The organism is Paenibacillus sp. LBL (genome assembly GCF_029893715.1).
Classification (GTDB): Bacteria; Bacillota; Bacilli; order Paenibacillales; family Paenibacillaceae; genus Paenibacillus_AQ; species Paenibacillus_AQ glucanolyticus.
Genome location: NZ_JARXYU010000005.1, coordinates 173,015 through 230,685, shown reverse-complemented (window position 1 = coordinate 230,685; position 57,671 = coordinate 173,015). Strand labels below are relative to the sequence as shown.

The 57,671-nt window shown below is 42.7% G+C and carries 55 protein-coding genes, 1 pseudogene and 1 other annotated feature (2 of these 57 running past the window's edge); of the genes and pseudogenes, 51 read left to right on the top strand and 5 right to left on the bottom strand.

Annotated features, from left to right (window positions below):
- A protein-coding gene (locus tag M2277_RS14370) for an Ig-like domain-containing protein (RefSeq protein WP_280755023.1) crosses the window boundary here: on the top strand, positions 1–2,939 show its 3' portion. Its footprint begins 1,306 nt before the window's first position; 2,939 of the gene's 4,245 nt are visible here — the last part of the coding sequence; the start codon falls outside the window, past its left edge; it ends in the stop codon at positions 2,937–2,939.
- A 150-nt stretch (positions 2,940–3,089) separates the two neighbouring features.
- Here M2277_RS14370 and mraY read toward each other — a convergent pair whose 3' ends face one another.
- Positions 3,090–4,040 (bottom strand): phospho-N-acetylmuramoyl-pentapeptide-transferase, encoded by a 951-nt coding sequence (mraY, locus tag M2277_RS14365; RefSeq protein ID WP_280755022.1) that lies wholly within the window; start codon positions 4,038–4,040, stop codon positions 3,090–3,092.
- Between the two features lie 454 nt (positions 4,041–4,494).
- Here mraY and xerA point away from each other — a divergent pair, with 454 nt between their 5' ends.
- The 34 genes and pseudogenes from xerA to M2277_RS14200 all read left to right on the top strand — a co-directional run bounded on the left by xerA (position 4,495) and on the right by M2277_RS14200 (position 33,235).
- Positions 4,495–5,520 carry a site-specific tyrosine recombinase/integron integrase gene (gene xerA, locus M2277_RS14360; RefSeq protein ID WP_280755021.1) on the top strand — a complete coding sequence of 342 codons (1,026 nt, stop codon included), beginning with the start codon at positions 4,495–4,497 and terminating at the stop codon, positions 5,518–5,520.
- Between the two features lie 95 nt (positions 5,521–5,615).
- Positions 5,616–6,335 carry a metallophosphoesterase family protein gene (locus tag M2277_RS14355; RefSeq protein WP_063479316.1) on the top strand — a complete coding sequence of 240 codons (720 nt, stop codon included), beginning with the start codon at positions 5,616–5,618 and terminating at the stop codon, positions 6,333–6,335.
- 233 nt (positions 6,336–6,568) lie between these two features.
- Entirely contained in the window at positions 6,569–7,108 is a 540-nt protein-coding gene (locus M2277_RS14350) for an SMI1/KNR4 family protein (RefSeq protein ID WP_280755020.1), read from the top strand.
- Positions 7,109–7,337: 229 nt separating this feature from the next.
- On the top strand, positions 7,338–7,871 hold the full coding sequence (locus M2277_RS14345; RefSeq protein WP_063479318.1) for a P-loop NTPase family protein: 534 nt from the start codon (positions 7,338–7,340) through the stop codon (positions 7,869–7,871).
- Between the two features lie 148 nt (positions 7,872–8,019).
- The gene (locus tag M2277_RS14340) at positions 8,020–8,649 is read left to right on the top strand and encodes a hypothetical protein (protein WP_063479319.1); all 630 of its coding nucleotides are present in this window, start codon (positions 8,020–8,022) and stop codon (positions 8,647–8,649) included.
- Positions 8,650–8,879: 230 nt separating this feature from the next.
- Positions 8,880–9,410, top strand: coding sequence for a hypothetical protein (locus tag M2277_RS14335; protein ID WP_063479320.1), 531 nt, complete (start codon positions 8,880–8,882; stop codon positions 9,408–9,410).
- A complete protein-coding gene (locus tag M2277_RS14330; protein WP_063479321.1) occupies positions 9,382–9,666 on the top strand; it encodes a hypothetical protein in 285 nt (94 codons plus the stop codon). Before M2277_RS14335 ends, M2277_RS14330 begins: the two co-directional genes overlap by 29 nt.
- Before the next feature lie 399 nt (positions 9,667–10,065).
- Positions 10,066–10,191, top strand: a complete 126-nt coding sequence (locus tag M2277_RS31745; protein ID WP_081742828.1) for a GrpB family protein — start codon at positions 10,066–10,068, stop codon at positions 10,189–10,191.
- The gene (locus tag M2277_RS14325; RefSeq protein WP_387803058.1) at positions 10,188–10,442 is read left to right on the top strand and encodes a dihydrofolate reductase family protein; all 255 of its coding nucleotides are present in this window, start codon (positions 10,188–10,190) and stop codon (positions 10,440–10,442) included. Before M2277_RS31745 ends, M2277_RS14325 begins: the two co-directional genes overlap by 4 nt.
- A gap of 274 nt (positions 10,443–10,716) precedes the next feature.
- Positions 10,717–10,998, top strand: coding sequence for an RNA polymerase alpha subunit C-terminal domain-containing protein (locus M2277_RS14320; RefSeq protein ID WP_036642829.1), 282 nt, complete (start codon positions 10,717–10,719; stop codon positions 10,996–10,998).
- A 594-nt stretch (positions 10,999–11,592) separates the two neighbouring features.
- A complete protein-coding gene (locus tag M2277_RS14315; RefSeq protein ID WP_006209851.1) occupies positions 11,593–12,117 on the top strand; it encodes a phosphotransferase-like protein in 525 nt (174 codons plus the stop codon).
- Between the two features lie 197 nt (positions 12,118–12,314).
- The gene (locus tag M2277_RS14310) at positions 12,315–12,560 is read left to right on the top strand and encodes a hypothetical protein (RefSeq protein WP_006209852.1); all 246 of its coding nucleotides are present in this window, start codon (positions 12,315–12,317) and stop codon (positions 12,558–12,560) included.
- 33 nt (positions 12,561–12,593) lie between these two features.
- The gene (locus M2277_RS14305) at positions 12,594–13,094 is read left to right on the top strand and encodes a hypothetical protein (RefSeq protein WP_036642808.1); all 501 of its coding nucleotides are present in this window, start codon (positions 12,594–12,596) and stop codon (positions 13,092–13,094) included.
- 164 nt (positions 13,095–13,258) lie between these two features.
- Positions 13,259–13,759 carry a hypothetical protein gene (locus tag M2277_RS14300; RefSeq protein WP_280755019.1) on the top strand — a complete coding sequence of 167 codons (501 nt, stop codon included), beginning with the start codon at positions 13,259–13,261 and terminating at the stop codon, positions 13,757–13,759.
- 196 nt (positions 13,760–13,955) lie between these two features.
- Entirely contained in the window at positions 13,956–14,411 is a 456-nt protein-coding gene (locus M2277_RS14295; protein WP_006209856.1) for an NUDIX hydrolase, read from the top strand.
- Between the two features lie 229 nt (positions 14,412–14,640).
- Entirely contained in the window at positions 14,641–15,111 is a 471-nt protein-coding gene (locus M2277_RS14290) for a hypothetical protein (RefSeq protein WP_006209858.1), read from the top strand.
- A gap of 212 nt (positions 15,112–15,323) precedes the next feature.
- Entirely contained in the window at positions 15,324–15,908 is a 585-nt protein-coding gene (locus M2277_RS14285) for an HD domain-containing protein (RefSeq protein ID WP_006209859.1), read from the top strand.
- A 193-nt stretch (positions 15,909–16,101) separates the two neighbouring features.
- A complete protein-coding gene (locus M2277_RS14280; protein WP_280755018.1) occupies positions 16,102–16,701 on the top strand; it encodes an HNH endonuclease in 600 nt (199 codons plus the stop codon).
- Positions 16,702–16,856: 155 nt separating this feature from the next.
- Positions 16,857–17,108: an SMI1/KNR4 family protein gene (locus M2277_RS14275; RefSeq protein WP_280755017.1), complete on the top strand. Its 252-nt coding sequence runs from the start codon at positions 16,857–16,859 to the stop codon at positions 17,106–17,108.
- Between the two features lie 703 nt (positions 17,109–17,811).
- A complete protein-coding gene (locus M2277_RS14270; protein ID WP_280755016.1) occupies positions 17,812–18,027 on the top strand; it encodes a hypothetical protein in 216 nt (71 codons plus the stop codon).
- Between the two features lie 1,029 nt (positions 18,028–19,056).
- Complete coding sequence (locus tag M2277_RS14265; protein WP_280755015.1) at positions 19,057–19,755, top strand: response regulator transcription factor; 699 nt, start codon at positions 19,057–19,059, stop codon at positions 19,753–19,755.
- 2 nt (positions 19,756–19,757) lie between these two features.
- Positions 19,758–20,681: a sensor histidine kinase gene (locus M2277_RS14260; protein WP_280755014.1), complete on the top strand. Its 924-nt coding sequence runs from the start codon at positions 19,758–19,760 to the stop codon at positions 20,679–20,681.
- Between the two features lie 97 nt (positions 20,682–20,778).
- Positions 20,779–21,702 (top strand): ABC transporter ATP-binding protein, encoded by a 924-nt coding sequence (locus M2277_RS14255; RefSeq protein ID WP_280755013.1) that lies wholly within the window; start codon positions 20,779–20,781, stop codon positions 21,700–21,702.
- Entirely contained in the window at positions 21,695–22,432 is a 738-nt protein-coding gene (locus M2277_RS14250) for an ABC transporter permease (protein WP_036642822.1), read from the top strand. Before M2277_RS14255 ends, M2277_RS14250 begins: the two co-directional genes overlap by 8 nt.
- 10 nt (positions 22,433–22,442) lie before the next feature.
- Positions 22,443–23,171, top strand: coding sequence for an ABC transporter permease (locus M2277_RS14245; RefSeq protein ID WP_280755012.1), 729 nt, complete (start codon positions 22,443–22,445; stop codon positions 23,169–23,171).
- Between the two features lie 1,305 nt (positions 23,172–24,476).
- Positions 24,477–24,920 carry a DUF4279 domain-containing protein gene (locus tag M2277_RS14240; protein WP_280755011.1) on the top strand — a complete coding sequence of 148 codons (444 nt, stop codon included), beginning with the start codon at positions 24,477–24,479 and terminating at the stop codon, positions 24,918–24,920.
- A gap of 230 nt (positions 24,921–25,150) precedes the next feature.
- Positions 25,151–25,677: pseudogene (locus tag M2277_RS14235) on the top strand (GNAT family N-acetyltransferase).
- 920 nt (positions 25,678–26,597) lie between these two features.
- Positions 26,598–27,146 (top strand): GNAT family N-acetyltransferase, encoded by a 549-nt coding sequence (locus M2277_RS14230; protein ID WP_006209873.1) that lies wholly within the window; start codon positions 26,598–26,600, stop codon positions 27,144–27,146.
- A gap of 601 nt (positions 27,147–27,747) precedes the next feature.
- Positions 27,748–28,179, top strand: coding sequence for a GNAT family N-acetyltransferase (locus M2277_RS14225; RefSeq protein WP_006209875.1), 432 nt, complete (start codon positions 27,748–27,750; stop codon positions 28,177–28,179).
- Positions 28,180–28,415: 236 nt separating this feature from the next.
- Entirely contained in the window at positions 28,416–28,985 is a 570-nt protein-coding gene (locus M2277_RS14220; protein ID WP_280755010.1) for a hypothetical protein, read from the top strand.
- A 72-nt stretch (positions 28,986–29,057) separates the two neighbouring features.
- On the top strand, positions 29,058–29,726 hold the full coding sequence (locus M2277_RS14215) for an HAD family hydrolase (protein ID WP_280755009.1): 669 nt from the start codon (positions 29,058–29,060) through the stop codon (positions 29,724–29,726).
- A 388-nt stretch (positions 29,727–30,114) separates the two neighbouring features.
- Entirely contained in the window at positions 30,115–30,603 is a 489-nt protein-coding gene (locus M2277_RS14210; protein WP_280755008.1) for a hypothetical protein, read from the top strand.
- Between the two features lie 658 nt (positions 30,604–31,261).
- Positions 31,262–31,870 (top strand): sugar O-acetyltransferase, encoded by a 609-nt coding sequence (locus M2277_RS14205; RefSeq protein ID WP_006209879.1) that lies wholly within the window; start codon positions 31,262–31,264, stop codon positions 31,868–31,870.
- Between the two features lie 240 nt (positions 31,871–32,110).
- On the top strand, positions 32,111–33,235 hold the full coding sequence (locus M2277_RS14200) for a nucleotidyltransferase domain-containing protein (protein WP_280755007.1): 1,125 nt from the start codon (positions 32,111–32,113) through the stop codon (positions 33,233–33,235).
- A 61-nt stretch (positions 33,236–33,296) separates the two neighbouring features.
- Here the strand turns inward: M2277_RS14200 and M2277_RS14195 are convergent, their stop codons facing one another.
- Both M2277_RS14195 and M2277_RS14190 read right to left on the bottom strand, forming a co-directional pair.
- Positions 33,297–34,166 carry a cation diffusion facilitator family transporter gene (locus M2277_RS14195; RefSeq protein WP_063479331.1) on the bottom strand — a complete coding sequence of 290 codons (870 nt, stop codon included), beginning with the start codon at positions 34,164–34,166 and terminating at the stop codon, positions 33,297–33,299.
- Positions 34,167–35,197: 1,031 nt separating this feature from the next.
- Positions 35,198–37,144 (bottom strand): GTP-binding protein, encoded by a 1,947-nt coding sequence (locus tag M2277_RS14190; RefSeq protein ID WP_280755006.1) that lies wholly within the window; start codon positions 37,142–37,144, stop codon positions 35,198–35,200.
- Between the two features lie 266 nt (positions 37,145–37,410).
- Between M2277_RS14190 and M2277_RS14185 the strand changes: the two genes are divergently transcribed.
- The 4 genes from M2277_RS14185 to M2277_RS14170 all read left to right on the top strand — a co-directional run bounded on the left by M2277_RS14185 (position 37,411) and on the right by M2277_RS14170 (position 43,541).
- On the top strand, positions 37,411–37,851 hold the full coding sequence (locus M2277_RS14185; protein WP_063479333.1) for a GNAT family N-acetyltransferase: 441 nt from the start codon (positions 37,411–37,413) through the stop codon (positions 37,849–37,851).
- Positions 37,852–38,065: 214 nt separating this feature from the next.
- The gene (locus M2277_RS14180) at positions 38,066–41,728 is read left to right on the top strand and encodes a response regulator (RefSeq protein ID WP_280755005.1); all 3,663 of its coding nucleotides are present in this window, start codon (positions 38,066–38,068) and stop codon (positions 41,726–41,728) included.
- A 36-nt stretch (positions 41,729–41,764) separates the two neighbouring features.
- Positions 41,765–42,607 (top strand): CheR family methyltransferase, encoded by an 843-nt coding sequence (locus M2277_RS14175; protein WP_481857773.1) that lies wholly within the window; start codon positions 41,765–41,767, stop codon positions 42,605–42,607.
- Positions 42,608–42,791: 184 nt separating this feature from the next.
- Complete coding sequence (locus M2277_RS14170; protein WP_348537777.1) at positions 42,792–43,541, top strand: metallophosphoesterase family protein; 750 nt, start codon at positions 42,792–42,794, stop codon at positions 43,539–43,541.
- Positions 43,542–43,884: 343 nt separating this feature from the next.
- On the opposite strand, the gene M2277_RS14165 is transcribed toward M2277_RS14170, so the two are convergent.
- On the bottom strand, positions 43,885–44,700 hold the full coding sequence (locus tag M2277_RS14165; protein ID WP_280755003.1) for an alpha/beta fold hydrolase: 816 nt from the start codon (positions 44,698–44,700) through the stop codon (positions 43,885–43,887).
- A 179-nt stretch (positions 44,701–44,879) separates the two neighbouring features.
- On the opposite strand from M2277_RS14165, the gene infC reads away from it, so the two are divergent.
- Both infC and M2277_RS14155 read left to right on the top strand, forming a co-directional pair.
- Positions 44,880–45,368: a translation initiation factor IF-3 gene (gene infC, locus M2277_RS14160; RefSeq protein ID WP_063479336.1), complete on the top strand. Its 489-nt coding sequence runs from the start codon at positions 44,880–44,882 to the stop codon at positions 45,366–45,368.
- A 103-nt stretch (positions 45,369–45,471) separates the two neighbouring features.
- Positions 45,472–45,732: a binding site (T-box leader), on the top strand.
- 75 nt (positions 45,733–45,807) lie between these two features.
- Positions 45,808–47,502, top strand: a complete 1,695-nt coding sequence (locus M2277_RS14155; RefSeq protein WP_280755002.1) for a glutamine--tRNA ligase/YqeY domain fusion protein — start codon at positions 45,808–45,810, stop codon at positions 47,500–47,502.
- A gap of 110 nt (positions 47,503–47,612) precedes the next feature.
- Here M2277_RS14155 and M2277_RS14150 read toward each other — a convergent pair whose 3' ends face one another.
- Positions 47,613–48,476 (bottom strand): pentapeptide repeat-containing protein, encoded by an 864-nt coding sequence (locus M2277_RS14150; RefSeq protein ID WP_148247499.1) that lies wholly within the window; start codon positions 48,474–48,476, stop codon positions 47,613–47,615.
- Positions 48,477–48,845: 369 nt separating this feature from the next.
- Here M2277_RS14150 and M2277_RS14145 point away from each other — a divergent pair, with 369 nt between their 5' ends.
- The 10 genes from M2277_RS14145 to M2277_RS14100 all read left to right on the top strand — a co-directional run.
- Positions 48,846–49,271, top strand: a complete 426-nt coding sequence (locus M2277_RS14145) for a DMT family transporter (RefSeq protein ID WP_006209895.1) — start codon at positions 48,846–48,848, stop codon at positions 49,269–49,271.
- A gap of 51 nt (positions 49,272–49,322) precedes the next feature.
- Positions 49,323–50,024, top strand: a complete 702-nt coding sequence (locus tag M2277_RS14140) for a Crp/Fnr family transcriptional regulator (protein WP_006209897.1) — start codon at positions 49,323–49,325, stop codon at positions 50,022–50,024.
- Between the two features lie 39 nt (positions 50,025–50,063).
- Positions 50,064–50,522: a DMT family transporter gene (locus M2277_RS14135; RefSeq protein ID WP_006209898.1), complete on the top strand. Its 459-nt coding sequence runs from the start codon at positions 50,064–50,066 to the stop codon at positions 50,520–50,522.
- 32 nt (positions 50,523–50,554) lie between these two features.
- On the top strand, positions 50,555–50,959 hold the full coding sequence (locus tag M2277_RS14130) for an NUDIX hydrolase (RefSeq protein ID WP_006209899.1): 405 nt from the start codon (positions 50,555–50,557) through the stop codon (positions 50,957–50,959).
- Positions 50,960–51,244: 285 nt separating this feature from the next.
- The gene (locus M2277_RS14125; protein ID WP_148247497.1) at positions 51,245–52,486 is read left to right on the top strand and encodes an MDR family MFS transporter; all 1,242 of its coding nucleotides are present in this window, start codon (positions 51,245–51,247) and stop codon (positions 52,484–52,486) included.
- A 148-nt stretch (positions 52,487–52,634) separates the two neighbouring features.
- Positions 52,635–53,087: a DoxX family protein gene (locus tag M2277_RS14120; protein WP_280755001.1), complete on the top strand. Its 453-nt coding sequence runs from the start codon at positions 52,635–52,637 to the stop codon at positions 53,085–53,087.
- A gap of 26 nt (positions 53,088–53,113) precedes the next feature.
- Positions 53,114–53,740: a TetR/AcrR family transcriptional regulator gene (locus M2277_RS14115; RefSeq protein WP_006209902.1), complete on the top strand. Its 627-nt coding sequence runs from the start codon at positions 53,114–53,116 to the stop codon at positions 53,738–53,740.
- The gene (locus tag M2277_RS14110) at positions 53,737–54,198 is read left to right on the top strand and encodes a DUF2269 family protein (protein ID WP_006209903.1); all 462 of its coding nucleotides are present in this window, start codon (positions 53,737–53,739) and stop codon (positions 54,196–54,198) included. Before M2277_RS14115 ends, M2277_RS14110 begins: the two co-directional genes overlap by 4 nt.
- Positions 54,199–54,412: 214 nt before the next feature.
- Complete coding sequence (locus M2277_RS14105; RefSeq protein ID WP_280755000.1) at positions 54,413–56,923, top strand: WG repeat-containing protein; 2,511 nt, start codon at positions 54,413–54,415, stop codon at positions 56,921–56,923.
- 196 nt (positions 56,924–57,119) lie between these two features.
- Positions 57,120–57,671: the start of a Bcr/CflA family efflux MFS transporter gene (locus M2277_RS14100; RefSeq protein ID WP_280754999.1), read on the top strand. Its footprint extends 684 nt past the window's final position; the window shows 552 of its 1,236 coding nt (coding positions 1–552); it begins with the start codon at positions 57,120–57,122; the stop codon falls past the right edge of the window.

Below are 57,671 nucleotides of genomic sequence, written 5' to 3'. Positions count from 1 at the left end.
AACAGCTGACTGCAACAGTGGATGTCAGCGGCGGCGCAGCCCAAACGGTAACATGGAGCAGCAGTGACTCGAGTGGCAATGTGACCGTGGATACGAACGGAAAGGTGAGTGTGGCTTCTAACACAACCCCGGGCCAGTACACGGTTACGGCAACTTCGACCGTGGACAGCACGAAGTCCGGCAGCGCTACGATTACAGTCACCGCGGCGGCAGTGGTAAACAGCGTGACGGTCAGCCCAACCAGTGCAACTGTGGTGCAGGGAGGAACGGAACAGCTGACTGCAACGGTGGATGTCAGCGGCGGCGCGGCGCAAACAGTAACGTGGAGCAGCAGTGACCCGAGTGGCAATGTGACCGTGGATGGGAATGGATTGGTGAGTGTGGCTTCTAACACAACCCCGGTCACGTATACGGTTACGGCAACCTCAACCGTGGACAGCAGTAAGTCCGGCAGCGCCACGATTACAGTCTCCGGGGCGCCAGTGATAAATAGCGTGACAGTTTCTCCGGCCAATGCAACTGTGGTGCAGGGAGGAACGGAACAGCTGACTGCAACGGTGGATGTCAGCGGCGGCGCGGCGCAAACGGTAACATGGAGCAGCAGTGACTCGAGTGGCAATGTGACCGTGGATGCGAACGGATTGGTGAGTGTGGCTTCTAACACCGTCCCGGGCCAGTACACGGTTACGGCAACTTCGACCGTGGACAGCACGAAGTCCGGCAGTGCCACGATTACAGTCACCGCGGCGTCAGTGGTAAACAGCGTGACGGTTTCTCCGGCCAATGCAACCGTGGTGCAAGGAGGAACGGAACAGCTGACTGCAACAGTGGATGTCAGCGGCGGTGCAGCCCAAACGGTAACGTGGACCAGCAGTGACTCGAGTGGCAATGTGACCGTGGATACGAACGGAAAGGTGAGTGTGGCTTCTAACACAACCCCGGGCCAGTATACGGTTACGGCAACTTCGACCGTGGACAGCACGAAGTCCGGCAGTGCCACGATTACAGTAGTCAGTGATATTGATGTGTATACGGTAACGATAAGCCATTTGAATGGCGGCCATATAACAGCTACCCCTTCTGTTGCTTCAGCAGGCAGTGTTATCAGCTTGAACATTGTACCGGATTTTGGTAAGAGACTGAAAGTTGGATCACTGAAATACACTTTCAATTCCACGGACTTCCCCATCACAGATGGAAGCTTCGTCATGCCAAGTGGGGATGTAACCATTAGTGCTGAGTTTGAGGATATATCAGAAAGTTTGCCTGTATTGAGTATTGTTGCACCTTCCTTTACGCCTGTAACAGTTGGTTACGAACAGCCTCCAGCAAAGAAATTGATCATCAGGAATACAGGGATGGTCGATACTACGATCAACAGTCTTACATCCAGTGAACCCGGCAAATTTATCGTTGAGGGGAATGGAGGAATTGTAGCTGCAGGTGAAAGTATCGACAGTTGGACGGTACGTCCTGTGACAGGCTTACCAGCAGGAACCCATTCTTCAGTAATAACGGCTGTTTATGGGAATGGAGAGATAGCAACTGCTAACCTGGTGTTGACCGTAAATCCTCCAAGCAGCTCAGGCGGTGGGGAGAATCCAGGAAATTCAGGCAATAACGGTAGCGCTGGTGGTTCTCAAGGCAGCGGAACACCGTCTCCGAATCCGTCACAACCGGATCCAGGTGGTGTGCCTGTAATGATCAATGGCAAGTCAGAGAATATCGGCAAGCTGGAAACGAAGGTCGTTGACCATCGAAAAATAACAACCGTTACTCCTGACTCTGATAAACTGATAGAGTGGTTAGAGAGAGAAGGTAAAAATGCCGTTGTTACTATTCCAGTTGATGTTTCATCTGACTCCATTGTGGGACTGCTGACAGCTAATGTTGTTAAAAGGATGGCAGATCAATCAGCCGTATTGGAGCTGGTTACCCCAATGGCTTCTTACAGAATACATGCGGATCAATTCCCAATTGTAGCTATAGCGGACCAACTTGGGGCAGATGCTTCGTTATCTGAAGTGACAATTGAAATCATGATGTCTAAAGCCCTATCATCAGAAACAAGCCTTGCCCAAAGTGTGTTGAATCGAAAAGGAGTTTCACTTTTAGTGGAGCCTGTTCATTTTACCTTAATGGCTGAGTTTAACGGTGCAAAAATAGAATTAAATCGCTTCACTCGTTATGTTGAACGGGTTATTCCTATTCCAGAGACAGTGGATCCGAATCAAATCACGACAGGGATTGTTGTAGGATTGGATGGTTCCACTCATCATGTACCGACATATGTACAGAAAAAAGACAATCGTTATTATGCAGTGGTTAACAGCTTGACCAATAGTATGTACACCTTGGTCTGGCATCCAGTCGAGTTTGCTGATGTGACAGATCATTGGGCACAGCATGCAATCAATGACATGGGATCACGAATGATTGTTACTGGGATGGGCCAGAATTTATTCGAACCGAATAGGGATATTACGCGTGCAGAGTTCGTGGCTATGGTTGTACGGGCACTTGGTTTGATGCCGGCAAATGGCGAAATTTCGTTTGTGGATGTAAATAAGTCCGATTGGTTTGCTGATTATATCCAAACTGCTCATGATTATCAGTTAATTGAGGGTTATAGTGGTTCTCGGTTCGCACCCATGGACACGATTACTCGAGAACAAGCTATGACTATCATTGCCAAAGCAATGAATATCACGGGCATCAATCCTGACTTATCTCCTGAGCGAGTAAACAGACTGCTAGATGGCTATAAAGATGCAGCATCGATTTCAAGCTATGCTCGAGATCATATAGCCGCAGGTTTAGACCTGAATATTATAAATGGTAGAACAACCAATACCATTCAACCAAAGAGCAAAATCACTCGTGCTGAAGTTGCTACACTACTTCAGAAATTACTCAGGAAGTCGGATTTGATTCAATAATTTAAGAAAACTAAAGGATCAGGCCCTAGCGGTCTGATCCTTTAGTTTTGTGAATTACTTCAAAACCTAGAGGTTTTGTCCAAGTCTCTGATGAATCGCAATACACGGATGGCGATATGCTATACCGACGTTCACCCTATTTCAGAGTCCCTACATTGCATACTTTACAAGCACCCAACAGAACAGAGCCATAAACCAAGAAACAAACCCGAATACCATCACGATTTTGTTCTCGCTCCAGCCATACTTGAGACTGAAGTGGTAGTGGATAGGCGTCATCCGGAACAACCGCAGCTTGGTGCGCTTGTAATACCATACCTGCAGAATGACGGAAAGCTGTTCAGCCAAATAGATGAAGAACAGAAGCGGAATCAGAATTTCGACCTTCTCAATGACGGCCAGAAACGACAGGGACCCGCCAATGGCCAGTGATCCAGTATCACCCATGAACGCTCGGGCAGGATAAATATTATAGAGCAGCAGGCCGAGCAGACAGCCAATCATGACCAGCGAGAACATCTGCACCTCGGGTTTATCGGAGATCAGAAAGAAGAAAAAGTAGGTAGGTATCGCCACATTGATTAACAGCCCGTCCAAACCATCGGTAAAGTTGATGGCATTAGCCGACCCTACAATGAATAATAGCATGACGATGATGTATACGCTGACAGGCAGATGAAGCTGAAATCCATGGAATAGCGTGATCGCACTTGTCAGCGAGAAGGACTGGAACAGCACATACAGCAGTATACCCGTAAACAGGAACTGGAGCACGAGTTTCATACGTCCGGAAATACCGGAGGGGTCCTGCCAGGCTGCTTTTTTGAAATCATCCATAAACCCGATGGAGCTGAACAAGAGAAAAGATGAGCACAAAAAAACGGTAAGTGGCGCAGGATGAAACTGCAGTGACATGGCCACGCCAACCAGCAGAATAAGCCCAGCCATTAACGGCGTCCCGCGTTTGGCCTGATGATCGGGAGGCAGCTCGGTCCGTATCGGCTGTGTAAGCTTTAAGGTGCGTAATGCCCAAATGAGCAGTGGCGTAAAGAGTGTCACCAGCAGGAATGATAGTCCGGATACGCCCAGAATTCCGTTCATAAGATACACATCACTTTCTATCGATTTCGTATTAGTACATTGTATTTCAATGAAATGGACAAATATTCCTTCTGATTTCTAGAATTGGTAGGGTACGTTAGTGGACAATCGTAATACCATGGCCGTCATTTACCGTGGAGTAAAGGGATAACACCCCTTCAACATCCACCACAAGATGGTCTCGTGAAACGAGGAGCTGCAGTAACAATCACGTATACTCTATTCTTTAGGTAAGAATGCCACTGAACGCAGATGGATATATATCTTAAGATGTGAGTTATTCGAAGACGGCGTATAACATCAAAACCGATTTGCTACGCTACTCGTTATCATGTTGAGTTGAATGGGGTTGGATTATAAAGGATGAACAGCATCGAAAGTATCAGGAGCTTACAACGTCGATTACGGCGATTGTGAGCTCTTTTTGCTTTCCAATAATTAGGTTGCTGCTATAATGAGAGAGTGGGAACGTACCGACTCCATTCAACAGTTATATACACTTTTTGAAGGAACGAAGATTTATGTTGATAGCGTGTTGATGAAAGAGTGCAGCTTGTTTAACAATGAACTTAATATGCAGGATAAAACTCCAATCTATTCTTGGAATGAGTCGATAAAAAGGTCCTTGGTTCATGCACTGCAGCTTCGAGGTTATAGTAAAAAAACGATAAAAGCTTATTGTAGTCAAGTCCATCGATTTCATACTTTTGAACAGCAGCAAAATAATGGGATGGGTCATGAGAACATGATTCAGAGTTATTCATTACACTTACTTCACAGGAAATGTTCGCATTCCTATGTTAATCAAGCGCTCAGCGCGATCAAATTCTACGCTCATAAAGTATTATTGCATGAGGAAACCGTCTCTTATGTTCGCCCTAAGAAAGAAAAGAAGTTGCCGAATGTGTTATCGATGAACGAAGTGATGTTAATCTTAAAAGCACTCCATAATTTAAAACATCGTGCGATCCTATACCTTACCTATTCCTCAGGGTTACGGGTAGGGGAAGTGGTCCGTTTGAAAACTCAAGACATTGATTTCGAGCGAAAAACACTTCGAGTTTCTCAAGGCAAAGGTCGAAAGGACCGTCTTACGCTGTTATCCGATACAGCTATTGATATTGTTCAACCGTATTTACAACAAGAAAAGCCTGAGATGTGGATGTTCCCAGGTCAACACCCAGAGCGCCATATTACTGAACGAACTGTTCAAAAAGTGTTCGAACAAGCACGTGCTGTCTCTGGAATCCAGAAAAAGGTTAGTATTCACGCCTTACGCCATTCATTCGCCACACATCTATTGGAGAGTGGAATTGACATTCGCTTCATTCAAGAGTTGCTCGGTCATCAAAGTGTACGCACCACCGAAAGGTACACACATGTGAGTGTGAAGGACATAAGAATGATTAAAAGTCCGTTAGATCAAATGGAAGAGGAGTCGTACACTTGGTTGTTGAAGATGTGTTCACGAAGTTCGTAAACATCTCAAGAGATGATAATTTTGCGAAGTTCGTGAAAAAGACGTTCAGGTGAAATCCCCCAAGAGTTTAAAAACATTTATAGTTAGGAGATTCTATGAAGCGAATAATAATGATTAGCGATATTCATGGATGTATCGATCAATTAAATCAGATGTTGCAACTTATCAAATATAATTCGATAGATGATCAGTTGTTTTTGCTTGGTGATTATGTAGATAGAGGACCTAATAGTAAAGCAGTAGTTAATAAAGTAATCGAATTAGTAAGTATGCATAATGCCATTGCTTTACGAGGCAATCATGACCAACGATTGGTTGATTTTATAAATAATGATAGCGCATTGATTAGATCTAAATTTATTGAACATGGGGGAATACAAACTCTCCAAAGTTATTGTGATATTAATAACATTAATAACGAAATCTCTAATGAGGTATTGAACCAGGCGAAGGATAAAATTAAGACTTTTTTTGGTCACCACATAGACTTTTTAAGTGAATTACCTTTATATCACGAAGATCATGATCACATTTATGTTCATGCGGGATTGAATCCCAATTTTATAGATTGGAAGAACCAGCCAGAACATGATTTTATGTATATTAAGGATGAATTCATTCAACACACTTTTGAGGATCTAAACAAAAGAGTTATTTTTGGACATACAAGAACTATTGATATCCATGGCGCATCAGATATTTGGTTTAGTAAAGACAAGATAGGAATTGATGGCGGATGTGCATATGGAATGCAGTTGAATTGTTTAATTTTTCAAGAAGGATTGTATATAACGGAACAGATAAAGAACTGTTGAAAGTAAATCCAGGAAGTGGGTAACATCACCTAACATCATATCCACGCATCGGAGTCGAACGGCTCCTCGGTCCGCGAGAAGCATTGGCAGGGAAACAGATTCAGCGGACACATCCGCACCGACTAACCGCATCGCGGCCGCTCCCGTAGGTCGCTTAAGTCGATGGGACGTCGTGGATACAGGAACGTTATGTGAAAGTGCGAAGTCAAAATGAGAAAAAGGAGAGTTCTAGAATGAATGGACAAAGCCTCATAAAATCCCTTGTTAAAGAAAAAGAGATCCATGAAACATATGAAGTAGCATCGAAAGAAGATATAGAAAAAACAGAAAATGATTTGAATTGCAAACTACCAAAATCATATTGCGATTTTGTATCACAGTTTAGCAATGGTGCATTTATATACATGATTCAAGAAGTAAGTGCAGTAGGAGATGGTGACAAACAAATCTTGCCGATGCAGAGACTTTCTTTACAAAGAATGACTAGCGTTGAGACTCATGAAATGATTAATATTAGAGAGGGTGGATCTGTGAACGTAGACCATTTAATCCCGTTTTTTCTAGATCATAATGGAAATGCATGGTGTTTCATTGTGAATCAGATGATAGATGAAGAATACATAGTTGCTTATTTCGATAGCCACAACCCCAAATTGTATGGAATCATGGATAATTTCAATGAGTGGTTAAAGGTTTTGATAAACAATAGAGAGGAAGTTATTAGAACCATATATGACGATAATGTGATTTCTATGGAACTAGGTTTGGGATAAATACTAGTTTTAGATGGAATATTTCAGAGTACCATCACATAACACTAGATTTACGCATTGTCGCTAACGCTTCTCGGTCCGGGTAAGGTGAATCGAAGAAGTGTGCCGGATACATCTGCACTCCCTAACCGCGTCGCGGCCAGGTCTACGGCCTTTAAGGGAGTGAGACGTCGTAAATCTCTGAACGTTATGTGAAATTGCTTGAAATCAAATAAATAAAGGAGAAACTATGACCCAATTGCCAAGAAGAATCCACATCATTGGCTCTACTGGAAGTGGTAAAACTTACCTAGCTAAAAATTTATCTAAGCAATTGGACATTCCTTACTATGAACTAGACAAGGTAATGTGGAGTAGTTCAATAGAAATGGCAGGGAAAAATTCTCCTGAAGTTCGTGAGAAACTATTAAATGAAATAATAGTAAAGGACTCTTGGATTGTAGAAGGAGTTTATTACAAGTGGCTGACTGAGAGTTTCAATTTAGCAGACCAAATCATATTTTTAACACCAAATACATTTGTAAGAGACTTAAGAATAATTAATAGATTTATTAAACAAAGAATAGGCATTGAAAAATCTAATTATAGACAAACACTAAAAGGATTATTGGAAATGATTAAATGGAATCATGGATTTGAAGCGCAGAAAAAAAAGGACATCTTAGAAATATTAAAACGGTATGACTACAAATTAGCAATATTAAAGAATAATAATGACATAATCAATGAGAGTAATTCAAAGAAGCTAAGTGACCTCACATAACATAATATTCAAGCAGCGGCTCCGTTGGAGCCTTGGTCTGCGAGGTGGCTTTCGAAGAAGCATTTCAACAGACAACCCCGTTGGGGTTCATGAATACAGGAACGTTATCAGAAATAGTTGCAAAGTCAAATAAATCTAAAAAGGGAGGATGGATACCCTGCGTACATATGCAAAATATAAATCTATTTCAACTCCGATAGGTCATCATATCTTCAGATATGATACAGAGTTTCAATCAGTTAATGGTCCAGGAGAAGTATTAGGACTAATTGTAATGATGAATCCAGGTGAGGCAAGGCCCGATTCAGAGTTGCAATTTCAAAAGCTTTGTAGTACAGAGCACACAATCGATGAGTTGGAGTTAACTAAACCTGATAAAACAATGAGTAAGGCTATAAGATTGATTAAGACTGCATTCGAAATTAATAACATACCTCTACCCGAACAATATACTTTTCATGTGGAAAACTTATTTAATTTAAGGGAAAAGAAAAGTAAAAAAGCAATAAAACTTGTCAATGAATTAATGGACTATAAGGATGTTTTATTTAAGACAAGAGAATTAAATGATGAATATCAATTTGTCTTAACAGCTTGGGGAAACGTTAAAATAAATTTAGAGAAACAAAAAATTATGAATAAATATCGTAATCATTTTAAAGTTAGTAAATTTAACTTTAGAAAATCAGTATACTATTCAGATTATCCAGTTCATGTTTTATATATGAATACAGATTACTTTATTGAGGCTGCAAAGGATAAGATAAATCGCAAGTAATTCAAGTTGGCAACTACTTCTGATAACATCATATCCACGCATCGGAATCTGACGACTCCTTGGTCCGCCCGATGAGTATTGGCAGGTAAGCGTGCAGGCGGACACATCCGCACCGACTAAGCGCATCGCGCCGACTGCATTCGCAGCCTTAAGTTGGTAGGACGTCGTGGATACACGAACGTTATCTGCAATGAGCGCGGATTCAAATAAACAATAGGGATGGTCATCTAATGAGAGACTCATTTTCGCTAAGGATAACTAAAATTATAGCGGATAGAGCAGGTCATAGATGTTCTAATCCAGTCTGTAGACGAGCGACTTCAAAAGCTCATCCTAATGATCCGGAGCTTTCAGTTAATCTTGGAATTGCTGCACATATCACAGCAGCAAGCCCAAACGGCCCAAGATATGATCAAAGATTAACAACAGATGAACGTAAGAGTGCATCAAATGGAATATGGGTATGCACGAGATGTTCAAAAGAAATAGATTCTGCTGAATCGGCTTACTCTGTGGATTTATTAAGAAGATGGAAAAAGGATATCGAAGTCGCTACAGCGAGAGATACTGTAGAAATAGAAGCGGGGAAGTTACAGGCATATGAATATCAGAATGTGCTTCAAGATGCTTTTGAAGTTATATTTTCTGACCAACTATTTCGTAAACGCTCCGAAGTCAAAGTAAATGAAGGTAGAAAACGAATAGATGTGGTCTTTAGCAATGAGTCAAAACATGGATTTTTTTTATGGATTAAAAAATGACTATAATATTTTTTGTCCGAATATCGTTATTGAATGTAAAAATTACAATGATGATCTTGCTAATAGTGAAGTGGATCAACTAATTGGAAGATTAAATAAACATATCGGGAATTTTGGCATTTTAGCTGCCAGAAAGATAACAGACGATAAACTCTTAATACAGAGACTCAAGGATGCATTAAGAGATGATAAATACATTATTTATATAGTAGATCAAGATATAATAAAATTGCTTGAATTGAAAAAAAGTGGATAGAGAAATTAATGACTACATGAATAGCAAGTTCGAAGAAATTATATTGTAAACTCAATTGTTTATTAATTTTTTGTTGTAGTTCAGTATAAAAAGAAAAGTTCTATCAAACGTCGCATAACATAATATTCACGCTGCGGGCATACGCCCTTGGTCCGGCATTCGCCGGACACCCAGCATACGCTGGGTCGTGAATACAGAAACGTTATAAGAAATCGGCGAAGAGCATTTAAAATCATTTGAGTTGGTGATTTCAATGAAGGATCAAATCGTTATTGAGCGATACAGCTATAATTGGCCGAATCTATTCAATGAATTACAAACCAAGATCACGACAATGATTGGCTCTGACATACTAAGAATTGATCACCAACTGCAGTAACTGGATTAGCTGCAAAGCCCATCATTGATATTCAAATATCTGTTAAGAATTTAGTGTTCATGGAGAGTGTCGCATCCGGCCTTGCATCATTAGGCTTCCGATATCGTCTGGATAATGATGACTTGTCGGTCCGAACGCTTCTCTGATCCAGGGCGACCTCGTAGCGGCCATACGTCGGCTGAAGGTTCTGCATGAAGGGGAGATTGAAGTTGCCGGGCCGGAGTTGGCGCACAGTCTAACGGAGCTCGGTCTCGTTGATGAGTATCGCCTCTATCTCCATCCAGTCGTGCTGGGTCGCGGCAAGCCGTTCTTCGTCGGTCCGCGGCCGCCGCTGCGCCTTGTGGCAAGTGATCGAATTGGCGAGCAGGTGATCAGGTTGACCTACGTTCCAGCTTAGTTTTATGGTTGACCCAGCGGCCTAAAAAGGAACGATATAAATATAGGGAATTAACTAGGCTACCATGAATCTGTAAAGGCAGTCTCGTTAAGCTTTAGAGCAGAATTGCTCAATAACCTGATGATATTGATGAAGCGTCCCTAGTGTCTTTTACTTCGTAAGCGCTAACCAACCAAACGGACAATTAAGCAATTTATGAGAAACTTAATAAACTCCAAAATGTTATACTTGGGAATAAAGGGTTTGCATGAAAAGGAGGACAATTACGATGGCTATTACAACCTTGAGGACTTGTAAAAATGGTCACGACTACTATAAAAGCTCTGATTGCCCAACTTGCCCTATATGTGAGGCAGAAAGAGAGATCGAAAGTGATTTTCTCTCCAAGATAGGTGCACCTGCCCGAAGGGCTCTTGAACGGAACGATATTACCTCACTCCAACGCCTGTCAGAGTATGCTGAGTCGGATATCTTGAAGCTACATGGTGTCGGTCCCAGTACGATCCCAAAGCTAAGAATGGCATTAGAGAAGTTTGGTTTATCATTTAAGAAATAGAAATAACATGTCATTCAGATTAGCCATTACTCCAGTTCGATCAATCAGAAATAACCTGTGCCTAAAGAAAAAATCTCTGAATCGTATCACAACTCATTAAGTTAACGGAATACGATAGTTCTATAATAAGACCTGAGAGCCACTCAAGAAAATGGGTGGCTCTCTTTGCCGGAGAGCTGGCTCATAATGCCGGAGACGTGGCTCTCACTCACCGGAACGCTGGCTCAATATGCTCCGGAGTATTCAGCCAAAACTGATTTCATATGGGAAATTATGAAGAAGGCGAATAAATGGAGCCAAAAAAGCGGATGGAACCCCATTAAAACAAATTTGTAAGTGAATCGGAGAAGCGCCGACATCTTATAACGATGTATTCACGCATCGGGGCCGGCCCCTCGGTCCGCCAGATGGTTTTCGAGGAAGTGGATCAGGTGGACACACCTGCGAGGCTAAGTCCAGTCGGACCCGGTCACTTCGTGACCTTAAGCCACTCGGCGTCGTGAATACGGGAACGTTATCCGAAACCCCCTAAATCTTATAAAACATAAGAAAGAGTATATCTACATAAAACCCATGCAAAGGAAGATGAGAAACATGGATAAAGGGAGAATTATATTTTTGAATGGTATAACAAGTTCAGGTAAAACTTCTATAGTAGAAGCTATGCAATCTTACTCTGAACCATTTTTTTATGTAGTTGCCAATGATCTTTTTGAAAATACGATTGGTGATAAACATCTGCAGACAGACTACTGGAAATATCTAAGTGAAGTAATAATTATGATGTATCACACTGCAAAATTATTTTCGGATAATGGAAAGAATGTTTTAATCGATGGGATACTTGTTGAAAGGCCTGAGTTAAAGCCACATTATGATAAAGTCAAAGATATTTTTAATGGGTATCCTTTGGAAATAGTTGAGGTGTACTGTCCTTTAGATCTTTGTCGTAAACGAAATATAGAACGTGGTGATAGAAGAGAAGAACAATCAGATGAGCAAAATAAAATAATGTCACAAAACATTCGCTATAGCTGCTCAGTCGATACAAGTTTGAATTCACCAGAAGAATGTGCAGAAATTATTATTACATCATTATTCAAAAAGAACGATAAATAATCGAAAATTGTTCCAGCTCCGCGGCTGCCGCCGCTCGGTTTACCTGAGGTATTTTGAGGAAGCGGATTCAGGCAGGCACATCGATTCCCCCTAAGATAAGAGCTATCTAAGGGGAATCGACGTCAGGAACACACGAACGTTATCGGAAATTCTCATAAAATATACTGAATAAAAAAACTGTACAGGAGGTGTAAAGAATGTTCAACATTTATGAAATATCTCAGGAAGAACATGAGATGATTATAAGAGCAAACGATCAATTTGGATTAATCTTTGAAGTATGTTTAGAGGCAATAGAGTTATCTTGGACATTTACTAAAAATTATCAGATCAGTGCCTGGATATTTGCTGGTTTTTTATCTCAAACCAATAATTCATTGTATTTAGCGATTTTATCATTAATTAGAAAGCATACTGTTCAAACAAGCTTTAATTTACGTTAATCAATTGAGTCTTCAGTATTGGCGTGTTATGCATTGTATAATCCTAAAATTGATAGTTTTGCTATCAAAAATGATCAAGGTTCAATGGTAGAGAAATCAGGAGTAAAATCAAAAGCAAATAAATGGATTGAAAATAATTATAAAGACATGTCTGATACAATTCATGTGTATAAAAAGCAGATTAATAGTAAATTCGCGCATTCTAGTATCTTAAGTGCATTTGGAAATTTTGAATTGAGTGAAGAACACTATCAAGGAGTTTCTTGGATATTTGATAGAACTGAAGATAGAGACATTCATTTTCAACTACTAAGTTTGGTTAACCTTGTTCTTATACAGGTTGAAATGTTTTATAGAGTAATTAAAGATTATCCCATAGTTGGAATTGTTGATGACTTTACTTTCCGTTATGAAAAGATACATGGTACAGTGACTTTATTAAATGACTTTTATAAATTGATTGCTGAAGAACTTGCTAAAGGGGAAGTAGTTGAAATACCTATCTTACGTACATTGAATGAAGAAGAAACATGAGAACATCCGATAACATAATATTCAAGTAGCGGCTCCGTTGAAGCCTAAGTCTTCTGGAAGAATTTCGAGGAGGAATTTCAGCAGACACATCCGACTAAGTCGGTCGTCATGAATATAGGAACGTTATGTGAAATCAACATAAAAAAATTGAAAGAGTGGTATGAATGACTGGATGCAGATTTTTATTCATTTCTTCTAATGGAGATATGATTATAAAGATCTCCCAACCCAAAAATCACAAATATAAGTCTGTACCTCAATTAGCAAATCAGAATGTACTTGAGGTCATTTTATTTTACAAAAATAAAGACAGGAAGCCACATCAATTGCTTACCATCGAATTTGAACGATTCCGATTAGATTCCAATGGCAATTATGAAGAAACAGAAGTAGATAGGAAAAGAGCTTTTCATAATTTCTTTGCTTTTGGAATGCCGAGTTTACTCGAAGGAGTAGAAGTCGATGATAAACCATTACCTATACCTGTTGCTCCTATAGTTCCAACCGATAGTGAGAAAAGATCATTATACAGTTACATAAATGAGAAGTTACCTAATTTAGCTGCTGCTGCCCCGTATGTTGTTGAGAGTAAAATTAAAGCATCGAGAGAGAAATACGAAGAGTTTAAAACCATGGCAAAGAAATCAAAGAACCGACTTAAGTAGTTAGAAGATGATGCTGACATCACATAACATTATATTCACGCATCGGGCATACGCCCTCGGTCCAGCAGGGGGATTTCGGGAAAGCAGAAGCAGAGCCGGACACACCCAGCATTCGCTGGGCGTCGTGAATACGGGAACGTTATAGGAAATCCCCGCATGATCTAAAGACAATATAAAAGGACAGAAGGGATAAAAAGTGAATTATTCATGGCATGAACTCTATGAAATAGATCGTTTTACAATAAAGTATGTTGTGTTGATTGCCAAGAGCAAGAGCCAGTTTATTCTGATTAGAAATAAGAACCGAACTGTTTGGGAACTTCCGGGAGGAAAAATTGAACAAAATGAGCAATTAATCGAAGCCGCAAGTAGAGAATTATTTGAAGAGACAGGTGCATTAATTTTTGATTTAGTTGAGATTGGAATCTATCAAATGAATGGCGAATATGGAGTCGTATTTGAAGCAGACGTTGAGGAACTTGGAGAACTTCCAGATTTTGAAATTGCTGAAATTCAATTGAGTGAGTATTTACCTGAAGGATTAAATTACGGAGAAATTTATTATCACATCTATGAAAAGTATCAAGAAATCAAAATTAGTAAGGAATTAATAAAAACAAAGATAAATTTAAAAGAGAAAGTAATAATGTGAGAGTTGCTCGAAGAAGGCGGGGACATCTTATAACATCATATCCACGCATCGGAGCCTGACGACTCCTCGGTCCGCGAGAAGCATCGGCAGCGAAGTGGAGTCAGCGGACACATCCGCACCGACTAATCACATCGTGGCCAGCTCCTGGCGGATCCTTAAGCCGATTGAACGTCGTGAATGCGGGAACGTTATATGAAACCTCGGTATTGTATGAAAGAAGGAAAAACAAATGAATAAGGAACAGTATTTTGAAGATCTTCAAGATATAATAAACGATTTAATTTATATCGGTTCCTCTGAAGCTGATCTTCAAGAAGAAATTGAAACAAATATGTGGAGAATCTCGATTTCTCCTGAATTGATTAATCAAATTACAACTGACGATTTCAACGAATTTATAAATAAAGTTATACAGAATCGGAAAGATCAAATAGAAAGCTCTAGTTCAAATCTAGGTATGTATTTTTATTTATGGTTTGATATTATGGCAAGTCAATTAAGATTCAATCTGATATCTGACATAAACAAGAAATTACCATTTAGCTGTGAAATACGAATATTAAATAATCCAAGAGAAATACTTGATGATTTTTTAGGGTCCCCATTTCATAATGGGTTACCAATAGAAGGACATAATGATGACTCAGAAGATAAAGAATATATATTAAAGATTTATAAATTGCATTTAAAAAAGGACTAATATGAAAGTAAATCGAAGATGACCGAGGCATCGCATAACATAATATTCACACTACGGGGCTTACACCCCTTGGTCGTCCGATGTATAATCATGGAAGATAACTCGGACGACACACGAGCCGGCCTAAGATAAGAGCTATCTAAGGCCGGCTCGCGTCGTGAATACAGAAACGTTATACGCAATTACTGCAATAACTAGTGGGGGACTATCCAATGGAGAATTTAGAAAATCAGATTAACTTTTTGATAGAGATTGATAAGTTAAAGAACATCGAAAGGAAAACTAAGATAATAAGTGGTTCGAGATTAGAAAATGATGCCGAGCATTCATGGCATTTAGCAATGATGGCAATCATTTTACATAAACAAGCTAATCATGAAATTGACCTGTTCAAAGTCATTAAGATGTTATTAGTTCATGATTTAGTAGAAATAGATGCAGGGGACACCTTTGCTTATGATACAAAAGGACAAGTTGATAAGTATAATCGAGAAATTTTAGCTGCGAAGAGACTGTTTGGATTGTTGCCAGAAGAACAAGGAAATGAATTGATGGAATTATGGATTGAATTTGAAAACAAGGAAACCAATGAAGCAAAGTTTGCTTCTTCGCTGGACAGATTGCAGCCATTAATTCATAACTACTTAAATCAAGGAGACACTTGGAGGAAATACAAAATAACAAGTGAGCAGGTAATAAATCGAAATAGTGAAATCTCTAAAGGTTCAGAATCATTATGGGAATATGCCAAACAAATTATTAACAAGTCAGTAGATCAAGGGATACTAAGTAAGTAGTTCGAAGAAGCCAGTAACAGCGTATAACACCACATTAACGCGTTGGGCCAGCTATGCTGTCCCTCGTCCGCAAGGAGCATTATCGAGAAGTGGATTCAGCGTACAACCCTGCACCAACTAAGATAGGAGATATCTAAGCCGGTTAGGGTTCGTGAATGCAAGAACGTTAGGCGAAATTATTGCAATCAATTAAATGAAAGGAATGATAGTTGAAGATGGGAATGCTTCGAAATCAAAGATATTTGAATATTGGATGAATTGGTTAGATAAGAAGGGAATTGATTGGGGAGAGCCGTGTTGTTGGGCATGTGGCAGGTTATGGGAGGATAAATATGATATAAAGAAACCTCATGCAACTAGGGAAGAAATAATAAAGAATTGGGATAATGTCCCGTTACAGAGATGCCATATTGTTGCCAAGCAATTTGACGGTACTGATGAACCCTCAAATTTGTTTTTAATGTGCAGGGATTGTCATGATAAAGCTCCGAATACTAGATCGGTAGAAGCATTCTTAATATGGATAGAAAAGCAAAATTGGTATGAGAATTTTAGAGACGAGGTAATGAAGGAAATAAAAAATTTTGGATTTGAAGACAGGGTTGAAGAGTTGAACGAAATAATTGCAAATAAAGAAATAAAGGATAAAATCAGTGAAAACTTAGGGGTACATATGAATCAGAATGGAAAAGGTGCTCAAATAACCATCTCAACATATATTTCAGCGTTTTATGGATATCTAAAAGAACAAGACAAATTGAAAGTCTCTCAAGAAGGCAATAACCTCGCATAACATAATATTCACGCTGCGGCTCTTTTGGAGCTTGGGTCTGCGTGCGGGATGGAGCTCAAAGAGGCATATCAGCAGACAACCCCTCTATGGGTTCATGAATACAGGAACGTTATGTGAAAGTGCGAAGTCAAAATGAGAAAAAGGAGAGTTCTAGAATGAATGGACAAAGCCTCATAAAATCCCTTGTTAAAGAAAAAGAGATCCATGAAACATATGAAGTAGCATCGAAAGAAGATATAGAAAAAACAGAAAATGATTTGAATTGCAAACTACCAAAATCATATTGCGATTTTGTATCACAGTTTAGCAATGGTGCATTTATACATGATTCAAGAAGTAAGTGCAGTAGGAGATGGAAACAAACAAATCTTGCCGATGCAGAGACTTTCTTTACAAAGAATGACTAGCGTTGAGACTCATGAAATGATTAATATTAGAGAGGGTGGATCTGTGAACGTAGACCATTTAATCCCGTTTTCTCTAGATCATAATGGAAATGCATGGTGTTTCATTGTGAATCAGATGATAGATGAAGAATACATAGTTGCTTATTTCGATAGTCACAACCCCAAATTGTATGGAATCATGGATAATTTCAATGAGTGGTTAAAGGTTTTGATAAACAATAGAGAGGAAGTTATTAGAACCATATATGACGATAATGTGATTTCTATGGAACTAGGGTTGGGATAAATACTAGTTTTAGTTGGAATATTTCAGAGCATCATCACATAACACTAGATTTACGCATTGTCGCTAACGCTTCTCGGCCGGGTAAGATGAATAGAAGACATCTGCACTCCCTAACCGCGTCGCGGCCAGGTCTACGGCCTTTAAGGGAGTGAGACGTCGTAAATCTCTGAACGTTATGTGAAATACCCTTAAATAAGAAAGGAAAACGATTATGATATCTTTGTTAATTAACTTAACTTGATTAACAGTATTTTGAATTGCTTAAAGCGATTATTCCAAGTATTATGACAGGATTCTCTATAATAGTTGGCGCACTTCTTACTGTTTATCAAATTTTTCGAAATAAGAAGAAAGAAATAGATTTTAAAATACACGAGCAAAGGAAAGAAAAGTACGAAGAATTAATAAGATTATTTCGTGATATTTGCCAGTGCTAAGAGTGGCATAGAAGGTGAACTACCTTTTGACCATACTCACTGGCTTAATACTCAGCTTGGTATGATCTTGTATGGCTCTCAGAATGTGATTATGAAAATAAATAAATTGAATGAAGAAGCAAGAGCGCAAAAATCTTCTACAGAAATATTATTTTGTTTTGGCGAGTTGATTCTTGAGATGAGAAAAGAAGTTTGATTTAATGATAAAGGCTTAGGTATACGTGAATGTTTAAGCTTATACATAACAGATATAAAAGATCCAAGATTTGATCAAGCATTCAGTGAATATGAAAAAAGAAGAAAGAAAAACTTGTTTCTTGAGTGTTAATCGGGGAAGAGGGTACTTCACATAACAGAGCATTCCTGTTTCGTCGCTGATGCTCCTTAGTCCTCCAAGAGGGATTTCGAAGAAGTGAGTTCAGGAGACACATTCAAGCGGCTAAGTCTGACGACCCGGTGCTACGCACCAAGCCTTTCTCTATTATTCTCATGTCTAATTATCTATGCAGCATTACAACCATTATCCAGATACATTTGGATTAGACGATTTATGAAAGTTGTCGGTGGAATTGTTTCTACAATAATGCTAGTAGGAACAGGTTACATAATAATTGTATTTCCGATTTTAACATTCATGATGGATCTCAGGAGTGCAAGTGTTTTTATGGGAAGCAATTTATTATTTTTTTGATTCTAACCATTTATTAAGATTAATTGAAGCATATCAGGTTCTGGTTGTATCGATAGTTGTATTTGCATATTTTGGCCGAAGTATTACCATAAATTCTTAAAGATATTTAAGTAATGGAAATTCTCAGGATCAAAGAGACATCCTATTTTTTATTGATAAAGCTTTATCTGTCTTCTTCTCCAGAAGAAGGGCATATGAACTAGTTATTGTGCTGACTTTTGTAACAACTCTTGATAAGTTGCACGGTGGACCAATTATTGATAATGAATTCGAAATAATTTCGTACATATGTTGAGATTATTTGATGAAATTCTTTCAGGATATTAACTCTTCTGCGAGGGGCTTTATGGTACTAACTAATTTTCCTGTGATCGGACAATTTCGATAGCGAATAAAGAATGCTGCCATAAAATAATAACATTACTTCGTGTTGATTTACATTTTTTTGGAATTATCATTAATCTAACATCTGGGAAATAGTATATTAAATCAGCTGCACTTATTTTGAAAGAAAAAAAGGGGCGAAGAAACCTCATGACAAATAGAATACTCATAATAGATGATGATGTGGAATTGTGCTCATTAGTAAAAAAATGCGTATCACAAGTAAACCTAGAAACTGATATGGCATATAACGGGCAAACAGGATTACTTCAAGTCATGAATGAAAACGACTCATATTCCCTAATTATTTTAGATGTGATGTTACCTAATATGGACGGTTTTCAAGTATTATCTGGAATAAGAAAATATAGTAATGTACCCGTACTTATGCTGACGGCTAAAGGAAGTGAGCCGGATAAGGTAACAGGTCTTAGCCTTGGAGCAGATGACTATTTAACAAAGCCGTTCAGTATCAATGAACTCATTGCTAGAGTGCAATCTTTGATTAGAAGATATACTACTTTTAATTCCAGGGATTCTGTAAGCATTCTTACCTTTAAAGGAATTGTTATCGACAAAGAAATAAGAACTGTTCATGTTGAGGACAAGCTAATTGATTTAACAGGAAAGGAATTTGATTTATTAGTATTTTTAGCTTCGAATAAGGGGCGTGTGTTTACGAAGAAACAAATCTATACACAAGTTTGGAACGATGATTATTCTTTTGACGACAATAATATTATGTCCTTTATAAGTAAGTTGAGGAAGAAAATAGAACCCAATTCAGAACAGCCATTTTATATTTTAACGGTACACGGAGTAGGTTATCGTTTTAATAAGGAGGCTTAATTATGGAATGGATCTATATTCTACTTATGGCTCTAGCTTCTTCTCTTATGGTTATCATTTATTTGGTAACAAAACTGTATAAGGTTTCTGAACAACTTTCAATTATTGAAGATTCTTTAGTGGATATAAAAAAAGGGAATTGGAATCGTCGTGTTTTGGCAAATGAAAATGATTTCACTAAAACAATTTGTTATTCCATAAATGATATAGCAATGAAAAGTCAAACTCAACTCATACAGTTAAAGCAATCCGAACAAGCTTATAAGCGACTTATGACGAGTTTATCCCATGATGTGAGAACACCTTTAACTTCTTTAGTTGGCTATTTAGAAGCAGTTCAAAAGAAGTTTGTTACAGGCAAAGAAAAAGAAGAATATCTTGAGATTGCTTTAAATAAAGCACATCATTTGAAGGGTTTTGTTGAAGTTTTATTTGATTGGGTCAAGCTTGACGCAAAAGAGCAAGTGTTTAAACTTGAAGAACAGGATATAAACGAATTTACTCGTGATATATTGGTGAATTGGATACCAACCTTTGAGGAAGAGCATTTTGAATATAAAATTGATATTTCTGACAAAGAATGCTTTATCCGATTAGATCCAAATGCTTATATAAGAATTGTTAATAATTTAATTCAAAATGTTATTGCACATAGTGAGGGAACTAGAATTGATCTACAAATAAGTGAAAATGAACAAAACGTTATGGTTCAGGTTAGTGATAATGGAAAAGGGATTTCTCCTAATGACCTGCCGCATATATTTGATAGACTGTATCAAAGTGATGAATCACGTTCGACTAACGGAAATGGTTTAGGGCTTGCTATTGCTAGAGAACTTGTCCATCTGCATAAAGGAACAATCCATGCTCAAAATTCATTATATGGTGGTACAGCATTCATAGTAAAACTTCCGAAAGTTCTTTAATTTTTAAGAGCTTTTTTTATTAGCAAGAAACAAACAAGATTTCGGCAAGATTTTGGCAAGATTTGTTTGATAAACTTTAAATAAAGGAGGCATTCATATGACAAAGTATACGATAGAAACTAAACAACTTACTAAAATCTATAAGGATCAGAAAGCTGTAAATAATGTAAATATCCATGTGAAAAAAGGACGTATTTACGGTTTGCTCGGTCGTAATGGCGCCGGTAAAACGACAATTATGAAAATGATTTTAGGGTTAACATCTACCTCTTCTGGTGAGGTAGACGTATTTGGTAATAACATTAAAGGAAGAGAAAAGCAGGTATATCCCAGAATTGGAGCGATTATTGAAACGCCCGGATTCTATCCAAACTTAACTGGAACAGAAAATTTAAATATTTTTGCAAAACTGCGTGGTACATCTGCTCCTAACGCTGTGAAGAACGCATTGGAAGTTGTAGGATTACCGTATAAGGATAAAAAGCTGTTCGGTGAGTATTCTCTCGGTATGAAACAACGTCTGGGTATTGCTAATGCTATTTTGCATGACCCAGAACTCCTGATTTTAGATGAACCTACAAACGGTCTGGACCCTATAGGTATAGCAGAAGTCAGGGATTTTATTAAGAAATTGAGCGTTGAACGTGGGAAAACAATTCTTATTTCCAGCCATATTCTTTCTGAAATTTCATTGCTTGCGGATGATATTGGAATTATCGACAATGGTATTCTGTTAGAAGAAAATAGTATGGAGGAACTTAAACGAAAAAATGGTAAGTACATTCTACTTCAAGTTTCTGATGCTGCTAAAGCCAGCTTGATCTTGGAACGTCAATTCGGTTTGAAAAGTTATTCTGTGAAAGATGATCATACGTTGCAAATCTATAATAATTCTCTGGATATGGCTTCTGTTAATAAGGCACTTATATTGGGAGATGTGTCGGTTATTAGTTCTCAGCTTTGTAATGATACTTTAGAGGACTATTTTAGGAAAATTACGGGAGGAGATGGCATTGCTTAAACTTATTCAAATAGAATTTCTTAAGTTACGACGCAGAACATTTGTGTGGATTATGATGTTTTCAGCTCTCATCATGCCATTCCTTGCGTACTTATTATTTAAATATGCGTGGGATACAGGCGGTGACCCTGTACAGTTTTATAAATGGTCAGCGTTCGGACTTACACTTTTTATTGTCTTACCTGTTGTTTTAGGAATATTAAGCACAATGCTAATGTACAATGAAAATCAATACGATATGCTTAAACAACTTTGGATTGTGCCTGTCAGCAAAATGAGATATTTCTTTAGTAAATTTTTTGTGGTTTTGATTTATTCTGTTTGCTTCATGTTAGTCACAGCTGTAGGTTCCGTTATATTTAGTATACTTCTCGGAGATATCGCATTTGATTGGCAAAACGTTTTGTTTTTGATAAGAAAGTGTTTGGAGATTGGTGTTATTACAGCTTTTGCAATGCTGCCGATTTTGGCAATTGCTACAACGCAAAACGGATATATTCTTCCAGTTGCTATAACACTAATTTATGCTTTTCTTGGTTCTATTATAGTGTCGATAAATATGTATATACATCCGTTATCCAGCATGGCAGTAATCGTTGCTCGAAACGGAGATATTCCAGGACTGAACAATACACAGGTAATTAGCATACCTTTGGCTTTTCTTAGCATTTTTATCTGGGGGATTGTATCCGTACTTCTTGCAAACGTTGCATTAGCAAGAAGAAAGTGAGGTGTTAATAATGCGAACGCTACTTTGGGCGGAACATCAAAAGATTCGCCGGTTAAGTTTTGTTTGGATTGCAATTTTTGCGACGGTTATGGTAGCAGTTATTGTTTTTTTATCCGGGTTAACAGACAATGACGGTATTCGAGATATAGATACTATAGGTTGGTATATGGCTGTTGCTCAACCACTGGCAACATTTTTCGTTCTTCCAGCGGTTATTGCTCTCTTAGGTAGTTACATGATTTGTCGTGAAGAACAGGAGAATACAATCGATTCACTTCGACTTATCCCCGTGAATGAAGCAAAGTTGACAATTGCAAAAATGATTATAACCCTTGTATATAGTATTCTTTTTTACTTATTGCTCTTTGCTATAACATTTTTCACTGAAGCAGCTTTACATTTTTCTGATTTATCCATAGGGATGGTCATGAATTTTTTGAAAGCTTATTTTTTGGATGGTATATGTATATTTCTAGCAATATCACCTATTATTGCTTTGATATCATACATGAAAAAGGGATATTGGATTGCGTTAGTTATCACTGAATTTTATTCTTTTATTGGATTATTTACAAGTACGTCAAATACCCTAAAAGCTTTATATCCTATTACAGCTGTATTTACCATATCTGGCTACTATGAAGCATCGACTTTTCAGGTCATGCTTAGTTGCATTAGTTTACTATTTTGCGTAGGAATTGCCGCAGTAACACTTGCAGGCATGAACAAATGCAAATGAAATAGGGCATCTATTTGCCAAACCTCAAAAAAATTCTTTCCGACAATATGAGAAGTGAAGGTTATAAGAATGCTTGTTTAAGAGCTAAAGAACATATTAAAGATAGATTTCTTTAAAGGCCCCTGGTCCAATTGGAAACTCGGAGCCACCTCAGATACACTAAATGAAATGAGTCTGCAAGATGGATTTCGAAGTGGCATTTATGCAGACAACCCTTTTGGGATTCGTGAATACAGGAACGAGAAGAAGTTCAGTGAGAATTTAATTAAAGAATCATGTACTAAATAAAGGAAATGATTCCTTATGATTGCAGGATAGATGGTATTGGAGTACATGTAAAAGAACAGCCCAGACATTAAACTGTACCTACTTTGTTAGTGAAGTCTAACAACAAGGTCAGTTCAGGGGCTGTTTTTTCTCTATTTCTGTTTTCGTAGCTGGAACAAGTTGGGATATATTAAGATGTATATTGTAAAATACTAGAAGCAATAAATTTTGATAAAGGATGGATTTTTTTAATTAGTTATTATGGATATGAGGGGTTATTCGAAATTAATCAAAAAAATATATTGAATCTTTTAAAAACGACATAAAGAATATGAAATAGCAATTACAAAAAAATGATTTGCATAAAGAAAAATGTATGCAGCTAAAGAGGTCGTCAACATCTTATAACATCATACTCATACATCGGAGCTCAGCGCCTCGCGATCCGCGAGAAGCAATAAAAGAATATACATCATATTGTAGAGCATTGCAAGACACTACCGAACATAAAAAAACAAGGGCTGGAGATTTTTGATCATATGATTGATTTTTATAAAACAAAATACTCCTTAAACTCAGGGTGGGCACTCTAAAAAAGCGTTGTTGGAAATCGGTAAAGTACTATATCATTCACAAATACCAGATAATCTGTCCATCCTTGATGCACTGAGATCATTCTGGACACACATTCAAAAGTTTATGAAAAAGATATATCCAGAATGGATGATATACTTCTTAGAAAGACTGACTAGTATTGATCGAATGAATTAGTCATTACGTTCAATATGATGATGCAAAAAGGTTTTATGCTTTATTGTAAAAGAAAACAGATATTAAGTCTTTCATGACTGGTTACATGAATATGGTAGTAGACTTCTAACATTCAGCAGAACATACGAGGAGATATGTGACATTTTCGAAGGGGGAGTTGGCTGGAATGTTGACCACTTGATTTATCAACTGGTTCAAGGTTTATTGATATCGAAAAGGATCAGAAATCCCCGCAAGATATTAAATAACTATTTGAAGGTGGTTTCTTTGGAAAAGACAAATGTAAAAGTATATTTCAGTTTATATGGTGATCAGTTTCCAATTGATCACATCTCAAAAGAATTGAATTTACGACCAACGCATTCGCATACCATGGGAGAACTTATTTCAAGAAAAAACAACTTTAATATCGCCCAGACTATAAAACACATAAGGAAAGAAACTGTATGGGAACTTAGTACGGAATACGAAGAATCCTTAGATGTTACTGTGCAACTAAATAAAATACTAAAACAGCTTTTAGGTAAAGAAGATAAAATAGTTGAATTAAGTAACAAATATAAATTAGAGTGTAAGTTCATGATTGTGATAAGAATGAACGACGGCTTTACTCCCGCACTAATAATAAATAAAGAAATAATAGAATACACAAATAAAATCGATGCAGAAATTGAGTGTGACCTTTATTCTAATCCGTATCAAGAAGAATAATAAATAGAGTTTGGCAATTTCAAAGAAGTCGGGGACATCTTATAACATAGTATTCACACATCGGGACTTTCGACCCTTGGTCTGCAAGAGGGTTTTCGAGGAAGCGGATACAGCAGACAACCCTGCACTAGCTAACTCCGTTGAACCCGGGGCTTAACCCCTTAAGCCTCTCGGGTTCGTAGATACAACAACGTTAGGCGTAATACCCTAAATGCAATGAAAAGGAGACAATGCTGTTGAATGATCAGTTGGTTTTATCTAATCCGAGTATTGAACTGAAAGACTCCTATTTGAGTTTTTATCAGGAATGGAAACAAAGTGGAGAAGATATGGTTCCATGGGTGATAGAGAAAGACCCAGAAAACTTTGAAGACATGATTACATGGCTTAACAATAACAAACAAGGAATGAATACAAATGGCTTTGTTGCCAATTCAACTTATTGGCTAGTAGCAAATCAGATTGTTGTAGGGGCAGTAAATATTAGACACGAATTGACAGATAAACTATTTCATAGTGGTGGACATATTGGCTATGGGATCAGACCGTCGGAAAGGTGGAAGGGATATGCTAAAGAGCTTTTAAGACTTGCTTTATTGAAAAGTAAAAGACTGGGAATATTGAAGGTGCTTTTTTAGTATGTGATGAAATTAATCAAGCATCAAAAAATACAATTATTAAGAATGGTGGATTAAGGGATGGAGATTTTATGGGAGAATATGGAAATATATTAAATAGATTTTGGATAGAGATTTGAAAGGAGGGTACTACGCCTAACAACCTATTCAAGCTGAGGCTCCTTACGGAGCCTGGGCCTGCTGGGATGGATTGCGAAGAGGCATTACAACAGACAACCCCTTTGGGGTTCATAAATACAGAAACGTTATCTGCAAGATATTGCCCCAAAGGGACATTTTGAGAGCTATACATTCGCAACGTCCCGTTGCTTGGAGAAAGGAAGGATATATTGGAAGTTATTATTATGTTGGCAGTGAATCTAGTAATTGGTATCTTTAGTGTGAAAATTGGAATGGACAACTCTAGGAACAATCAACAAATGAAAGAAATGATAGAAGAATTACGAGAGATTAAAGAAATTTTAAGGGATCGAAACTGATTATGATTTAAATAACGAGATGTTAGGATGATCTAAATAACAAAGCTTAGAATACAGATGAAGCCCTAAATACATATAAAAACTAGATAAAGCCATTACGAAGAATACAAGACTATAAACAGTCAAAAACTATATAATTTTACCGATGTGACAATGGCTTTTAAGCTATAAAGTCTGAAAAGACATTAAATTCAAATAGGTCTATAAAGAGAATAAGGCTGTGGCCGACGTCCTGTCTTGATTCGGAGAAGTGGGGCAGATCCAGCAGATAACACCGTTTTCCAGCTTCGCGGTTATCACCGCTCGGTCCGCCCGAGGTTATAGAAGTTAACTCACAATGATGGAATTCAGCGGCGAAGAAGTAGGGGCAGGCGGACACATCTGCAAGGTTAAGTGGCGGAGCCACCCGGCTTCAGTACATGCTTCGCATATGGATTGAGGCAGCTTAAGCCTTTCGACGTCAGGAACACATAAACGTTATATGACATACTGCTAGATAAAATCTATTATTATAATTGTGGGCTAAAATAATTACTTATCTAAGTACACGGAGGGGAAATATGCTATACGGACAACGAGTAACATTAAGGCCTGTTGTTGAAGAAGATTGGGAACTGCGATACGAATGGCTGTCCGATCCTGTAGTTAACCGAACGTTACCATCAGGAAGTGGTATGCCCCTAACACCGGAAGTGGTTAGAGAACGTACCCGGAGTTACGCGCAAACAGATCCATCAGCTGTCTATTTTACCATAATAAAAGAAGACGGCATCGCGATTGGCAGTACCCAATTGTTTAAAATCCATCCTTGGTCCAAGCATGCTGAATTTGGTATTTGGATTGGGAACAAAATGGTATGGGGGCAAGGTTATGCTACAGAAGTGACAAGTGTTGTTCTGGATTTTGCGTTCGAGCGTTTAAACCTTCATAAAGTGTATTTGACTGTAGACGCTGATAATCCTGGTGCTATTCGGAGTTATGAAAAGGCTGGTTTCAAGAAGGATGGCATACTAAGAGACGAAGTCTATAAAAATGGTCAATATGTCGATCGTATATTGATGAGTATTTTGAAACATGAATATTTAAAGCTATCTAATTGTTTCGAATAACCAAGCGTGTAGGATACTTGAAAAAGGGATTATGGCGGTGGAGAGATATGGTTTGATGATATATTAATCCGCAAAGATGGAATGTTTATTCCTGATATTTTAAAAGGATTAAACCCTGAAAACTTAAAGTGATGATATTGACTTCATATTTACATCCTTTACTTAGAAGACCCCTTCAAAAGTATAGAAAGTTCTAAATAATCCATTTTCTCTTTTTTGGGCTACATAAAAAAAATGGAGAACTAGGGTCTATCTTTGCAAAATCAGATATTTAGTGAAGGCATTGGTAGTAAATTCAATATTGTATGTTTTCATAGATTCAGAGAGATATGGATAAACGTTAATAAGATAGAGGAGTTTGAAGAAGGGCTCATTATTAGGAAAGTGTAATCGAAGAAGGCAGATACATCGCCTAACACAGTATCTACACTGCGGGCTACGCCCTTGGTTCGCAAGATGAGGTAGTCAGGGAAGTAGAATCAGCTCACAACCCTGCGAGGCTAAGTCCGTTGGACCCGGTCGCGTTGCTCCCTTAATCCCCTCGGGTTCGTGAATACACAAACGTTACGTGAAATAAGCCTAAATACAGAGGAGAATGTGAATGATAATTCGTGAAGCTGAAACAAAGGACGCCGGAGCGATTGAACGACTATATAAAGAATTGCTTCCAAACAACACAAAAATAAAAGTGTTGGAAGATAGAATAGAAGAAGTTAAACAAAATCCTAATAGTTTCTTGTTCATTTGCGAAGTAGACCAAGAGATCGTTGCAACTGCACATCTGCATCTATGTTTAGATGCGTTGATAGAGTCACAACCTTTTGGGGTTGTAGAACGTGTAGTTGTATCTGGAAACAGACAAGGTCAAGGTTATGGATCGCTCATTATGAAGCATATTGAAGATCTGTGTATTTCAAGGGATTGCGTTAAGGTCTTTTTAACCAGCGGAGCTTCGAGGAAGCAAGCACACGAGTTCTATACAAAGTTAGGTTATGACGGTGATTCGAGTAAAGCCTTTAAGAAGTACTTATAATTTTTGAAAGTTTTTCGAAGATGAGGCAGACATTACATAACACCATATTCCCGAGGCGGGGCGTTTGCCCCTTGGTGCGCCAAGAGCGAAGGGATTTCACTGCGGAGCGAATTCAGAGGTACAGGGAAGCGTTGGCGGAGGACAACCCTGCGAGCCTAACCGCGTCGCGGTCCGGCCCTTCGGGCCTTAAGGTTCTCGGGTTCGGGAATGTAAATTCATTAAGAGAAGGAGATTAAATGAGGTATTTAATAGTATCAATAATTTTATTTTCTCTTATTACAGTTGGCTGTAACAATAATAATGAAATCGATTTTAATCAATTAGTAGATTCATTAGTTAAAGCGGAAAAGACCATGAATAGTAAAGAGCTAGTTACTACTACTGCAACGAGTTCGAGTTCAAGTGATGGTATGATCAATATTAGAATTATGGTAGAAGATAGAGTAACTAATGAACAAGCAAAAGAATTAGTCTTTGATTTCTTTGATGAAATAGAAAGAGGAATTACAGATTTAAACCTGTTTAGAAGAAGCTATCAAATTAATTTTGATATAAAGTCAGAAAAAGATGGAGATTTAATATATAAAGGGCAAAGAAATAAAGGTGAAGAGCAGATTTGGTGGCGTTCTAGAAGACAAGGACATCGTATAACAGTATATTCACGCTTCGGCAGAAAAGCTGCCTCGGTCCGGCATGAAGTTAGAAGTGGATTCCGTGAGGCATTTCAGTTGCAGGGAAGCGCAATAAGCCGGACACATCCTCACCGACTAAGCGCACATCGCGCCCGGCGACATTCGTCGCTTTAAGTCGGTGGGACGTCATGAATACAGGAACGTTAGGCGAACATCACTGAAACGCATTGAAAGGCGGAAAAACATATGATTCGATCAATTATCTTTGATCTTGATGGTACTATATTAAACCGTAACAGTTCACTATATGAATTCATTGTCGATCAATATGAACGGATCATAAAGAAGGCTAAGAATATAGATAAGGAGAGCTACATTAATCGCTTTATTGAACTGGATAATCGGGGATATGTTTGGAAGGATAGGGTCTACCAGGAATTAATAAAGGAATTTGATCTGCAACTTGATTGGAATGAGTTATTAGCTGATTATAAAAATGGATTTTGTAAGTATGCTATACCATTTCCAAATACCTTTGAAATACTTGAAAAGCTCAAAGAACAAGATTACAAGCTTGGGATGATCACTAATGGATTCAGTGACTTTCAATCTAGTAATATCCACGCTCTAGGAATACAGAAGTACTTTGAGGTGATATTGATCTCTGAGGTAGAGGGCCTTAGAAAACCTGACCCAGCCATATTTCTTAGAGCAGCTGATTTGATGAAAGTATTACCTGAGGAATGTGTATATGTAGGTGATCATCCAATTAATGATGTCACTGCGAGTAAGAATGCTGGTATGAAGGGGATCTGGAAGGAAGATACTTATTATATAGATCAATTTGAATATGATGGACTAGTAAGAGATTTGCTAGAAATCGAAACAATTATAGAACAATGGAATTGCGAGTAATACAAGGAAGTAGTTATCTTCGTATAACAATGTGTTCACTCATAGGCAGTCAAACTGCCTCGGTCCCGGAAGAAAAATCGGAGAAGTGATTGCCGGGACACATCCATTCACCCAACCGCATCACGGCCGGCCGAGATCGAACAAATTTTGTGATATTCCAATTGAACTCCGCCTAACATAGTATTCACGCAGCGTCCCCTAACGGCTCCTTGGTCTGCAAGAGGTGATTCGAAGAAGTGAATCAGCAGACAATCCTGCGAGGCTAAGTGCTGCGCACCCAGTCGCTGATCGCTCTTTTAAGCCTCTCGAATAGAATGTAAGAACGTTATGTGATACCTTCAAAAAAAGATTGATATGTATAAGGGTTAAAAGACAAGGAGTGGAAATTATGTTTGAAAAAAGAAGGCATATTCATATAGGTGCAGAAGGATGGGCAGATAATGTAGAAGATGCTCAGGTGGATGTAGTCGTCACATTCCCTGATTCAACAAAATGGATTTCAAATTTCTATACCATCAAATGTATTGAATCAATTAGAAAAGATTATTTGCAAAATGGACATTGTTTAAACGGGGCATATTGGTGCGGATCTTCTCCAGTAGTCATTGTAGATAATATAAGCCGTGAAAGAATAGAACAAGTAGTTGATGAACTAATTGAGAATGCCGGATTTCAATATGTATTTGAATATTTTGGTGCAGTTCGAGAAGAAGATATTAGCCGATCCGAATACCCTGAAAATTTTTTTGATGAAGAATCTAAAATAGATTCTTCTTATGTATCTTATTATGCAAGTCAGTTGGTACAAATGTTAGAGCAATCAAGTGAAAAAGTTAGACAAACAATAATGAAAGACATATTTAGGGTGTCTCAATGAAGACGAGGATTTTGGATAACACGATATTCGCACTGCGGGCCAATTTCACCATCTGGTATGAGGAAAGTCGGAGTAAAGCTAATTGAATATCCTCGAGCCTCCTTTACAAAATGATGAAAATGACCTCATTTCAAAAAGCTGGGGAAGAATGCTGGGGTGTAACATTTAACGAAAACTTATTTGACAGATTTTCTGAAATTCTCGATTATTTATTGCCTGTAATTAAAGACAACAGAGACATCTGCACTGACTAACTGCCGGCAAACCACTCAGGCTTTCGGCCTTAAAGTCGATGAGACGTCGTGAATGTCGAAATGGCATGAGAAGTGTAAAGCTACAGATAACATAATCGATACATATAGGCCTCTTGATCTACAGAAGCTTATTCGGAGAAGCATGAGCAGCAGATAACCCTGCGAGGCTAAGTCTTCGACACGGCGCTAAAGTCGATCGAAAATGCAGAATAGACGATGAAAGGTCCGGCCAATAGAAATATGGCCGGACTTTCTTCATTGGTCATGACACCACCATAGGAAGCTGATACTGGATAACCGTGTTGAGGAGACCGCTTTATCCAGCGGATTTAAGCGCAAGCGGCTTATTTGGTACAATAGCATGGACCAACATCATTTACATAAAGGAGATTATAGAAGAAATGATGAACCATAAAGAGAGAATGCTGGCTGGTCTTCCGTATAAAGCATGGATGGATGGACTTGCTGAAGAACAATTAGCGAACAAGAAGAAGATCCGCGAATATAATCTATGTCCTCCCGAGGAGAAGGAGAGAATAGATGAGATTATGAGAAGCATTCTGGGAAAAGCCGGATCAAATCTTAATATTTTACCGCCTTTTCATTGTGACTATGGCAAAAATATTGAGGTTGGGAATAACTTTATGTCCAACTTCAATTGTACGATCCTGGATGTAGGCAAGGTGACGATTGGGGATAACGTCATGTTTGGCCCCAATGTATCCATCATCACGGCTGGACATCCGATTCATCCGGATTCTAGAAACTCAGGATATGAGTATGGGATCCCCATTACCATAGGCGACAGCGTCTGGATAGGTGCTAACGTGGTCGTTAATCCGGGTGTAACCATCGGTCATAACGTAGTCATCGGATCAGGCAGCGTGGTTACCAAAGACCTGCCGGACAACGTAATCGCTGTCGGGAATCCGTGCAGAGTCTTAAGAACGATTACGGAAGAGGACCGACCGTATTATTATAAAGATAGGAAATTCGACGTGGAAGACTACTAAAGTGCGCTAGGATCACGCTGTTGGAGGAGGTTTATCCTCCTTGCTAAGGCGTTCATAAAAGAGTGATGCACATTAGGCTCGACTAATACGCATCACTCTTTTTTACATGTCTGCTCATTTTGCTCATTGGCTTTTTATTACGGAGTGTAAAATTAAACTATACTTGAAGTTTCCCTTAAGATGTTCGAATCCGTTCTGTTATCATAGAGCAAGCCATTCGAATTTAAAGGGGGAATCCTGGTGTTACATATAATGGACGTCGCTGATACGTTGGTGGATCATATCAAAAATAATTATCCACAGGATATCGCAATTGTTGCCTATTACGGATCATACGCACAGGGCACGGCTACCAAGCGATCGGATCTGGATTTTTTCTTCATACCGGCCACGCCAAAAGGTTATCGTGCAAGTATACAGTTTGTTATGCAAGATATCAGCTTCGATTTCTGGCCGATCAGCTGGGAACGAGCCGAACGCATGGCAACCTATCAGGAAACGAACACCTCCATCATCGCGGACTCGATTCTGCTGTATTCGCGGAGCGATGAGGATCTGTCACGCTTTAAGAAGCTGCAGCAAACGATTATCGATATGCCTCAGAGCCAGCAGTCGTTTATTGATAAAGCCGAGGAACAGTTACGTGCCGTGTATCTTCATTTGTATAAGCTCGGGAAGGCGCCATGCGAGGGAAACATCACATACTACCGCAATGAAGCTCATGATGTACTAATTCAGGTGCTTTCGAGTCTGGCACTTCTCAACAGAACCTATCTCAAGAGCGGCTGGGGCAAGAACCAAAGCCAGATCATGAATTTTGCGCTAAAACCCGCCCGTTTGGAAGAACAGATGGATTACATCATGTGTGCAGATTCGGCAGAGGGCATCCGCGATGCATGCGAACATCTCGTCGAGAGTATGCTTTCGTTATTGATCGAGGAGAAAGCTGCGCTAACGGGGCAGCCCTCTTATCCGGACCGAATGAAGGGATTTTATGAAGAGTTGAAGGGGATTCTGGATAAACTCAAGACGGCCTGTGAAACTGGGAATTATCCAATCGCCTACTTCTGGTCGATTGGTGCCCAAGATGAGATCGCCCGTTTTATTTATTACGCTGAACATGGGTATTGGCCGACCTCATTAGATTCAAGTCTGAACTATCAACAGGTTTATCTCAGCAAAGGGCTGCCGGATCTGGTGTCAGTGCTGGATCCCGGCAATTTCGCTCCGCTTCACGAAGCGGTTCTATGCCTGGAATCGGGTCTGGAGAAACTCCTCATCGAGGAGGGAGTTACCATCAATCGTTATGAGACGCTGGAGCAATTTAAGCTTGATCTTGAAAAATCGCTCGAAGACGCAAAATAGACAAAACAAGGTCCGGCCAGTGTAGATACGGCCGGACCTTGTTTTGTCGTCTGTTGGAAGCTTAATTCGGTTCGATATGAACATGAACATCATAAACGCCGTGCGTTTCTTTTAACTCATGCTCCACTTGATCCGAGATATCGTGAGCAACCCGGATATCCAGATTTGATTTTACGAGAATAACGATATCGACAACTGTGTTGCTACCATAATTTCTTGCACGAATGTCTTTGACTCCCTTTACTCCATAAACCTGCTTCACCGTTTCTCTGTAACTCTTAATGATATTCTCATCGAATCCATCGGTTAAATGGTGAGAGGCATCGCGGAAGATATCCCATGCGGTTTTGCATATCAGAAAGCCGACCAGGACGGCAGTTAGCGGATCAAGCCATGGCACATGAAATTGAGCGCCAACAATACCGACAACCGTACCGATGCTGACCCAGGCATCCGAGAGGTTATCCTTGGCGGCTGCCATAACGGCTTGACTGTTTATTTTCGTTGCGAGTCGTTTGTTATAGCGATAAACCATAAACATCACAATGGCACAGAAGATACCGGTCCACGCGGATATGAGATCAGGGGACTCATGATTTCCTTCAAATACGGAAGATATGGCCCCGTACAATACTTGGATACCTACGGCCATCATAATAAAGGAAGCGATTAAGGACGCCACCGTCTCCGCTTTCCAGTGTCCGTAGGGGTGATCCCGGTCAGCCGGTTTTTGTGACAATCGAAGTCCGATCAAGACTGCAATGGAGGCCACGATGTCCGTGGCGTTATTTAATCCGTCCGCCCGCAGGGCCTCGGAGTTCGCGGTATAGCCTATGAACAGTTTGATTGCAGATAAACATATATAAGCAATGATACTGATAATGGCACCTTTTTCACCTAATTTTAAATCATTGAAACGTTGTTGCTCCACATCTAGCCGACTCCTTCCGCACGCCCCTGAATAGTACCTGACTATATTACCAAGCCGATTATGGGTGGGTCTAGAGCAACGTTTTTTCCTCTCTCTTAATAAGTGACAAGGGGCAAAAAGAGTTGCACCAGACTAAGAAAGATAGAGCGAGACTACGATGGGGCTTGAAGCGTTAATTAAGTATAACAGCTTAACAAACAACTTGGCTTGCTGGAGGTTATCGTTATTGAACGGATATGATAGGGGGATGAACCACTATGGATGAGGATCAAGATCTACTAGATCGAAGAAATAACCCAGCATAAGCTGCAGGGATGAAAGGTTGGTATTCGTGCGAAAAAGAGAGAATGGCGGTTACCTTAACATGAACTGGTGGATTATCGGACTATTGATCTTACTTACACTTGTAACCAGCTTAGACCCACAACCTCCGCGAAAAGAGAACGAGAATAGGCATAGGCATGCTTCTATTTCATGTGCCGCATATAATTATTGTGAGGAGGTATTTACGGACCAGAATATCAATAGATTCAGAAATAATTCATTGTGGATGACAAATATGGCGAAATCGTGCTTATAAATGAATCTGAACAAGAAGGTGGCTGAATTTGTACAGGGTAAGTACCGGTCCATGAAGTTCTTCATACACATACACATACACATAAACAATAAACCGCCAGTAGAAGAACTGGCGGTTTTCTTATGGGTATGGGAGGGAAAGGTGGCTTAGCGATTATTCCTCCGGGATCTGCGTTTAACGACGCGCAACATCAGTATAACGGAAAGAACCCCTATTATTGCAGGCATAGCGTCTAGCCTCCTGATATATCATGATTAAGAATCATCTTACTTCTTCATAGTATAATATTCAGATTATATGAATAATGATTGGGTTGTTCGCCGCCTTTCGTAAGTGTAGCGTGCTCGAACTTATCTTTTCGCTTATTAGATATGGAGTTAGACAGAAGAAATTCCCTTCGCTTGGGCGGAGGGAATTTTCTTCTGTGGTGTATTGTGCCTGCTTCTCTTCATTACAGGATCTTATTCAAGTGAAGCATATATTCACCGCGATTCAGCGGATTTACTTGTCGCCGTTTATTCTCAGGGATGGTGGTCTGCACCTTCACGTAGCCGCCTGGTCTAACGGAGAGCATGCCTTCACCGCTTGTCAGGGAATGGACTTCTGATTTCAGCTCGTCGGAAGTGCGCACAGGAATCGTGCCATGAAGATGAACGGCGTTGTTACGGAATTCAGGTTCCTGATACGTTCCTTCAAGTGCAGCTAACCTGGATAAAACTTTGCTTAAGCTGCTTTCCGGCAGGATGAATTGGATATCATTCATGGGCTCGTATACCTCCGTCCCGGCTTGGTTCAGCGCTTCCATAAGGACAAGCGGGGTTAAGCTGCGAAAATCCTTGGCTGTGGATACGGGACTTGCGTAACCGGTATGCGTCAGCGTCACGATGATATCCGTTACGGACCATGCGTACAGCCCTTCCTGAAGCACCTCAATGACGGTATCCTTAATCGCTTTCTGGAAGGATAGAGGAAGGGAGCCCAGCTCAACGTCCAAGCGATACTGCAGACCGGATCCCGGTTCTCCCGGTTCAACCCGCAAGCCGACGGTTGCATAGAATGGGCACTCCCCTATATATTCAACAGCTTCTCCAACACCGCAGGGTTTCTCGATGCAAATGACCCGGGGAGCTGAAAAAACAGCTTCGATGCCGTATTGCCGCTGAAGCGTCTCTACCAGAATCTCTTGCTGGACTTTGCCGAACACATGGATGATGTTTTCCTTTGTGTTTGCATCCTGAACGTACTGCAGAAATGGATCCTCAACGGTCAGATCGCTTAGTGCATTGTGCAGTTTATGTTCGTCTTCGGGTTGTTTCGTTGAGACATGGACCTGAATGGGTGGCTTCTGAAAGTGAACAACCTTCATCTTGTCAGACACGGCTCCGATAACATCGCCGACCCTTAGCTCGCTACCGATCAGGATGCCGATATCCCCTGCATCAATATGACCGGCCGGAGCGGATTTTCCATGCTGCAGAGCATGCAACTGCTTCACTTTAAGCATCGTGGTTTGTCCGTCCTGTGACGTAACCGAGATTTCATCACGGGCCTGGACTTTCCCGGCGAACAGCCGAAAATAGACATTCCGTTCCCCGTTCGGCTGTTTAATCACTTTGAACACCAAGCCGGATAGCGGCTCATGATTCAGCTCAGACGGGTCGTTAACCGGGAAAAAGTCGTTCAGTGCCGCTAGCAGCGACTCCATGCCAATGCCTTTGGCGGCGGAGCCTGCAAACAGGGGATAAGCTTTACCTTGCCGGGTTTGCTTGCGCAATTCTTCCTTCAGCCGTTGGCTGGACACAGGAACATCCTGAGCGTAATCTTGCAGCAGCTCGTCGTTAAGCAGCGCCAAGATCTCCAGCCAACCTGAGTTATGGGGATCTGCCATGTTTACGTGAGCGGATGTGCTGCCTTCATCATCAACACGGCTCATTTCACAAATATGTTCATCCAGCAGATTCCGCAGCATGGTACGAACTCGGTTGTAGTCCGCACCCATTCGGTCGATTTTGTTCATGAACAGTAGGGTAGGGATACCTTGTTCCTTCAAACTCTGTTTAAGCACCCGGGTTTGGGCCTGTACACCTTCAACGGCGGAAATAACCAGAATGACGCCATCCAGAACACTTAAGGAATGCTCGACCTCCGAGATGAAATCCGCATGCCCCGGCGTATCGATGAGATTGACTTTAAGATCACCCAGCGTGAACGATACCGCCGCGGATTTAATCGTAATTCCCCGTCTTCGCTCAATTTCGAGGGAATCGGTGGTTGTATTGCCCTGATCGACCGAGCCAGCCTGCTCAATGATACCGGATCGGTAGAGAATTTGCTCTGTTAGTGTGGTTTTACCGGCGTCAACATGGGCCAGAACCCCAATATTCAATATTTTCTGCATATAGTATAACCCTCATTCGTTTCATGTTTTGTAGTCCTTTCGATTGGGTATGGTTTTTGAATTGCCGCATAGATAAACGCCTCCATTTAAATAAAGTTAACTTTAGTTTATCCGTCGCGGCATGTTCGGAATATGGAACAAACGCTTATAATTATTAATTATCTTGTTTTGAAGCGCTCTATTTGGATTTACATATTTAATACCGTGAAAAATAGCTCGCATTGGATTAGGATAGAGGCATAAACCATATTGAAGGGGTCTTGCACTTGATAACACTTCATGTCATAGATAAAGATAATTGGGAGGATTGCATCCGTCTCAAACCCAAGCCGGAACAAGAGAAATGGATTGCACCTAATCTATACTCGATAGCCGAGGCACAATTTATGGAAGGATTCGAAACCAGGGCGATCTATCATGATGATGAGATGATTGGTTTTGTCATGTACGGTCCTCATTCTTGCGATGATAACTACTGGATATACCGGTTTATGATCGACGGCAGGTTTCAAGGGCAGCATTATGCCAAACCTGCGATTCGGCTCGTTCTTGATGAGATTCGAAAGGCTTCGGACCGAACAGACCATGTGATGTTATGTTATAAACCCGAGAATGAGCGGGCCAAAACGATATACACCCAAATGGGGTTCCAGGAAGCGGGTTATGCTCCGTGGGGAGATGCGATGGCCAAATATAGTTATATATAAGCCCCCTATGTAATCTAGACATCATCATAGAAACTATCGTAAACTTAAACGTGAGTGATAGAGACATTATCATATCAAGCTTCGAGTACGACATGTGCCAGAAGTATCCGTAATTACGCCAAGTCCTTTTTTCGATGAAAGGGTTCGGCGTATTCTTCTTTATGGTTTGGTTCCTCAAAAAAGGATGGATGCCGGGGAAAGGGAAGTGAAAAACGTGTTACATAATATGAGGCTTAACATAGGATCAAAGATTGTGCTTGGTTATTTGATCATCGTTATTTTTCTGGGAGCTTCCATCTTTGTTCTCAGCGATCGAATTTCATCTCTTGAGAAAGAGATTGATTTTATCGTGGAGCATGATATTGAAGTTCACAATTTGACGAATCAGATTGAAAAACATGTGCTCGATATGGAGACAGGACAGAGAGGTTTTGCCCTTACCGGGGATGACCGATACTTAATACCCTATACAGACGGACAGGCCAATTGGCAGAAGGATTTTTCCAATCTCCATGAGTTAATAGCCGATAATCCCGATCAGCAGAATCGTTTGGAGGAGATCAAGGCCAACATCGAAGAATGGATTGATACCGCTGGAGAGACCGTTGTTGCTATGAAAAAAGCGAATGACAACGAAGGAGTCCTTCAATTCTTCATGGAGGACCCGGGTAAAAAAATCGTTGATCAAATGCGGTCACAGCTGGCAGATTTCCGCAGCACGGAGAAAAGTCTGACACAGAAGCGCGTAGATGAGCTCGATCAAAAAAACGCGGACTTCAAAAACGTGCTTTATATTGTTCTGGCATTGGTCATTGTTCTCTCCATTACAGTTGGCGTGGTGATTTCGAAGTCTATCGTGAACACGATCCGGGAAGTGGTCCATGCGATTTCGGACATTGCGTCTTCCGAAGGCAATTTACGCTCCAAGCGTATTGTGGTTCGAACCAAGGATGAGGTCAGGGATTTGGGTGAAGCCACCAACCGGCTGCTCGAAAATCACGAGAGACAAAGCTGGCTCCAGACCAGTACCGGTGATGTAGCTATCTCGTATCAAGGCATCAGCCATATCAACCCGCTTGCCGAGGCCTTCATTACCAAAATGGCACATCTGGTCAACGCCTCCTATGGTGTTTTTTACCTGCGGAAGGGTGACAAGCTTCATAAGACGGCTTCATTCGCTGCTTCAGGCACCGATATGGGCGCCTCGGTATTCAATATGGGTGAGGGTATGGTCGGTCAATGCGCCGTTGAGAAAAGAACCATCGTCATGGAAGCGATTCCTGATGATCATGTGAAAATAACGACCGGTCTCGGGCAATCTGCCCCGCGCAGCATTCTCATTTTTCCTGTTGAATATGAAGGAGAGCTTGAAGGAGAGCTTGAAGGGGTTATTGAACTTGCTTCGCTAGAAGCCTTTACTCCAATACAATTGAAGCTGGTAGATCAGGCAAGGAGTACGCTGGGCATTGCGATGAATAACGTTCTTGCCCAGATGGAAGTCAAGCGTCTGCTGGAGGAGTCTCAGGCGATGTCCGAGGAACTTCAGGTGCAAACGGAAGAGCTGAAGGCACAATCGGATGAGCTGCTGTCACAGCAAGATGAGATGAAGGCGTCCAACGAGGCCTTGAAACTATCCGAAGAACGGCTGCAGCGTCAGCAAGAAGAGCTGGAGAAGAACAATATGGAGCTGAGCAACCGTACGGAGCAAGTGGAAGCGCATATGCGCAAGATTGAAGAAATCAAAGACGAGATTGAGAAGCAGAACTTCATGCTGGAGAAACAGGCTTCCGACCTGCAGTCTGCATCGAAATATAAATCGGAGTTCTTGGCGAATATGTCCCATGAGCTCAGGACGCCGCTGAACAGTTTATTGATCTTGTCCGAAATTCTGATGGGGAACAAGGAAGGGAACCTGAATGAGAAGCAGGTGGATTTCGCGCGAACGATTCACTCTTCGGGCAATGATCTGCTGCATCTGATTGATGATATTCTCGACCTGTCGAAGGTAGAGGCGGGACAGATGAAGGTTGAGTTGGAGCCTGTTATTCTCGAAGAGATTAAGGAAACCCTGCAGCGCAGCTTCGAGCCGCTTGCGGCGAAAAAAGGCATTGAGTTCCATATCGAGATGGAGCAGGGTCTGCCTCATTCGTTACATACCGATGTACAGCGCGTGCAGCAGATTCTGAAGAACTTGTTATCCAATGCTTTCAAATTTACCAGCCAGGGCTCTGTAACATTGCAGGTAACCCGTACGAATCATCAACAGCCTTTCAGTGAAATGAGTCAAGGGGGATGGACTGCATTCTCCGTGACCGATACGGGCATCGGCATATCGATGGATAAAAAGGATGTCATCTTCCAGGCGTTCCAGCAGGCGGATGGATCCACTAGCCGCAAATACGGCGGCACGGGACTTGGGCTTACAATCAGCCGCGAGCTGGCCGGATTGATTGGCGGATACATTGATTTTAAAAGCCAGGAAGGCACAGGCAGCACCTTCACGCTATATGTGCCGGAAACCCCGGTTCTACCAGAGGCATCAGGTATTCAGGAAGCCGCCGCTGCCCATGAAGCCGTTATCCCGGGCGTACCCTCATCTTCTTCGTCTTCGGAAGAGGTTCTGGCAACGGATATTGAATTATCCGATCCCGATCTGTTGACCGTCTCCGAAATGGAGGATGACCGGGAACATATTAAGCCTGGCGACCGGATCTTATTAATCATTGAGGATGATATCCATTTTGCGAAAATACTGCTGGATATCGTTCGCGCACATAAATTTAAAGGGATTGTTGCGCTGAAAGGGGACCGGGGCTTGGCGCTTGCGCATGCCTATAAACCGGATGCCATTATGCTTGATATTCAGCTGCCTGTCATCGATGGCTGGACCATACTCGAGCGGCTGAAGCAGCAGCCGGATTTGCGCCACATTCCGGTGCATGTCATTTCCGTGGTTGATGAGCCGCAGCAGGGCTTAAGCATGGGGGCAATGGCCTACCTGAAAAAACCGGCCAACAAGAATCAGATTGAGGGAGCTTTGGCTCATATCGAAACCTTTGTGGATCGTGATCTCAAGCGGCTGCTGATTGTTGAAGACGATGTTATTCTGCGCAGCAGCATGGTAGAGCTGATTGGCCATGATGATGTCATCATAACGGCCGTTTCCACGGGGGCGGAAGCACTGCGCGAGCTGGGGCGGGAGCATTTTGACTGCATGGTACTGGATTTGGGTCTGGCTGACATTACGGGCTTCGAGCTGCTGGACCGCATTCGGCAGACCAAGCATCTTCAGCAGCTGCCGATTATTATTTATACGGGTAAAGAACTGGATATGAAGGAAGAAATCGAACTGAAGAAATATGCGGAGAGCATCATCATTAAGAACGTGAAATCGCAGGAACGGCTGTTTGACGAGACGGCGTTGTTCCTGCACCGGGTAGAGGCCAATTTACCGGAAGATCGACGCAATCTATTGCGTAAGCTGTATAACAATGAAGATGCGTTCGAAGGAAAACGGATTCTGCTGGTGGAGGACGATATCCGTAATATTTTCTCGCTGGTCAGTGTGCTGGAATCCTATAAACTGAACGTGGTTTTCACAGAAAACGGGCGGGAAGCGCTTGAGATGCTCCAGAAGGATCACAATTTTGATCTGGTGCTGATGGATATCATGATGCCGGAAATGGACGGTTATGAGACGATGAAGGCGATTCGAGAGATCCCGCAATTCGACAAGCTGCCGATTATCGCCCTGACGGCGAAGGCCATGAAGGAAGACCGTCAGCGCTGCATTGATGCGGGTGCTTCCGATTACATCACCAAACCGATTGATGTCGAGAAGCTGCTGTCCTTGCTGAAGGTATGGCTTTACACATAGAGGAGGCAGAAGATTATTCTCAACCAGGATGAGATGATGAATCCATCGGTCAACGATGAATATGCCGAACGCGAGAAGATTGAGGTAGAGCTGCTGCTGCAGGCTATCTATCGGATGTACGGTTATGACTTTCGGAATTATGCGTATGATTACATCCGGCGCAGGATTCGACATGGCATGCAGCGAATGGGTGAGGAATCGATTGCCTCTCTCATTCCCAGAGTGCTTTATCAACCGGACAGTATGCAGCAGCTTGTGAATTACTTCATGGTGAATGTCACGGAGATGTTTCGGGATCCTTCCATGTATTTGACCTTTCGACAAAAGGTGGTACCGTACCTGCGGACATACCCGCATATCCGAATCTGGCATGCGGGGTGCTCTACGGGCGAGGAGGTGCTCTCCATGGCGATTGTTCTCCAAGAGGAAGGCCTGTATGACAAAGCGCGTATCTACGCAACGGATATTGATGACGATGCGCTGGAATCGGCGCAAAAAGGCATCTTTCCCTTGCGTAACATGAAGGCATACACGCAGAATTACATCCGATCCGGCGGAACGCGGGATTTTGCGGATTATTATACAGCGCAGCATGAATCGGTTATCTTTCATTCTTCATTGATGAAAAATATCGTGTTCGCCAGACATAATTTGGTGACGGACCAGTCGTTTAATGAGTTCAATGTCATTCTGTGCCGCAATATGCTCATCTATTTCAATAGAGAGCTGCAGCACAGGGCACATCAGCTTTTTTATGAGAGTCTGGCTAAACTGGGCTTTCTGGTTCTTGGGGATAAGGAATCCATTCTGTTTAATCCCTACACCCACTGTTATGAAGCGATGGATGACAGGGAAAAGCTGTATCGAAAAATAAAGTAGAGATGACTGCAAGCTAAAAGAGGCGTTCCCAGCGGGTCAATAGGACTTGATGGAGCGCCTTTTTTTATGTGAGATCCACGGCAGGCCGTATAGAAGTGTTCTTCGCGAATGATAAGATTATGCTAGAATACCTAATTAGAATGTACAATTTATGGGCATTTGGGGTTAAATCATTTCCTAAGAAGTGGAGGGGATCACGATTCGGGTCTTAGCTATTAGTGACATTCATGGCTGTTATGATGAGTTTAATCAGTTATTGTTAGACGTTTGTTTTGATCCGGATGAAGATCGACTCATCCTGCTTGGTGATTATGTGGACCGGGGACTGCGAAGCAAGGAAGTTGTGGAACAGGTAATGGCACTGCAAGATTGCGGAGTCATCACCCTTCGCGGGAACCATGATCAGATGATGCTGGATGCTATTCTGCTGGATACGGAGGAAGTGAATTCGCGCTGGATTCGCAACGGTGCGCGACATACAATTGAGAGTTACTGCGGCGCTGATTTCTTTGAAGGTGAAATGGAGCGGGACAAGTATAACGAGGGTAAAGCCTATATTAAGAAGCATTATGAACATCATCTCGCATTCCTCAATACACTCCGGCTATATTATGAGACAGACACCCACATCTTTGTGCATGCCGGGATTAATCCGGCTGTGGAGGATTGGAAGCAGCAGGTGCAGGATGATTTCATATGGATTCGCGACAAGTTCTATAATTATCCGACCCGTCTTCCCAAAACCGTTGTATTCGGGCATACGCCGGCCATCAACCTGCATGCATCCGAGAAGGTTTGGTTCAGTGAGGATGGAGACAAGATTGGCATTGATGGGGCATGCGTGTACGGCAAACAGCTGAACTGCCTGGAAATCAGGGAAGGAGAGGTTTACCAAACCTATTCTGTCCCGTTAAAGCAGAACCTCGAGAAATGAAAAAAACACCTTAACTCGACAAAAGGGTGTAATTTCGTCGAGTTAAGGTGTTTGCTAGTAAGACTAATAATCCCTGCTATTTCTTAGCTTATCCACCATTACAGCGGACAAAAACATTTTGAAAAATGCGCTTGTCAAAATTTATGATATCAAATATCACAAACCTACCTAATAAGTAAAAAATCAAGAATAGAGGGAAAAGATGAGTATTCTGCCAAGCAGCTGCATACTCTTATCACCACGCTTACGTAGTTTCAGGGAGAATGTTATCTTGAAAGTCTATCCTACATAAAAAAATTTCAACATTCTTCTCGTTATGCTGCCTGCTATCTGTTTGGATTTTTTATGTTAGCGTGTCTAGGAACTCTTTCACTGCCTGGGTATATCCTTCCAAATCGGTAGAATGGATATCGTGGCCGCATTGTTCAAAAACAACGAGAGAAGTATGAGGCCTCCGAGTTGCCATCAACTTGGCATGGGCTTCGTCCAAGGCGAAGCTTTGTTTGCCGTGAATAAGCAGGATCGGGCAAGTGGAGGCCAACCAATCCTTCCACCAGTCGCCTTTCGTATGCTGTGCAGAAACCGGAACTCCCTGAAGATCTGAACGGAAGCCCCAGCCTCTCTCATCTTCAAATACGCTTTCAGCAAAGTAATCGACATTTCTTAGGCCAATACGCAGAAGAGCCTCTTTAAGGTCGTCTAGTGTATCTGATCGTTCCGGCAGGTTCCCGATAAAGGACATGTCGACGTCAATCTCAGCCCCGATGTCTTCTACGATAACGGCTTTAACGTACTGCGGATACCGGGCGGCAAACTGGTATGCGTTGATACCTCCTAAAGAATGTCCGAGCAATGTTACCTGTTGTCCCTTTAACTCGGATGTAATCAAGGTGTGGATATCCTCCACATAACTCTCTCTTGAATAATTTTTATCCGGGGAATGCTCACTCCAGCCGTGACCGCGTTGGTCAAGCCCGATCACCCGCCAATCCGTAAACTTTGCGGCCAATTTCGTGAAGGTTTCGGCATCATTCATATGCCCATGCAGCATAAGGAGAACATTAAGACTCTCGCCACCATAATCGAGGTAGGAGAGTTTCAAATTGCCTGATTGAAAATACTTGCGTTTGGTTGATTGAATATCCTGAGCGGACTGCATATCATATCCTCCTTAGGGCAATGGAACCTATCCCATTGCTTGTTGTTGTTTGTAGTTCAACTATAACCCATAATAGTGACAACTATTGTCATTATTAAAACAATCCATGCAGATAAGGGAATATGTTATTCTATCAAGAGATGAAATGGGAGAGACACGTATGATGGGAGGACTTGTTTATGTTGATTATGAATGAAAAGATAAAGGCACGAGAGGTTGAACTTACCGGGTTAAACGGCGAGAGTCTGGGCATCGTCACAAGGGAAGAGGCGCTCGCACTGGCCAAGAGCCACAAAGCCGATCTGGTGTGTACCTCTTTGTTTAGCAGCCCGCCACCATGTAAGCTGGTGAGCCGGGGGCAGGCTAAGCAGGTGGCTGCGAAGGAAAAGAAAGGCCATAATGAAACATCCGGTCCAATTAAAGTGAAGGAATTCCGCTTGTCTGTACATATCGAGGAGCACGACTACGATACCAAGCTGTCACAAATGCACAAGCTGCTTGCAGCGGATAAAGCCGTGCAGCCGGTCATCCGCATTCAAGGCAAGGAGGGAGAAGCAGCCCGCAAGCTGCTTGAGCGTCTGGTCCATGATCTGGCCGAGGTCGGCAAGAAGGAGACCGGCATTCAGGTCAGTGGCAAGTTGGCTACCGTTAAATTGCTGCCAATCTGATTCCTGGACCGTTTAACGGAGGGATTTTCATAAGATTTTTTGCGATTTTAAGTGACGCTTACGGTTTACTTTTTTATTTATAGATGATACTATGGATCAAATTATAAACGCCATGAAGAGAAGAGTAGATGAAACAGGATTCCCTACAGAGAGCTCCGGTAAGCTGAAAAGGGGCAGGAAGCCGTTTATTGAACCAAGCCTCTGAGCGGCGCATCGGAACTTATGGATAAGGGATGGTGCGACAGGAACTCCTGTTACAGAGCTAGGGTATAAGCTTGTTTTGTGATAGCCGTACCCGATAAGGCTGATATCGTGATATATCGGTAAACAGGGGTGGCACCGCGAAACCAATCTCGTCCCCAAGACTAATGTCTTGGAGACGGGATTTTTTTATTTTTTCAGGAAGTTATTCGGGATGAATTCGAAGGAGGAGCTCAGCATGATTCATGATAAGAGTTTGGGAGAAGAAACGGTGAATTTTTTGACAAGAATGGTTAAGGAAGATATTGAAAAGGGAGTGTACCACAGACCCGTGGCCACCCGCTTTCCGCCTGAGCCTAACGGCTACCTGCACATTGGCAGCGCTTATGCCATACACATCAACCATTCCATAGCAAGCCAATTTCATGGAACATTCAACCTTCGGTTTGACGATACGAATCCTCTGAAGGAGGATGTGAAATACGTACAAGCGATCCAGGAGGATATCGCGTGGCTCGGGTATACGCCGGAGGTTTATTATGGCTCGGATTATTCCGAGCAAATCGCAGAAGCGGCCAAGAAACTAATCCGCAAGGGGAAGGCCTACGTCTGTGATCTTACGCCCGAGGGAATGACGGAGTACCGGGGAACACTGACGGAAGCAGGCAAGAACAGTCCATTCCGTGAGCGCAGCGTTGAAGAAAATGTATCATTATTTGAGCAAATGAAGGCGGGGGTATTCGCTGTATCAGCGAAAGTACTCCGGGCCAAAATCGACATGGCTTCGCCCAACATGAATTTAAGAGACCCTGTGCTGTATCGTATCCTTCATGCCGAGCATTATCGAACCGGAAGCGCATGGTGCATCTATCCGATGTATGACTTTGCCCATCCGATTCAGGACTCCATTGAAGGAATCACACATTCGCTGTGCTCAGCCGAGTTTAAAGATCATCGACCGCTGTATGAGTGGGTGGTAACCGAGCTTGAAATCAAGGAGCCGCCCAAGCAAAGGGAGTTCGGACGATTGAACATCTCCGGCTTCGTGACAAGCAAGCGGTATCTGAGGGAGCTGGTTGAAGGTGGTTTCGTGGATGGTTGGGACGACCCCAGACTGCCCACGCTTAAAGGGCTCCGGCGGCGGGGAGTGACACCGGAAGGAATTCGGAAATTTCTGGGTGAGCTCGGCGTGTTTCGCAGCAACAGCATGGTGGATTCGGCCATGCTTGACCATTACATCCGTCAAGATTTGAAGGAACGCTGCCACAACGTGATGGCTGTCATCAAACCGCTGAAGGTTATCATTACCAACGTTCCGGAAGATTGGAGCGAGATGCTTATTGTTCCGAATCATGAAGGTGATGCATCGAAAGGGGTCCGGGAGGTTCCTTTTTCACGGGAGCTGTTTATCGAGAGGGAGGATTTCATGGAAGAGCCGACTCCCGGATTTCACCGGTTGTCGCCCGGCAAGGAAGTGCGCTTAAAGGGCGCTTATTTTATCAAATGCGAGCATATCTTGAAGGACGAATCAACAGGGGAAATCCAGGAGATCCACTGTACGTATGATCCCGAAACCAAGAGCGGCAGCGGATTTAATGCAAGAAAGGTGAAATCGACGCTGCATTGGGTCTCGGCCAGGCATGGGATCACAGCGGAACTTCATCTGTATGATAAGCTGCTGAAGGAATCAGCCGAGTTATCCGAATCGGGTAACGTCTGGGAAGACTTGATCAACCCGGAATCGCTCATTAAAGTCGAAGCCGCTGTATTGGAGCCTTTGATGGCGGAAGCGACTGCGCACAACACGTACCAATTCATCCGACACGGCTATTTCTGCGTGGATTCCAAGTATTCAACAGAGCACAAGCTTGTGTTTAACCGCATCGTTTCATTGAAGGATTCGTGGAATAGGCCTGCAAACCATTCAAAGTAGTTGACGGTGAAATGATGGCAATTACGGTCACCAAGATGGGGCAAAATGCTACCGCCGCTCTTCCAAGCGTTCGTGACCCATTTCATATGATATACCGTCCCTCATTAGGCTTAATCCACCCAATGTATCGGATGTGACAGGGAGGGTGGTAGTTTGGTATTGGCGTCGCCCTTCGCTGCATTAAGCTGGGACTGGGTAAGGAAAATGCTGTCCGTCAGGTCAGCTCCCCTTAGATCGGCATCCCTGAGATCCGCACCGATCAGATCAGCGGCTCTCAAATCAGCTCCACTGAGATCCGCGGCGATCAGATATGCGCCTCTTAAGTTCGCGTATCTCAGGTCGGCTCCTTTCAGTTTAGCTCCGATGAGATCGGCTCCACGGCTGCCGATCTTCCGGCGGACAGGATTATCTCTGTATAAACGGCGCGCATTCTCCCGTACGAGTTCACTTGTTTGAAGGAGCAGCCGGTTCACCTCGGACCGGTGTGCTGCGATATCCAGCCGTAACAGGGATTCGGGTGGAAGCAGAGTGAACCGCTTGGTCTCGTCCAGTGCCTCTCTTAAGTTGGAATGTATCTCCTGCGCTGGCTGCAATGTCATGGCTTCGTTCAGGTACCATAACAGCTCATGAAGCTGTCGCATGACCGGGAATACATCGAACATTTCCTGTGCCGTTTCCGGAGCCTGCCTCCAATCACGGCCGTTATAGGTAACCTGCGAAACCATCTGTCCCGCTCCGAAGCAATCAAATACGGTGCAGCCTCGCATGCCGCGCTGCCTCAAGCTGCCGTGAACGCCGCAGCGAAAGTCGGATTGCAGATGGTGACAAGGCGTCCCGCCATCTTTATTCATGGCAAAGTCAACCGAGGCCGCGAAGGGCAGCGCGACGCAGCATAATCCAAAGCAGCTGCTGCAGTCGGATTGCAGATTCATACGGTTGCGTTCATTGTGAGCATGGTCTTGTCTGTCTAACATCACTTACAGGAGCTCCTTCCCGTTCCAATATGTAAAGCGGTTTACATTTATATATTTATAGTAAAACATAATGATGGCCGCACCATATAAGCAAACTTGGTTATAACTGTTTTATACCATGCAAGACGATTAATATGAGGGGGCGTAAATGGGGCGTGCTATACGAATAAAACTTAAGCTGTCAAGAAACGCGGGCAGCTTATTTGTATGTTAAATGCAAAGTTGACGGATAGTATATAATGGAATTCGTGATTTCTTATAAGGAGAGCATGCAGGTTTTAAACCATTTCAGGACATATGTCCTTTCCTGAGTTCAGCCATTTCACTTTTAATAGTATACAGACCTATATATATGAAGGAGTTTGAACCATGAGGGGAATTATATTTGCATTCATTGGCGGAGCTTGCATTACACTTCAAGGCGTAGCGAATGCCCGGATCAGTCAGGATATGGGCACCTGGCAAGCCGCAACGGTAACGCAGCTGACCGGATTCATGATGGCTTTGGTTATTCTACTGTTCGTCCGGGACGGAAGCAAGCAAGGATTTGGACAGGTCAAGCCGCTTTATCTGATTGGAGGAGCCTTGGGAGCGCCCATTATATTCAGTGAAGTTACGGCCATTCAGAATATCGGTGTTACGTTAACGATATCTGCATTGTTAATAGCGCAGCTATTTTTGACTTTCCTGATCGATAGCAACGGCTGGTTCGGAGTGGTGAAGAAGAGGATGAGTTTGCCACAATTCATTGGCATCGGGATGATGATCGCTGGAGTGGTCATTATAAAATTATGATGAGGCACGGCTGGTGCCGAAGATTGGAAGGCTGGAGAGGGAGATAGAAACGTGAAGGAAATTCATAATGCAGAGCTTCTGCGAAACTTTCTGCTGAACCATGAGATGGAGTCCGTGTTTCATGAGGAGTTAATGCCTTATTTGGTGTTGTATCGCTTCGATCAGGGGGATATCATCTGCACGCAAGGAGAACCTGCCGAAATGCTGTACATCCTTGTCCAGGGGAAAATCAAAATATACACAACCTCTGCGGAAGGCAAAGCCCTCGTTCTTTCCTTCAAAACACCTCTTGAGGTGATTGGAGATATTGAATATATCCAAGGGAATCCGATGATTAATACGGTTCAAGCCGTCTCGCCCGTGTACATGATTGGCGTGCATTATCGCTGGTTACGAAAATACGGACAGGAGCATTCGCCGCTGCTGCAATTTTTATTGCGCATCATTACACGAAAATTTTATATTAAATCCAATTTCCTAAGCTTTAATTTGCTGCATCCGGTAGAGGTGCGGTTGGCCAGTTATTTGCTGTCGGTCTCGGTAGAGGATTCGGACACGCTCAAGACAGATGATCCAACCGCATTCAACCTCACTGATATCGCGAATTTACTCGGAACCAGTTACCGGCACTTAAACCGCGTGATTTTGAAATTTAGCCAAGAGGGTCTGATTGAACGCCGCAAGGGATTCATTCTGATTAAGAATCGAGAAGCTTTGACAATTGTAGCCGGCAGCAATATTTATGAAGAGTAACACGCAACAATATGAATCATTCAGCAAGGGAGATCGAGCATGATAGCAGGATTAATATTAGCACTTATCGCAGGTTCACTGGTCAGTCTGCAAAATATCTTCAATAATAGAGTCAATGAAAAAACAGGATCATGGTCCACAACCACCTTGGTGTTAGGCATGGGCTTTGTGGCTTCATTAAGCATGAGTCTTATCGTGGAGGGTAAGGGTACGTTTAATATTCAAAATATGGAGCCTTGGTACTGGATCAGCGGATTGATCGGTGTCGGTGTGGTGATCTGTCTCGTGCAGGCGACAAGGCTGCTGGGAGCAACGTTCGCTATTTCGATCGTCATGACCTCACAGCTCGGCTTTGCTTTGTTATGGGACTCCCTCGGCTGGTTAGGCCTGGAGAAGGTTCCCTTTACGATGAACCAACTGATCGGTGTTGTCGTTATTGTCGGAGGCATCCTGGTTTTTAAACTGGGCGGGAAACATGAGCAGCAAGAGGCGGCATAAACCTGTGTTTTAAATGATGAGGAGGAATCCATATGAATACGGAGATTGATAAAATCGCCTGGCTTCATATCGTAGATGGAAGGATATTAACTGCTCGTTCCAAAGGCAAGGACACCTATTATCTGCCTGGAGGGAAACGCGAACCGGGAGAATCCGATATCGATACGCTGGTGAGAGAAATCGAGGAGGAGCTGTCTGTTCGAATCAACAGAAAGACGGCAGCGCACGTCGACAGTTTTCATGCGGCCGCTCACGGTAAATTAGAGGGCGTTCAAGTAACGATGACCTGTTACACCGCGGACTATGAAGGAGAGCTGAACCCAGCTTCGGAGATTGAAGCCTTAGCTTGGTTCACTTATAAGGACAGGGAACGTGTATCCGCCGTTTGTCAGATGATTTTTGATTATTTGCATAACGAGAAGATGCTGGCTGATTAAGCCTTCAGGCAAGCTGGAACAGCATGATAATGGCATATATGAATGCACTAAAAAAGACGCTCCGACCGGAGCGTCTTATTATATGCGGAACAAATGTTCGTTTTATGGGGCATCGAAATTAAATACTTGTATATTCGGCTTTGATATTATTAGTATAACTCAGCCCTCATTATAAGTCTATATTTTGGCAGGGAAATGCTCTATAGTTTGTAATACCCGGCCGGGAGACGTGTTTAGCGCGGAAGCTTTTTACCATGCGCTGTTTGGATAGAAAGAGGGAGTCTTGTGCACATACGATTATGGGATAACAATTTAAAGGTCCGGTTGTTGGGCGAAGGGCTGTTCAATATGTTGTATTGGATGTACTTTCCCTTCATAACGGTTTATTTTGGTCAGTCTCTGGGCAATCATATCGCGGGTGTTCTAATGACGGTCCCCCCGATATTCAGCATTATCGGCAACCTGCTTGGGGGTGCCTTGGCGGATCGGTTAGGCCGACGGCCCATCATGCTGCTTGGCGCTTCGTTACAAACGCTCATGTTTGCGCTGTTTGCGCTATCGCCTTCACATTGGATGGATTATGCGGCTTTTATAGCGATTGGATTCGGCGGAGCTATCTATAGACCGGCCAGCACGGCGATGGTGGCGGATCTGGTTCCGGCACAAGAACGGCGACAAGTATTCGCCATGTTTACGACAGCCAACAATGTGGGCGCTGTACTGGGTCCGGCACTCGGGGCTGTTTTTTTCTTCCAATATCGGCAAGAGCTCTTGTGGTCCTGTTCCATCGTTCTGCTGGCATACTTCATCGCCATATATTTCATCGTTCATGAAACATTGCCAGCGTCAGCGAGAATCACGGAACGTTCAGCCTCGATTAAACATACATTCAAGGAACAATGGAGAGGCTATGGCATCATATTCAGGGATAAGGTGTTTCTGCTGTATATTTTGGCGGGGATCTTTGCGCTTGTGACGATCATGCAATTGGATATGTATCTAGCGGTGTATGTCATCCATTATGTACCTTCCCAAGCACTGATCCATTGGAACGGAAATTCGCTTATGCTGTCGAGCACAGAAATATTAGGCTGGCTGCTGGGGTATAGCGGACTATTGTTTGTCCTGTTTCTGATCCCGATCACAAAATGGTTCCATCATTGGAAGGAGCGCAACGTATTTGTCCTGTCTTCACTGTTGTCCGGAATCGGTACGTTTGCCCTTGGTTTACACACGAATATTTGGTTCCTGTTCTTTGTAACGACGGTGTTCACGTTTGGCGAAATGGTTCGTTCTCCGGTGACACAGAGCTTTATCAGCCGTTATGCTCCCGAGCATGCAAGAGGTCAGTATATGGGGGCGGACAGTTTGCAGTATACGATCGGCAGGTTTTTTGCACCGGTGACGGTATTCCTGTCCGCTTGGCTGCCGCCTATGGGAATCTTCACCATCATTCTGGCAGCAGCACTGATCAGTGCGGTGCTGTATATCCTGCTGTTCAGAATTTATGAAGAGGGCAGGGCGTAGGAAGAGAATAGTGTTTGCAAAAGGGAGCCAGCCCGGTTGTATCACAGCCGTGAGCTTGCTCCCTTAAACATACAAATAATTATATTTACAAACCGATGGTCGGTATATATAATAAAAATACAGAATATTCAAATTGGAGGTGAAGGAGATGGCACCATTAGCAGCCATGCTGGTTTCGCTTATATTGTTTCGGACGCTGGGCTGGGCAGGGTGGGATTACATGAATGATTGGGTTATTTCCCTGCGGTTTGCGGTTGCAATTATGTTTCTGGTAGCCGCATCGGCGCATTGGGGCAGACTTCGAGGTGATCTGATTGCCATGATGCCGCCAAGAATACCGATTGCCCAGATCCTGATCAGTCTTACAGGTATTCTTGAGATTGCGGGTGCGATTTTGCTCCTCATCCCGGCAACTGCGATGGCTGCCTCTACAGGGCTGGCACTGATGCTCCTGGCTATGTTTCCCGCCAACATATATGCGGCCCATAAGAAGCTGACACTTGGGGGCAAACCGGTCACCCCGATCGGGGCAAGAGTGATTATGCAAATGCTGTTCCTTGCTGCGGTTCTTGCAGCAGGATGGCTTCCGCCCCAGGGGTAACCAACCGAGAAGAAGGAGGATCCCAGATGAAGCAGGAAGAACGGCGCGAGCAGACCAAGCGGATATTGCTTGAATCCACGGAAGAACTGATAAGGGAGAAAGGCTGCAGCCAAACGACGCTTAATGACATAATGAAACGGTCCGGCATGTCCAAAGGAGCCATTTTTCATTATGTATCCAGTAAAGACGAACTGTTTGTCCATGTATTGAAAGCCAGGCTTGCGGAACAGAACGAGCATTTCATGAGCGAAGTGAACAAGCAAGGGGACATCAAGGAATTTGATGGTCCGATGAATACCATCATAAACAGCATGTCGAGCCTGGAAAGCCGGGATGACGTAAGCAACCTCATCTTGATGTACCTTATCGGCAAAAGCGATCAGCCCGAGATCGCTGACATCGTTGCGGGCTTCTATAAGGAAGCCACGGCCACCTCCAAGCAGTGGATTGTAACAGGCCAGGAGGCAGGTGTTATCACCGATACAATTGATGCTGAACGGACAGCCGAGCTGTTCGAGCTGTTATCCTTCGGGCTGCGGATGCGGGGACTGATCGGAGTGAAGGGAAATGTATTCAGTACCAAGGAATATTCGGATTTTATAACCGACATTCTGCGGCCCGGGAACAAAGAGGGAGGCAGGGAAGGCCTATGACATTGTGGTTATTTCTTCACATCGCCGGATGCGTGCTGTTCCTGGGCAATATTATCACGGCAGCTTTCTGGAAAGTGAGGGCAGACCTGAAGGGGGATCCAACGGAAATCCATCATACGGTCAAAAATGTTATGCTAGCCGATTATGTGTTTACCTTGCCAGGCTTGCTGCTGCTGATTATTTCTGGAGTCGTTATGTCTGTACAGGCGGGATATGGAATGGGTGGAATGAGCTGGCTGGCGGTCTCTTTGATCCTGTTCGGCATCACAGGCATATTGTGGGCAGGGATTTTGATACCACTGCAAAAAGGAATGATTCGCCTTAGTCTGGAATCGATAGGCGGCGGAGTTATTTCCGATAGATACAAGAGAGTGTCGATGTATTGGGCGGTAGGCGGGACGGCAGCAACACTACTGCCGGTAATCATCTTGTACTTGATGATCAGCAAGCCTTTTTGAATCAAGAAGGACGGTCGCCTTGGTGACGGTCCTTCTTTTTAGTTGAGGATTAAATGGCAATCAGCTGCACTTGATTGACCGAGCGCCGACAGATGTTCCGGACCGCATCACGTAGTGGCGTCAGTTCCTCTTGCGGCTTCTCAAGCCAGCGAATATTTGGTAATAGACGGCATACGATTAGGCGAGAAAGCTTGCGAAGAGGGAGGATGCTGATATGTCCGCTTACAATGAGCAGCAGTTGGTGCAGGCGGTTAAGGCCAAATTGCCTAACGGCGCAGAACTGGTAGGGAAGGATGCATCGGGTGCGCATGAAGCCGTTTATGCAGCTGACATTACGGGAGATCGGGTGCCTGAAATTGCGGGAGTATATCGATTAAACGGTGAACTTTATGTAATGGTCCTCATGCACCATCAGGGAGGCTGGGAAGTCGTTGCCAATGTGAAGGGACAGGGATATGGCGTCACTTTAATGACGGCCGCACCGGTGCTGGGTCATAACGTAAACCAGTTGATCATAGGCTGGCAGATTGGCGCCATCTGGTCTAAGCTGTCGATATATGCCTGGACACCGGAGGGGCTGAAGGATGCAGCACCCGCGGATATGACCTACAGCCATATCGATATCGTTGATTTGCCAAGTTCGATCGGGACGGATGGTCAGGCTGAAATCGCGCTGTGGATTCATGATACAGGCGAAGCTTACCGGGTTGAGGTCGTTAGATGGAATCATGGGGCGTTTGAAGCTGCACCGGACGCTTATCCGTATTATTTTCCCGCCGTAGTGGGTTACTACGAGAGGCTGACCCAGGAACACCCGGATTATTCATTCTATTGGTATTATCTGGCGGATGCGCAGTATCGTGCGGGAATGCCGGAAGCTGGGCTGAAGTCCGTCCGTAAGGCACTCTCTTTTGCAGAGCCATACCCTGAGCGCCATACGCTGCTTGAGCTTGAGCGCCGGATTCAGGAGATGCTGGCTGGAAGAGGAGAGGCACAGCTGGGTTCCCGGTTATACCTGGCATCTGTGAAGACAACGAGTGGAACCCGATGGGGATACATTAACCATAGCGGCGAGATGGTGATTCATCCGGTATATGATGATGCACAGGATTTTCAGGATAACGGTCTTGCAATCGTAAGTGCACACGGCAGCTATGGTGTCATTGATAGAAGCGCCCATTATGTTGTGCAGCCCCAATATCAGTCCATCAGTCCTTTCTCGGAGCATCGCGCGACGGTCATGGATGGTCAAGGCTTTAAGATGATTAACGAACAAGGGGTAATTCTGACAAGTCGGGCGTATCCATACATTGCAGAACTGCGTGAAGGAAGGGCCGTGTTCTATGTTACCGATCATAGCAGCGGTGATGGGGATAACAGCCGTTACGGCTACCTTGATGCCGATGGTCATGAGGTGATTCCTGCTCGGTACGCGGACGCGAATGATTTTGTTGATGGTAAAGCTGTTGTGAAGTTAAAAGATGATAATTATGCGCTCATTGATCTTCATGGACGGAAACTGGCCACGTATCACTTTGCCTATGTCGGACCGCTTGGCGAGGGCTTGCTTGCCTTTCAGAAGGAGAGCACGGGCAAATATGGCTACATCGATGAGCAGGGGGAAATCGTCATTCCGCCGACCTATACATCGGCATTTCCGTTTCACGATGGCAGAGCTATTGTAAATACAGCTGAAGATTACAAGTCGAAGTATGGCGTCATCAATAGACAGGGGACCTGGGTGATCCATCCGGAATACAATGATATTCGGGATTTAACGGAAGAACGGTTTGCGCTCGGGCGCGCGATTGATCCTGAACAGCCTTTCATCGGCTCGATATATGCGATTGCAGATTGGGACGGGAAGCAGCTATCTGACTTTACGTATCGCGATATCTCCGACTACAAGCACGGTTTGGCCTCCGTGTATGATGCGAAGCAAACGTATTTGATTGACCGTACCGGCAAACCTGCGCCGGGTTTTCCCCGAGTGAACGGCAGCGGTACGCTTACGCTGGAACCCGGAGGGTTGATTAAGGCATTGGTCGATCTGCGTCTATCCTATCTGGACCGGTCGGGACGTATCGTCTGGGCGCAGAATACCGTTATTCCGCTGCAGCGGCCTTATCAGGTAACAGAAGAGAAGTATAAGCCGAATCCGGATTATCTGGTCTATTATCCGCAGGTCACAGGAATGAGAGACCAAGGGACTCAGCAAGCCGTGAATACCAAGCTGAAGGATATGTCTGGGGTGAAGCCGATTCCTGCCGATAAGAAGCTGGATTATTCCTATTCCGGTGATTTCGATGTGATTTTCTTTAAGCAGAAGCTGCTTGAAATGGAGCTGAACGGATATCATTATCCTTTTGGAGCCGCCCATGGCATGCCAACCAAAGTGTATGCCGTGATCAACTTGGAGAATGGCAGCATGTACAGCTTGAAGGATTTGTTTAAACCGGGCAGTGATTATCTCGCAGAGCTCAGCCGAATCGTTGGCAAGCAGATTAAGGAAGATCCCCAATATTCGTATGTATTCCCCGGCAGTTATACGGGAATCGCCGCAGACCAGCCCTTCTATGTGACAGAGAATGCCCTTTATCTGGTGTTTGCACCGTATGAGATCGGCCCCTATGCCGCAGGTTTTCCCACTTTCACGATTCCTTTTGTTCAGATTAAAGACATCCTCAATACGGAAGGCGAGTTCTGGAAGGCGTTTCATTCCTGATGCTGAGCACGGAGAAGGTGAACCGGATCTTGTATAAAAGCGTCGAAGAGCTCGGTTTGATCAGAACCGGGCTCTTTAGCTTGTGCAAATGCAAATATGTTATCATACTGCCTTGCAATGGCACTATTCTATTTGGGACAAAGCTGTTACATTATATGAATACAAAACAATAGTAGAGTAGAGGTGTTTGACACGCATGCTTCATAACCCAACAGGAAAAGAACGCCTCGGATTAGCCTTGCTTCTCAGCTTGCTTGGTATATTAGGACCGTTCAATATCGACATGTATTTGCCCAGCTTTCCCGAGATTGCCCATGATTTTGGGGCGCGGGCTTCGCTTGTCCAGCTGAGTTTGACCTCCTGTCTCATCGGACTCGCGGTTGGTCAGATCATTGTTGGACCGATCAGTGACGCTCACGGAAGAAGAAAGCCGTTATTAGTCTCGCTAGCCTTATTTGCGATATCCTCCTTGTTCTGTGCACTGGCACCGAATATTACGGCACTGGTTGTTGCCAGATTCCTGCAGGGATTCACGGCGGCGGCCGGGCTTGTGATTTCACGTGCTGTTGTGCGCGATGTGTTCAGCGGGCGTGAGCTTACTAAATTCTTTGCGCTGCTGTCGGTCATTAACGCGGTTGCCCCGATGGTTGCCCCGATGTCAGGCGGAGCCATCCTGCTGCTGCCGTTTGCAAGCTGGCACACGATCTTTTATTTCTTGAGCATATTCGGTGTCTTCATTGTACTGATC

Bases quoted from the DNA above. Each gene is read 5' to 3' on its own strand.
- M2277_RS14280 (WP_280755018.1), top strand. From the start codon at position 16,102: ATGAAAGGAATGATAGTTGAAGATGGGAATGCTTCGAAATCAAAGATA.
- M2277_RS14190 (WP_280755006.1), bottom strand. From the start codon at position 37,144: ATGCAGAAAATATTGAATATTGGGGTTCTGGCCCATGTTGACGCCGGT.
- M2277_RS14290 (WP_006209858.1), top strand. From the start codon at position 14,641: ATGAATAAGGAACAGTATTTTGAAGATCTTCAAGATATAATAAACGAT.
- M2277_RS14275 (WP_280755017.1), top strand. From the start codon at position 16,857: ATGAATGGACAAAGCCTCATAAAATCCCTTGTTAAAGAAAAAGAGATC.
- M2277_RS14145 (WP_006209895.1), top strand. From the start codon at position 48,846: ATGAGGGGAATTATATTTGCATTCATTGGCGGAGCTTGCATTACACTT.
- M2277_RS14215 (WP_280755009.1), top strand. From the start codon at position 29,058: ATGATTCGATCAATTATCTTTGATCTTGATGGTACTATATTAAACCGT.
- M2277_RS14135 (WP_006209898.1), top strand. From the start codon at position 50,064: ATGATAGCAGGATTAATATTAGCACTTATCGCAGGTTCACTGGTCAGT.
- M2277_RS14300 (WP_280755019.1), top strand. From the start codon at position 13,259: ATGACTGGATGCAGATTTTTATTCATTTCTTCTAATGGAGATATGATT.
- M2277_RS14260 (WP_280755014.1), top strand. From the start codon at position 19,758: ATGGAATGGATCTATATTCTACTTATGGCTCTAGCTTCTTCTCTTATG.
- M2277_RS14165 (WP_280755003.1), bottom strand. From the start codon at position 44,700: ATGCAGTCCGCTCAGGATATTCAATCAACCAAACGCAAGTATTTTCAA.
- M2277_RS14265 (WP_280755015.1), top strand. From the start codon at position 19,057: ATGACAAATAGAATACTCATAATAGATGATGATGTGGAATTGTGCTCA.
- xerA (WP_280755021.1), top strand. From the start codon at position 4,495: ATGAGAGAGTGGGAACGTACCGACTCCATTCAACAGTTATATACACTT.
- M2277_RS14230 (WP_006209873.1), top strand. From the start codon at position 26,598: ATGCTATACGGACAACGAGTAACATTAAGGCCTGTTGTTGAAGAAGAT.
- M2277_RS14115 (WP_006209902.1), top strand. From the start codon at position 53,114: ATGAAGCAGGAAGAACGGCGCGAGCAGACCAAGCGGATATTGCTTGAA.
- M2277_RS14110 (WP_006209903.1), top strand. From the start codon at position 53,737: ATGACATTGTGGTTATTTCTTCACATCGCCGGATGCGTGCTGTTCCTG.
- M2277_RS14155 (WP_280755002.1), top strand. From the start codon at position 45,808: ATGATTCATGATAAGAGTTTGGGAGAAGAAACGGTGAATTTTTTGACA.
- M2277_RS14355 (WP_063479316.1), top strand. From the start codon at position 5,616: ATGAAGCGAATAATAATGATTAGCGATATTCATGGATGTATCGATCAA.
- M2277_RS14315 (WP_006209851.1), top strand. From the start codon at position 11,593: ATGGATAAAGGGAGAATTATATTTTTGAATGGTATAACAAGTTCAGGT.
- infC (WP_063479336.1), top strand. From the start codon at position 44,880: ATGTTGATTATGAATGAAAAGATAAAGGCACGAGAGGTTGAACTTACC.
- M2277_RS14285 (WP_006209859.1), top strand. From the start codon at position 15,324: ATGGAGAATTTAGAAAATCAGATTAACTTTTTGATAGAGATTGATAAG.
- M2277_RS14350 (WP_280755020.1), top strand. From the start codon at position 6,569: ATGAATGGACAAAGCCTCATAAAATCCCTTGTTAAAGAAAAAGAGATC.
- M2277_RS14255 (WP_280755013.1), top strand. From the start codon at position 20,779: ATGACAAAGTATACGATAGAAACTAAACAACTTACTAAAATCTATAAG.
- M2277_RS14345 (WP_063479318.1), top strand. From the start codon at position 7,338: ATGACCCAATTGCCAAGAAGAATCCACATCATTGGCTCTACTGGAAGT.
- M2277_RS14205 (WP_006209879.1), top strand. From the start codon at position 31,262: ATGAACCATAAAGAGAGAATGCTGGCTGGTCTTCCGTATAAAGCATGG.
- M2277_RS14220 (WP_280755010.1), top strand. From the start codon at position 28,416: ATGAGGTATTTAATAGTATCAATAATTTTATTTTCTCTTATTACAGTT.
- M2277_RS14310 (WP_006209852.1), top strand. From the start codon at position 12,315: ATGTTCAACATTTATGAAATATCTCAGGAAGAACATGAGATGATTATA.
- M2277_RS14245 (WP_280755012.1), top strand. From the start codon at position 22,443: ATGCGAACGCTACTTTGGGCGGAACATCAAAAGATTCGCCGGTTAAGT.
- M2277_RS14130 (WP_006209899.1), top strand. From the start codon at position 50,555: ATGAATACGGAGATTGATAAAATCGCCTGGCTTCATATCGTAGATGGA.
- mraY (WP_280755022.1), bottom strand. From the start codon at position 4,040: ATGAACGGAATTCTGGGCGTATCCGGACTATCATTCCTGCTGGTGACA.
- M2277_RS14340 (WP_063479319.1), top strand. From the start codon at position 8,020: ATGGATACCCTGCGTACATATGCAAAATATAAATCTATTTCAACTCCG.
- M2277_RS14335 (WP_063479320.1), top strand. From the start codon at position 8,880: ATGAGAGACTCATTTTCGCTAAGGATAACTAAAATTATAGCGGATAGA.
- M2277_RS14225 (WP_006209875.1), top strand. From the start codon at position 27,748: ATGATAATTCGTGAAGCTGAAACAAAGGACGCCGGAGCGATTGAACGA.
- M2277_RS14120 (WP_280755001.1), top strand. From the start codon at position 52,635: ATGGCACCATTAGCAGCCATGCTGGTTTCGCTTATATTGTTTCGGACG.
- M2277_RS14150 (WP_148247499.1), bottom strand. From the start codon at position 48,476: ATGTTAGACAGACAAGACCATGCTCACAATGAACGCAACCGTATGAAT.
- M2277_RS14105 (WP_280755000.1), top strand. From the start codon at position 54,413: ATGTCCGCTTACAATGAGCAGCAGTTGGTGCAGGCGGTTAAGGCCAAA.
- M2277_RS14210 (WP_280755008.1), top strand. From the start codon at position 30,115: ATGTTTGAAAAAAGAAGGCATATTCATATAGGTGCAGAAGGATGGGCA.
- M2277_RS14175 (WP_481857773.1), top strand. From the start codon at position 41,765: ATGAATCCATCGGTCAACGATGAATATGCCGAACGCGAGAAGATTGAG.
- M2277_RS14330 (WP_063479321.1), top strand. From the start codon at position 9,382: ATGGATTTTTTTTATGGATTAAAAAATGACTATAATATTTTTTGTCCG.